The organism is Vitiosangium sp. GDMCC 1.1324, assembly GCF_003044305.1.
GTDB lineage: Bacteria > Myxococcota > Myxococcia > Myxococcales > Myxococcaceae > Archangium.
Window position 1 is genome coordinate 57,672 of sequence record NZ_PZOX01000007.1, and the last position, 57,671, is coordinate 115,342.

At 68.8% G+C, this 57,671-nt stretch carries 44 protein-coding genes and 1 tRNA gene (2 of these 45 cut by a window edge); 19 read left to right on the plus strand and 26 right to left on the minus strand.

Annotation, left to right across the window (positions count from 1 at the left end; all coding sequences use genetic code 11):
- Positions 1-1,235 carry the 5' portion of a nodulation protein NfeD gene (locus DAT35_RS21390; protein WP_108068966.1) on the minus strand. Its footprint begins 106 nt before the window's first position, so the window shows 1,235 of its 1,341 coding nt (coding positions 1-1,235); the start codon lies at positions 1,233-1,235; its stop codon lies beyond the left edge, outside the window.
- 168 nt (positions 1,236-1,403) lie between these two features.
- Positions 1,404-2,705, minus strand: coding sequence for a glycosyltransferase (locus DAT35_RS21395; RefSeq protein WP_108068967.1), 1,302 nt, complete (start codon positions 2,703-2,705; stop codon positions 1,404-1,406).
- A gap of 221 nt (positions 2,706-2,926) precedes the next feature.
- Between DAT35_RS21395 and DAT35_RS21400 the strand changes: the two genes are divergently transcribed.
- Together DAT35_RS21400 and DAT35_RS21405 are read left to right on the plus strand one after the other, a co-directional pair.
- Positions 2,927-3,130 (plus strand): hypothetical protein, encoded by a 204-nt coding sequence (locus DAT35_RS21400; RefSeq protein WP_108068968.1) that lies wholly within the window; start codon positions 2,927-2,929, stop codon positions 3,128-3,130.
- 47 nt (positions 3,131-3,177) lie between these two features.
- Positions 3,178-4,875 (plus strand): amidohydrolase, encoded by a 1,698-nt coding sequence (locus DAT35_RS21405; protein ID WP_108068969.1) that lies wholly within the window; start codon positions 3,178-3,180, stop codon positions 4,873-4,875.
- Here DAT35_RS21405 and nhaR read toward each other — a convergent pair.
- Entirely contained in the window at positions 4,858-5,754 is an 897-nt protein-coding gene (gene nhaR / locus DAT35_RS21410) for a transcriptional activator NhaR (RefSeq protein ID WP_108068970.1), read from the minus strand. The two genes, DAT35_RS21405 and nhaR, sit on opposite strands and share 18 nt — an antisense overlap.
- A gap of 198 nt (positions 5,755-5,952) precedes the next feature.
- Here nhaR and DAT35_RS21415 point away from each other — a divergent pair.
- A tRNA-Phe gene (locus DAT35_RS21415) sits at positions 5,953-6,025 on the plus strand.
- A gap of 62 nt (positions 6,026-6,087) precedes the next feature.
- Here the strand turns inward: DAT35_RS21415 and DAT35_RS21420 are convergent.
- The gene (locus DAT35_RS21420; RefSeq protein ID WP_108068971.1) at positions 6,088-10,338 is read right to left on the minus strand and encodes a DEAD/DEAH box helicase family protein; all 4,251 of its coding nucleotides are present in this window, start codon (positions 10,336-10,338) and stop codon (positions 6,088-6,090) included.
- 248 nt (positions 10,339-10,586) lie between these two features.
- Here DAT35_RS21420 and DAT35_RS21425 point away from each other — a divergent pair, with 248 nt between their 5' ends.
- The 3 genes from DAT35_RS21425 to DAT35_RS21435 all read left to right on the plus strand — a co-directional run bounded on the left by DAT35_RS21425 (position 10,587) and on the right by DAT35_RS21435 (position 15,150).
- Entirely contained in the window at positions 10,587-12,221 is a 1,635-nt protein-coding gene (locus DAT35_RS21425; RefSeq protein WP_108068972.1) for a bifunctional 3-(3-hydroxy-phenyl)propionate/3-hydroxycinnamic acid hydroxylase, read from the plus strand.
- Between the two features lie 68 nt (positions 12,222-12,289).
- The gene (locus tag DAT35_RS21430; protein WP_199242963.1) at positions 12,290-13,687 is read left to right on the plus strand and encodes a pitrilysin family protein; all 1,398 of its coding nucleotides are present in this window, start codon (positions 12,290-12,292) and stop codon (positions 13,685-13,687) included.
- Positions 13,684-15,150 carry a pitrilysin family protein gene (locus DAT35_RS21435; RefSeq protein WP_108068973.1) on the plus strand — a complete coding sequence of 489 codons (1,467 nt, stop codon included), beginning with the start codon at positions 13,684-13,686 and terminating at the stop codon, positions 15,148-15,150. The genes DAT35_RS21430 and DAT35_RS21435 overlap by 4 nt, the downstream gene beginning before the upstream one ends.
- Before the next feature lie 61 nt (positions 15,151-15,211).
- Here DAT35_RS21435 and DAT35_RS21440 read toward each other — a convergent pair whose 3' ends face one another.
- Positions 15,212-15,763 (minus strand): TetR/AcrR family transcriptional regulator, encoded by a 552-nt coding sequence (locus DAT35_RS21440; RefSeq protein ID WP_108068974.1) that lies wholly within the window; start codon positions 15,761-15,763, stop codon positions 15,212-15,214.
- A 343-nt stretch (positions 15,764-16,106) separates the two neighbouring features.
- Between DAT35_RS21440 and DAT35_RS21445 the strand changes: the two genes are divergently transcribed.
- Positions 16,107-17,246, plus strand: a complete 1,140-nt coding sequence (locus DAT35_RS21445) for an efflux RND transporter periplasmic adaptor subunit (RefSeq protein ID WP_158501814.1) — start codon at positions 16,107-16,109, stop codon at positions 17,244-17,246.
- Positions 17,247-17,335: 89 nt separating this feature from the next.
- A complete protein-coding gene (locus DAT35_RS21450) occupies positions 17,336-20,488 on the plus strand; it encodes an efflux RND transporter permease subunit (RefSeq protein ID WP_108068976.1) in 3,153 nt (1,050 codons plus the stop codon).
- A gap of 71 nt (positions 20,489-20,559) precedes the next feature.
- Here DAT35_RS21450 and DAT35_RS21455 read toward each other — a convergent pair whose 3' ends face one another.
- Positions 20,560-21,171 carry a glutathione S-transferase family protein gene (locus DAT35_RS21455; RefSeq protein WP_108068977.1) on the minus strand — a complete coding sequence of 204 codons (612 nt, stop codon included), beginning with the start codon at positions 21,169-21,171 and terminating at the stop codon, positions 20,560-20,562.
- A gap of 177 nt (positions 21,172-21,348) precedes the next feature.
- On the opposite strand from DAT35_RS21455, the gene DAT35_RS21460 reads away from it, so the two are divergent.
- Positions 21,349-21,711 carry a cupredoxin domain-containing protein gene (locus DAT35_RS21460; RefSeq protein ID WP_108068978.1) on the plus strand — a complete coding sequence of 121 codons (363 nt, stop codon included), beginning with the start codon at positions 21,349-21,351 and terminating at the stop codon, positions 21,709-21,711.
- 84 nt (positions 21,712-21,795) lie between these two features.
- Here the strand turns inward: DAT35_RS21460 and DAT35_RS21465 are convergent, their stop codons facing one another.
- Both DAT35_RS21465 and DAT35_RS21470 read right to left on the minus strand, forming a co-directional pair.
- Positions 21,796-24,759, minus strand: a complete 2,964-nt coding sequence (locus tag DAT35_RS21465; protein WP_233261618.1) for a M36 family metallopeptidase — start codon at positions 24,757-24,759, stop codon at positions 21,796-21,798.
- Between the two features lie 150 nt (positions 24,760-24,909).
- Positions 24,910-26,049, minus strand: a complete 1,140-nt coding sequence (locus DAT35_RS21470; protein WP_108068979.1) for a DUF1615 family protein — start codon at positions 26,047-26,049, stop codon at positions 24,910-24,912.
- Between the two features lie 164 nt (positions 26,050-26,213).
- Here DAT35_RS21470 and DAT35_RS21475 point away from each other — a divergent pair, with 164 nt between their 5' ends.
- Positions 26,214-28,463 (plus strand): M4 family metallopeptidase, encoded by a 2,250-nt coding sequence (locus tag DAT35_RS21475; RefSeq protein ID WP_108068980.1) that lies wholly within the window; start codon positions 26,214-26,216, stop codon positions 28,461-28,463.
- 75 nt (positions 28,464-28,538) lie between these two features.
- Here DAT35_RS21475 and DAT35_RS21480 read toward each other — a convergent pair whose 3' ends face one another.
- From DAT35_RS21480 to DAT35_RS21490, 3 genes are read right to left on the minus strand one after another with little or no spacing between them, the layout of a single operon-like run.
- Positions 28,539-29,405, minus strand: coding sequence for a fatty acid desaturase (locus tag DAT35_RS21480; protein WP_108068981.1), 867 nt, complete (start codon positions 29,403-29,405; stop codon positions 28,539-28,541).
- Positions 29,402-30,832, minus strand: a complete 1,431-nt coding sequence (locus DAT35_RS21485; RefSeq protein WP_108068982.1) for a cytochrome P450 — start codon at positions 30,830-30,832, stop codon at positions 29,402-29,404. The genes DAT35_RS21480 and DAT35_RS21485 overlap by 4 nt, the downstream gene beginning before the upstream one ends.
- A 22-nt stretch (positions 30,833-30,854) precedes the next feature.
- A complete protein-coding gene (locus tag DAT35_RS21490) occupies positions 30,855-32,882 on the minus strand; it encodes a lipoxygenase family protein (protein ID WP_108068983.1) in 2,028 nt (675 codons plus the stop codon).
- A gap of 110 nt (positions 32,883-32,992) precedes the next feature.
- Between DAT35_RS21490 and DAT35_RS21495 the strand changes: the two genes are divergently transcribed.
- The 3 genes from DAT35_RS21495 (at position 32,993) to DAT35_RS21505 (ending at position 36,852) form a co-directional block, all read left to right on the plus strand.
- Positions 32,993-35,059 (plus strand): lipoxygenase family protein, encoded by a 2,067-nt coding sequence (locus DAT35_RS21495; RefSeq protein WP_233261619.1) that lies wholly within the window; start codon positions 32,993-32,995, stop codon positions 35,057-35,059.
- 150 nt (positions 35,060-35,209) lie between these two features.
- On the plus strand, positions 35,210-35,878 hold the full coding sequence (locus DAT35_RS21500; protein ID WP_146209819.1) for a hypothetical protein: 669 nt from the start codon (positions 35,210-35,212) through the stop codon (positions 35,876-35,878).
- The gene (locus tag DAT35_RS21505; RefSeq protein WP_108068985.1) at positions 35,878-36,852 is read left to right on the plus strand and encodes a hypothetical protein; all 975 of its coding nucleotides are present in this window, start codon (positions 35,878-35,880) and stop codon (positions 36,850-36,852) included. The genes DAT35_RS21500 and DAT35_RS21505 overlap by 1 nt, the downstream gene beginning before the upstream one ends.
- A 10-nt stretch (positions 36,853-36,862) precedes the next feature.
- Here the strand turns inward: DAT35_RS21505 and DAT35_RS58255 are convergent, their stop codons facing one another.
- The 7 genes from DAT35_RS58255 to DAT35_RS21540 form a co-directional block, all read right to left on the minus strand.
- The gene (locus tag DAT35_RS58255; protein ID WP_146209820.1) at positions 36,863-37,417 is read right to left on the minus strand and encodes a hypothetical protein; all 555 of its coding nucleotides are present in this window, start codon (positions 37,415-37,417) and stop codon (positions 36,863-36,865) included.
- Positions 37,418-37,583: 166 nt separating this feature from the next.
- Positions 37,584-38,435: a M48 family metallopeptidase gene (locus DAT35_RS21515; protein WP_146209821.1), complete on the minus strand. Its 852-nt coding sequence runs from the start codon at positions 38,433-38,435 to the stop codon at positions 37,584-37,586.
- Between the two features lie 104 nt (positions 38,436-38,539).
- Complete coding sequence (locus DAT35_RS21520) at positions 38,540-39,370, minus strand: hypothetical protein (protein WP_108068988.1); 831 nt, start codon at positions 39,368-39,370, stop codon at positions 38,540-38,542.
- A gap of 1 nt (position 39,371) precedes the next feature.
- A complete protein-coding gene (locus DAT35_RS21525) occupies positions 39,372-41,177 on the minus strand; it encodes an acyl-CoA dehydrogenase (RefSeq protein WP_108068989.1) in 1,806 nt (601 codons plus the stop codon).
- Positions 41,178-41,187: 10 nt separating this feature from the next.
- On the minus strand, positions 41,188-41,994 hold the full coding sequence (locus tag DAT35_RS21530; RefSeq protein WP_108068990.1) for a PH domain-containing protein: 807 nt from the start codon (positions 41,992-41,994) through the stop codon (positions 41,188-41,190).
- Positions 41,984-42,583: a PH domain-containing protein gene (locus DAT35_RS21535; protein WP_108068991.1), complete on the minus strand. Its 600-nt coding sequence runs from the start codon at positions 42,581-42,583 to the stop codon at positions 41,984-41,986. The genes DAT35_RS21530 and DAT35_RS21535 overlap by 11 nt, the downstream gene beginning before the upstream one ends.
- A gap of 55 nt (positions 42,584-42,638) precedes the next feature.
- Entirely contained in the window at positions 42,639-42,923 is a 285-nt protein-coding gene (locus DAT35_RS21540; RefSeq protein WP_108069299.1) for a DUF427 domain-containing protein, read from the minus strand.
- A 257-nt stretch (positions 42,924-43,180) separates the two neighbouring features.
- Here DAT35_RS21540 and DAT35_RS21545 point away from each other — a divergent pair, with 257 nt between their 5' ends.
- The 4 genes from DAT35_RS21545 to DAT35_RS59050 all read left to right on the plus strand — a co-directional run bounded on the left by DAT35_RS21545 (position 43,181) and on the right by DAT35_RS59050 (position 47,712).
- Positions 43,181-45,724, plus strand: a complete 2,544-nt coding sequence (locus DAT35_RS21545) for a PAS domain-containing protein (protein ID WP_369945956.1) — start codon at positions 43,181-43,183, stop codon at positions 45,722-45,724.
- Between the two features lie 18 nt (positions 45,725-45,742).
- Positions 45,743-46,192 carry a response regulator gene (locus tag DAT35_RS21550; protein WP_108068993.1) on the plus strand — a complete coding sequence of 150 codons (450 nt, stop codon included), beginning with the start codon at positions 45,743-45,745 and terminating at the stop codon, positions 46,190-46,192.
- A gap of 7 nt (positions 46,193-46,199) precedes the next feature.
- A complete protein-coding gene (locus tag DAT35_RS21555; protein ID WP_108068994.1) occupies positions 46,200-47,336 on the plus strand; it encodes an ATP-binding protein in 1,137 nt (378 codons plus the stop codon).
- 205 nt (positions 47,337-47,541) lie between these two features.
- Positions 47,542-47,712 (plus strand): hypothetical protein, encoded by a 171-nt coding sequence (locus DAT35_RS59050; RefSeq protein ID WP_158501815.1) that lies wholly within the window; start codon positions 47,542-47,544, stop codon positions 47,710-47,712.
- Here the strand turns inward: DAT35_RS59050 and DAT35_RS21560 are convergent.
- The 6 genes from DAT35_RS21560 to DAT35_RS21585 form a co-directional block, all read right to left on the minus strand.
- Positions 47,706-48,512 (minus strand): FRG domain-containing protein, encoded by an 807-nt coding sequence (locus DAT35_RS21560; RefSeq protein WP_108068995.1) that lies wholly within the window; start codon positions 48,510-48,512, stop codon positions 47,706-47,708. The genes DAT35_RS59050 and DAT35_RS21560 overlap by 7 nt on opposite strands.
- Before the next feature lie 46 nt (positions 48,513-48,558).
- Entirely contained in the window at positions 48,559-49,137 is a 579-nt protein-coding gene (locus DAT35_RS21565) for a GNAT family N-acetyltransferase (protein WP_108068996.1), read from the minus strand.
- Between the two features lie 25 nt (positions 49,138-49,162).
- Positions 49,163-50,011: a PIG-L deacetylase family protein gene (locus DAT35_RS21570; RefSeq protein WP_158501816.1), complete on the minus strand. Its 849-nt coding sequence runs from the start codon at positions 50,009-50,011 to the stop codon at positions 49,163-49,165.
- Between the two features lie 82 nt (positions 50,012-50,093).
- Positions 50,094-51,044 (minus strand): DUF4202 family protein, encoded by a 951-nt coding sequence (locus DAT35_RS21575; RefSeq protein WP_108068998.1) that lies wholly within the window; start codon positions 51,042-51,044, stop codon positions 50,094-50,096.
- Positions 51,045-51,240: 196 nt separating this feature from the next.
- Positions 51,241-51,483 (minus strand): hypothetical protein, encoded by a 243-nt coding sequence (locus tag DAT35_RS21580; protein ID WP_108068999.1) that lies wholly within the window; start codon positions 51,481-51,483, stop codon positions 51,241-51,243.
- A gap of 192 nt (positions 51,484-51,675) precedes the next feature.
- Positions 51,676-52,038 (minus strand): hypothetical protein, encoded by a 363-nt coding sequence (locus DAT35_RS21585; protein WP_108069000.1) that lies wholly within the window; start codon positions 52,036-52,038, stop codon positions 51,676-51,678.
- 167 nt (positions 52,039-52,205) lie between these two features.
- On the opposite strand from DAT35_RS21585, the gene traC reads away from it, so the two are divergent.
- Complete coding sequence (traC, locus tag DAT35_RS21590; protein WP_108069001.1) at positions 52,206-54,005, plus strand: outer membrane exchange accessory lipoprotein TraC; 1,800 nt, start codon at positions 52,206-52,208, stop codon at positions 54,003-54,005.
- A 22-nt stretch (positions 54,006-54,027) separates the two neighbouring features.
- On the opposite strand, the gene DAT35_RS21595 is transcribed toward traC, so the two are convergent.
- Together DAT35_RS21595 and DAT35_RS21600 are read right to left on the minus strand one after the other, a co-directional pair.
- Positions 54,028-54,777 carry a hypothetical protein gene (locus DAT35_RS21595; RefSeq protein ID WP_108069002.1) on the minus strand — a complete coding sequence of 250 codons (750 nt, stop codon included), beginning with the start codon at positions 54,775-54,777 and terminating at the stop codon, positions 54,028-54,030.
- 41 nt (positions 54,778-54,818) lie between these two features.
- Entirely contained in the window at positions 54,819-56,909 is a 2,091-nt protein-coding gene (locus tag DAT35_RS21600) for a hypothetical protein (protein ID WP_108069003.1), read from the minus strand.
- 566 nt (positions 56,910-57,475) lie between these two features.
- Here DAT35_RS21600 and DAT35_RS21605 point away from each other — a divergent pair.
- Positions 57,476-57,671, plus strand: partial view of a TerB family tellurite resistance protein gene (locus DAT35_RS21605; RefSeq protein WP_108069004.1) — the 5' portion only. It continues 140 nt past the right edge of the window; 196 of the gene's 336 nt are visible here — the first part of the coding sequence; its start codon is at positions 57,476-57,478; its stop codon lies off the right edge, out of view.

The window sequence follows — 57,671 nt, forward strand, 5'->3', positions numbered from 1 at the left end:
CCATGGACGAACACCTCGCCGCCGGAGGGCGAGACGGCCTCGAGCGTCTGGCCCACCTCGCCCACGAGGCCCGCGTCTCCGGCGAGCTGGGGCATGCGGCGGGCCTGGGCGGCGCGGAAGGCGAGGAAGACGGCGGCCCCGGCGACGAAGATGGCGGTGGGGAGCACCATTCCCAGGGAGAGCCGCATCGGGTTGTCGATGAACCAGTCCGGATTGAAGCGGTCCACGAGGAACACTCCGCCGAGCACCAGCAGCACCGTCCCGGCGGCGCCGAGCAGGCCACTGGTGACGAAGAGCTCGGCGACGAGCATGGCCACACCGAGCAGCAGCAGCAGGACGGCGCCGAGGTGCACGGGGAGCGCCGAGGAGGCGAGCAGGGCGAGCACCAGGCACACCACGCCGACGATGCCGGGGGCGAAGGTGCCAGGGTGGGAGAGCTCCACGGCGATGCCGAGTCCGGCGAGGAGGAAGAGGATGTAGACGACGGCGGGCTGGGCGAGCAGGTGGAGGACGTGCTGGGAGAGGGAGGGCGTGAGCTCCACCACCTGGGCCTGGGCAGTGCGCAGCGTGACGGGCGTGTCCGCGACGGTGACGATGCGGCCGTTCGCCCATTCGAGGAAGGACGCCTCGGTGGGAGCCACGTGCTCGATGACGTGCAGCGCGAGGGCCCGCTCGGCGGGGACGCTCTCGCTCTCGCGAACGGCGCGGGCGGCCCACTCGGCGTTGCGGCCGCGTTGTTTGGCAATGGCCTCGACGAAGGCGACGGTGTCGTTCTCTATTTTCCGGGCCAGCTCCTTGCCGCCTGCCTGCTCGGGGTCCTGCCCGGTGAGGCCGACGATGGGGTGGGCGGCGCCGATGTTGGTGCCGGGGGCCATGGCGGCCAGATGCGAGGCGAGGGTGATGAAGACCCCGGCGCTGCCGGCCCGGGCACCCGAGGGCCCCACCCACACGAGGATGGGGACGCGCGAGCCGAGGAAGGCGCGGACGATGTTGCGGGTGGCCTCGAGCTCTCCGCCGGGCGTGTCGAGCCGGATGAGCAGGGCTTGATGACCGGCCTGCTGCGCGCGGCGGACGCAGTCGACGAGATAGGCGCTGGAGCCGGCATCGACCATGCCGTCGAGGACACAGCGGGAGACGACGGGTGGCGCGGGAGGCTGCGCGAGCCCGGTTGCCTGGCCGGCCAGGAGCACGCCGAGCACGAACAGTCTCCAGACCGAACGCCAGAACCAGCCCATGACGCCTCCAACCCCTCTGTCTGGAACTGCCCGGACCACCTATCCACTCCGCGCCAGCGTGTCGCCCGGTCCCGGAAGGCATCCGTCCGGCTCCGCACGGCTCCGGAAGGCACAAGGTCTCCTGTGCTACACAGCGCCCATCTCCCAACAGTGCCGGGCTCGTTTCCATCAGTGCCCGACGTCCCCCGCGAGCGAGGGCTCCGCCCTCTCCTCCTGAGAGGGCGCCACGGGCTGCTCCGCGGCGAGGGTCTCCAGCAGGCGCAGCTCGTCGAGCAGGAGCCGGGGCATGAGGAAGTGCTGTCGGACGCGCTCCCGGCCGCTCTCGCCGAGCGCATGGGCCACCTGGGGGTGGCGCAAGAGGTGGAGCAGCGCGTCCGCGCACTCTTCGATGCTGTCCACGAGGGTGCCGCCAGTGTCCGGAGGCATCTGCATGGGAATGCCTCCGACCCGCCCCGCGACGACGGGGGTGCCTTTCCAGAGGGCCTCGGAGACGACGAGCCCGAAGCCCTCTCGCAGCGACTTCTGGATGACGACGTTTGAGAGGGATTGGAAGGCATTGACCTCGACATTGCCCACGCCGACGAAGTTGGTGAAGACGTGGATGAGGCGGTCGTCGGCCGTCTCGGCGCGGACCTTCTCGTAGATGTCCCAGGCCTCCGGGTCGTCGAGCGCCATGGAGCTCACAAGCGCGAGTTGGAGGCGGGGGATGTGTTGGCGCACGAGCCGGTAGGCGGCGACGACGCCGAGCGGGTCCTTCCACTTGTCGAAGCGGCTGACCTGGGTGACGAGAGGCTGGTTGAGGCGCACGCCGATCCACTCGAGGATGTGGCGGGCGAGCTGCTTGGGGAGGGCGAGGTTCTTGGGGCTGAGCGGGTCGATGGCGGGTGGGTGGATGGCGACGCGGCGGATGGGGAAGCGTGGGGGGATGAAGCTCTGCAGGGTGAAGATGGCGGCGTCGTAGACGCGCAGGTAGGGCATGAGGAAGTCCCAGATGGCCGGGTTGGGGTGGGACGTGTCGATGTGGCAGCGCCAGATCCACCGCGAGCCGCTGCGGTGGACGAGTCCGGGAATGGCGGCGGGCTGGGGGTCGTGGACGATGACGAAGTCGTAGTCCTCGGCGAGGTGGGGGGCGTTGAGCTGGGCATTGCCGAGGTAGAGGGCCTTCTCGGTCTCGGACAGCTCGCCGGGAGCACCTTGCAGCCCGTTGTGGAGGCGCTTGGTGGTCTGAAAGAAGGCGTCGTCGCCGCGGATGATCTTCCACTCGGCCTGCATCCCGAGGTCCTTGAGGAGGGGGACACACGAGCGGAGGATCTCCGAGACACCGCCTCCATAGGAGGTGGCGTTGAGGTGGAGGATGCGGGCGCCACGCAGACGCTCCGCGACGCGGACGAGCTCATCGAGCTGCTCGTCGGGAGCGACGCCCCGGTAGGAATCGAGTGACCGGTCACCGATGTCGACGACGTCGAGCATGGGGCTCCTGCCCGGAAGGGATGCGGGCTTCGAGGAGAAGGTGACGACGGCGCGCACGGTTGGCGGGAGGGCAGGGCTCGGCGGGTGGGGCGGGAGGCGATGGAGGGAGCGCTCCCTGGCGTGCGTGCATCCGGTGGCGGACGGAGTATGCGGCAGTGCATTGCGGAGCAGGGAGGGGCTCCCTACGGTGGTGGGACGGGATGCTTCGAGGAGGAGGACGCATGCGCCGTGCACTGCTCATCGCGGTAGGAGTGATCGTCTCCCTGCTGGCCTGCCGGACGACCCAGCCTCCAGGGGCGGAGAGTGCGCAGCCCATCCAGCCCGCGACGGACACGGAGCCACACCAGCTGGTGCCGGCGGAGCCGCCAGGACCCTCTACGCCCCTCACGGAGCCGGACGCGGGAACACCGTCTTCGAATCCGTAGCTCCCCGGTGACAGCAGCGCGCGGCTGGCGCACAGTGGCGCGCGTCGATGCCGGGACGTTCATTCCAATACATCCACCTTCTTCTAGGGGCCGTGGCGCTGGCGCTGGGGGTGGGGTGCGCCCGGAGGGCGCCCGAGGGAGCGCGAGTGGAGACGACAGTCTACGTGGCACGCCGGATCCGGACGCTGGACGAGAAGCGGCCCGAGGCGGAGGCCCTCGCGGTGCGCCACGGCCGGCTGCTGGCGGTGGGGACGAAGGCGGAGGTGCTGAAGGCCGCGGGAGAAGGGGCTCGGGTCGTCGACTTCGGAAACGCGGTGATGGTGCCGGGGCTGGTGGACGCGCACGCGCACATCGCGGGGCTGGGGCGGAGCCTGACGGTGGCGCGGCTGGAGGGCTCGCGCTCGGTGGACGAAGCGGTGCGGCGGCTCTCGGACGCGCCGTCCACGAGCTTCCAGGGGGACTGGCTCATCGGAAAAGGCTGGGACCAGAACGGATGGCCGGGGAAGGAGTTCCCCGGGAGGGCGGAGCTGGACGCGCGCTTCCCGAGGACCCCGGTGTACCTGACGCGGGTGGACCACCACGCGGCGTGGGTGAACGGCGAGGCACTGAAGCGCGCGGGGATTGGCCGGGAGACGCCGGACCCGGCGGGAGGGCGGATCCTCCGGGACGCGAAGGGCGAGCCCACGGGCGTGCTGGTGGACAACGCGATGGACCTGGTGGCGCGGGTGGTGCCACCGCCAACGGACGAGCAACTGGAGGCGAGACTCGCGGCGGCGCTGGAGCGGTGCGCGCAGGTGGGGCTGACGGGAGTGCACGACGCGGGGATGGACCTGCGGACGTTCCGGAAGCTGCAGACGTGGGACATGGCGGGGCGGCTGCCGGTGCGGGTGTACGCGATGGCGGACGGACAGGGGGAGGAGCGGCGGACGTACCTGGACCTGGGGACGTACAGCGGGCGGATGCTGGAGATGAAGGCGGTGAAGTTCCTGCTGGACGGAGCGCTGGGCTCGCGAGGGGCGGCGCTGCACGAGCCCTACAGCGACGCGCCGGGAGAGACGGGGCTGCTGCTGATGGAGCCGGAGGAACTGGCGGCGAGGACATGGGCCTTCATGGAGCGGGGCTTCCAGGTGTGCGTGCACGCGATTGGAGACCGGGCGAACACGCTGGTGGTGGACACACTCATCCGGGCGGCGGCGGCGACGGGGACGAAGCCGCTGAGGCACCGGGTGGAGCACGCGCAGATATTGAGGCCCGAGGACATCCGGAAGCTGGGGGAGGCGGGGCTGGTGGCGAGCGTGCAGCCGACGCACGCGACGAGCGACATGGGCTGGGCGGAGGCGCGGCTGGGAGCGGAGCGGCTGAAGGGCGCCTACGCGTGGAAGAGCCTGAAGGAGGCGGGGGCGGTGCTGGCGCTGGGGAGCGACTTCCCGATTGAAAACCCGGACGTCCTGGCGGGGCTGTACGCGGCGAGGACGCGTCAGGACGCAGCGGGGAAGCCCGAGGGCGGCTGGCAACCGCAGGAGCGCCTGACGGGTCAGGAAGCGCTGGAGGGCTTCACGGTGGGGCCGGCGTGGGCGTCGTTCGCGGAGGGGCGCCGGGGCCGGCTGGTGGAGGGGATGGACGCGGACTTCACGGTGCTGTCGGTGGACCCGGTGTCGGACGAGGCGAAGCGGTTGGTGGACGCGAAGGTGGTGGCGACGGTCGTCGACGGCCGCGAGGTCTACCGCCTACCCGAACAGCCGTGAGCGGGCGGTCTCCGCGATGGCGACGACGGCGGGATGCCGGAGCCGCCGCTCGACGGAGATGGCATAGAAGGCCGTCTCGATGTCCTCGGTGTGGCCGATGACGGAGACGTTGAACTGGCGGCAGACCTCGGACTCGATGACGGAGGGGGCGGCGAAGACGCCGTGCCCGCGCTGGCCGAAGGCCGTGAGCAGGGCGTAGTCGTCGAACTCGCCGGCGATGCGGGGATGGACGCGCTGGGAGTCGAACCACATCTCGAGCGAGCGGCGGACGGAGGAGGCCTCGGAGGGGAGGAGGGCGGGGGCGCCGTCGAGGGAGCGGGGGAAGCCCTTGGAGAGGTGGGCGAGCCTGGGAGCGGCGAAGAAGGAGACGCCGCACTTGCCGAGCAGGTGGTTGAAGGAGCGGACGCTGACGGGCTCGGAGGAGGGGGCGTCGGCGAGGACGACATCGAGCTCGTGAAGGGCGAGGGAGGCGAGGAGCTGGGGGAGGGGACCTTCGCGGCAGGTGATGTGGATGTCGGGGGAGACGTCGAAGGCGGGCTGGAGGAGTCGCTCGGCGACGAGCTTGGGGATGACGTCGGTGACACCGACGGCGAAGCGGAGCTGCTGACCGGAGGGGAGGCCGCCGACGACGTTCTTGAGCTCGTTGCCGAGCCGGAAGATGTCATCGGCGTAGCGCAGGACGGTGCGGCCGACGTCGGTGAGGACGAGGCGGCGGCCCTGACGCTCGAAGAGCTTGTGGCCGAGCGACTCCTCGAGGAGCTTGAGCTGGGCGCTGATGGTGGGCTGGGCGAGGTGGAGCTCCTCGCTGGCCTTGGCGATGGATCCGGCGCGGGCAACGGTCCAGAAGTAGAGGAGGTGGTGGTAGTTGAGCCAGCTCACGCGAGGGGCCTCGGAGGGAGGAACGGGCGGGAGTTTGAAGGAAACGCACAGCGGGTGCGGGAGAGGAAGGAGGGAGGGGGGCCGGGCGTGCGAGGGGGAAGGGAGGAAGGAGGGGAAGTAGGGTGGAGTTGAAGAACCAGCTTGACGGGAGGGCCGAGTCCCCGTAGATCGCCGTTACTTCGAGCGGTTGAGCAGCACGCCCAGGTAGCTCAGTTGGTAGAGCAGGGGACTGAAAATCCCCGTGTCGGTGGTTCGATTCCGCCCCTGGGCACTTCCCAAGAGTTGAGCAGTAGACCGAGGCCGATACGCACCCCGTATCGGCCTTTCGTGTTTTCATCCCTCCTTCAATGCGCGGAGGAGGTACAGGGCCCAACCGGTGTCGATCCAACGGGTCGAGCCCTTCGGCGTTCCTTCCAGGTATCGGAGCCGGTTGACGCGGGCTTCGTCCGGAGTGCCCCCCGTTGCGCGGGCGTCATCGAGGGCGAGGAGGGCCCAGGCAATGTCCTTCAAGGAGACCGTCCTCTCCTCGAAGCCACCTTCGCCGCCGTCGACGCGCACACCTCCTTCAGTGGCTCGACCCACGATACGGCAGCGTTTGCCATCCTGCTCGAGGGTGCTCCCAGCGGGATGGGCACTCAGCAGGTGTTGGACCCAGGCCGCGGCCCGTTCGGTCAATCCTGGAGGAAGTCGGCGTGAGCTTTGGCGTCCATGTCCGAGCGCCCGCCAGGTGGCGTAATCCACGGGTTCCGCGAGTGCCCAGCGGTCCTCGTCATCCAACCACCGTGCGACGCCAGCGTATCTCCAGGGTGCTTCTGGTGCGATTCGGGTCAGCACGAAGGCCGTTTCCGCCGGACGGCGATCGTCGATTCGTAGGTTCAGGCGGTCGGGCTCGGTGAGGGTTTCCTTTTCGGTCACGCAGAGGAAGAGGTGGCCTTGGATGCGCCCGGTCTTCGGAGCCGAGGACAGCCCGAACGCGCGAGCGGCCTCTTCATCCGTCATCCGCTCGCCCCTGGCGGGTCCGAGTTTCTCGGGTGGAACCACTTCCACGAGCAGCGCGATGGGGATCGTATCCTCCGTCGCTTCGAAGGATGTCCGCGCCGGATTGTCGGAGCGCAGCATCCACCGGCCTCCTTCACGGATGACGCGTTTGATCTGGAACCCGTAGCCCGCCGGATCCGGCACCTGCACGAGCGCTACCTTGCCCTCGACCGCGCCGATACCCGCAGCTCGGGCATAGCGCATCACCAGCCAATCTCCGTCTCGAATCGGGCGCTCGCCTCCGTCCATGGAGTCACCGGATGCGCGTACCGCGAACAGCCCTTCGCCGCCTGTCTGAACCGGCAGGCTCACCTGCTCAGCTTCTGGCGCGATCTCCAGGGCAAGTGCGTGGGTCGCCGCTCCCGCCGCGGCAAGGAGGCTCGGGAAGGCCACGAGGGTTCCCCTTGGAGGGAGGGGAATCACCTCCGCTTCGACGGGGGCCACGCTCCAGCCGTCGGGCCCTGGAGTGAAGCGGACGTGGAATGCCGTGCCTGGCATTCCAACCGTGGGTCCGAACCAGCGCCGCAGCAAGTCTGGCAAGGCATTGCGGTCCGTTCCCGCCAGCCTCGCCACGTTGCAGTACTCCTTCGCCATCCGGAAGCGCCAGGGACTGCCATCCGGGAGTCTCACATCTGTTTCGCCCTCGGGCAGGTCCGTCCGTTTCGTACGTGAGGGCAGCTTGATGATGGGGTCTCGCGAGTTCCGGATGATCTTGGCCTCGAATGCGGACCCGAGCGTCTCCATGCGCTGCCGGGCGCGGTACTGCGCGAGCCGGTAGTCCACCAGCTCCCGGGTGAGGTCCAGGAATGCCTCCCGTGCACTCTCGGGGATGGGGAGACGTGGAACGAACCGGTTCCCCTCCTTGCGGAACCAGGGGCCTCCAACCCACGCCTGGACCGGATTTTCCTCCCAATACTTGAGGAAGGCTTCGGGTTTCGGATTGCGCCAGTCGTCTCCCAACGCCTTGACACCTTCAATGTCTTTCAAGAGCTCTGGCGAGCGGCGCAGGATGGCCAGACTGCGCTCGGCCAGCTGGGAGAGCGGCAATCCCTCTCCAAGTGCCCCGGCGTCGAGCATTGCCTCCAGCGAGACCATCTTGAAGCTTTTGCTCATCGGAGTGGTTTCGAGCTCTTCGAACCACTTCGTTCCCGCTTCCTGCGCGAGGGTCTCCTCGGGTGTCAGGTCTTCCTCGCTCCGCACGAACGGGAGCCATCCCCCATATGCCCCACGCAGAGAAGCGGGCCGGTAGCCCATCCGGTAGAGCTCACCCGCGGTGGGCCGCCGCTCCCAGGCCGCTCGCAGCTCGCGATAGACCCGCTCCACCTCACCGTGCCCGTTCGGCAGGAGCTTCGCCAGCAGCTCCTTTGCCTCCAGCTCCACCTGAACCGAGCAGCCCGGTGGCAGCTCGGGCTCCTTGCCGTCCACGAGGAAGTCGCGCAGGGACAACCGTTCGGTTGCATCCGCCAGGGCCAGCAGTGCGCGCACCCGGTCCAGGAACACCCGGTGGTTGCCGACGAAGTCGATGACCGTGACCGTGGGTTTATCTTTGGCTTTGCGCAGCCCTCGTCCGAGCTGTTGCAGGAACACCACGGGTGACTCCGTGGGCCTCAACATCACCACCCGATCCACACTCGGTACGTCCACTCCCTCGTTGAAGAGGTCCACCGCGCAGACCGCGTCCAGCTCGCCGCTTGCCAGCTTCCGCAATGCCTCCGCCCGGTCATCCGTTCCCCGCGCCGAGTGCACGGCCATGACCCGTACACCCCTGTCCTTCAGCCAATCCTTGACGTAGTTCGCATGCGCCACCGAGCAACAGAAGACCAGCGTGCGGGTCGCACGATGCTCCTCCCACGCGGACCACATCCGCCGCATGCGCGCTTCCGTCTGCACCGCCGCCGCGAGCTTCTCCGGATCGAAACGCCGGTTGCGCCAGGGAATGTTCTCGTACGCCACATCATCCTTGAGGCCGTAGTACGCGAACGGCACCAGCAGTCCGCGAGCGATGCCCTCACCCACGTCCGCGCGGTAGGCGAGATGGTCATCGAACAGGCCCAGCACATCCCCTTCGTCCGCGCGCTCCGGCGTCGCCGTCAGCCCGAGCAGGAATCGCGGCTCCAGGTTCGTGAGGATGGCCCTGTAGCTTGCCGCTGCCGCGTGGTGCACCTCGTCCACGACCACGTAGTCGAAGGGCATTGTTTCTCGGAGCTTCTCGAGGTTCTCGGGGCGTGACAGCTTCTGCACCGACGCGAAGACCACGTCCCCCTCCAGAACCGACTGCTCCGCGACGAACCAGCCGAAGCGCGACTCGGGAAGCTGCCGCCGGAAGGTCTCCGCCACTTGCGCCAGCAGCTCCGCCCGGTGCGCGAGAAACAGCACCCGCGCCCGTTGTTTGTGCGCCTGCTCGAACGCATCGACGTCCAGCGCCGCCAGCAGCGTCTTCCCCAGTCCCGTCGCCAGCACCACCAGGGCCCTTTGGCGCCCCTCGTGCCGGCTGCGTGCCAGTGCTGCGAGCGCCTCTTGCTGGACCTCGTGTGGCTGGCGCGGCGGTTGTGGCTTCTCCTCCTCCGCGTCATCCGAGAGGGGCGGGCGGGCCTCCCTTCGCGCTCGGGCCGCGTACCGCTCCACCCAGATCGCGTCGAAGCGCAGCGCCCGTGCCCACCAGCTCTCGAATGCCTCCACTACTTGTTGCCAGGCTTGTGGATCCCGATCGCGCTCGACACGCAGGTTCCACTCCACGCCCGTTCGCAACGCGGCGTGGGACACATTGCTTGAGCCCACGAAGGCCGCCGCCATGCCCGGTCCCTCGAAACGCCAGGACTTCGGGTGGAAGGAGCACCCCAACATCTCCGTCTCCACGACCCTCGCCTCGAAGATGCCCCGGCGTGTTTCGGAGCGGGTTTCTCCCTCATCGCGGCGTGCCTGGCTCTCGTCCATCCAGTCCAGCAACCGGCGCAAGGCCGTTGCCTGGGTGATGGCCAGGTAATCCCCCGTGAGGATGCGCACCCGAGCGCCACGGGCCAGCGCTGCTTCCACGGACTCGCGCAGCACTTCCAGTCCGCTGTCCTGCACGAAGGCCGCCAGGACCGCCACCTCCATGGCTCGCGCGAACAGAGGCTCCAGGTGCCGGAGGAAGGGATCTTCCAGGCCCCCCGTGGCCAGCGGCTTCGCGGAGGTCGCGAGGTAATTGCCCTTCCCCGGAATGACGTGACGCACTCCGCCACGAGGATCCGCCATGTCTCCCAGGTAGCGGGGAATCACGTGTACATGCAGGTGGAACACCGTCTGTCCCGCCGCCTCGCCCACGTTGATACCGACGTTGTAGCCGTCCGGCCGATGGCTCGCGTCCAGTCCGCGTTTCACCTCGTCCACCAGCTCGAAGAGGGCCCGTTGTTCCTCCACCGTGGCCTCGAACCAGGTGGCCACGGGCCGGCGTGGAATCACCAGCGTGTGTCCCTGGCTCACCGGGTAGCGATCCCGGATGGCGAAGCCCAGTGCGTTGAACGCCACCCACTCGGTTTCGGGGACCTTCAGGAAGGGGGAACTCACGCGCGCACCGTACCCTACGTGGCTCGTTCCCGGTCACCACCGCGCCAGGTCCCCTGAACCCATGTCCCGGGGTTCCACTGTCGCTGCGTCGCGAGCCCCTCGGAGCACACCCCCGGTGTAGGCGGCAAACCCCTTGCCCGGGCGCCTGGCGGGTAGTCCCGTGACAACGAACGTGGTGGGACGCCCTCCTTCCGCTACATTCCCCCCCTGCCAGGACCCCACGGCGGGGCATCGAGGCAGGGAGTTCCATGACGCCACGGGTGGAAGAGACGGACGTGCTCATCTCCGGCTGCGGCCCGGTGGGGGCGCTGACGGCCAATTTCCTCGGGCTGTACGGGGTCCGCACGCTCATCGTCGAGCGCCTGCTCGCTCCCCACGGCCAGCCGCGCGCCATCACCTGTGACGACGAGGCCCTGCGCATCTATCAGGCCGCCGGTCTCTCCGAGCCCATGGATGCCCACATGTACACCGTCCCCGAGGTCCAGCTGACCGGGGCCAACGGTGAGCTCTTCGCCCGCTTCGTCATCCAGGGGCTCGACTTCGGCTACGGCTTCCCCGCCCTCCGCTTCTTCAGCCAGCCTTACGTCGAGGACGTCCTGCGCCAGGGACTCCAGCGCTTCCCCCACGTCGAGCTGCGGTTCGGCCAGTCCGTCGAGGCCTACTCGCAGAGCCCCCAAGGCATCTCCGCCACCGTGCGCGACGTCTGCGATGGCTCCGAGCGCACCGTGCGCGCCCGCTATCTCCTGGCCTGTGACGGGGGCCGCAGCACCCTGCGCCGCCTCGCTGGCATCGACATGGTGGGCTCCACCTACGACGAGCAGATGCTCGCCATCTCCCTGCTGCTGCCCGAGTCACCGCCGCCTCTGTGCCGCATGGTGTGCGACCCCCACCGTCACGTCTTCGTCGCCCGCTGTTCCGGCAACGAGATGCGCGTGGACTGTACGGTGCGCCACGACGAGAAGGCCGAGGACCTGCTCCGGCCCGAGCGCATCCGCGAGTTCATCGCCCCCTTCGTGGACCCAGACCGGGCCACCGTCCTGCGCGCCGCCGCCTACGTCTTCAACCGCCGCATGGCCTCGCGCTGGCGCGACGGGCGGCTGTTCCTGCTCGGTGACGCCGCCCACCTCATGCCGCCCGTGCTCGGCCAGGGGTTGTGCTCCGGCCTGCGCGACGCCCACAACCTCTCCTGGAAGCTCGCGTCCGTGATCCATGGCCACGCCGATGAGCCGCTCCTCGATACCTACGAGCAGGAGCGCCGCCCCCATGTCGAGACCATGCTCGAGGCCAGTGTGAACATGGGCCGGCTCGTCCTCACCGGCAGCCGCCCGCTCGCCTTCGTGCGCGACAGCGTCTTCCGGGCGCTCGACCGGATTCCCCGCGTGCAGCGCTTCATCCGCAACCTCGAGTTCAAGCCCCGGCCCTTCATCACCCGGGGCTTCATGCTGGGCGGCTCTCGCGGCCACGCCCAGGCGCCCGAGGGCATGTATTTCCCCCAGCCCCGCGTGGGGGCTCCGGGTGGCAGGGTGGTGCGGCTCGACGAGCTCCTCGGCCCCGGCTTCGCGGTGCTGGTGCACCCCGATACCCGCGAGGCCTCGCTCCGTGCCGCGCAGGTGCTCGCCGACAGCATCGGCGCCCGCTGCGTGCGCATCATCCCGCCGCGCTCCGGCCAGGCGCAGCCCGGCGAGGTGGTGGACGTGGAGGGCAAGCTCGACGCCTGGTTCGACGAGCACCGGGTGGACATCGCCGTGCTCCGTCCGGACCGCTACCTCTTCGGCGCGGTGCGCGGTTCACATCTGGCGTGGTTGTCCGCGGCACTGCGCGGGTGGATTCATGGTCCCCTGCGCGGGGTGGAGCCAGCGGCCCTCGAGTCCGTGCCGGCCTGAGGAATTTCCACCCACTCCAGCGGTTGGGTGGCACCTTCGTACCAGATTCGAGCCTCAAGGGAGAGCGGATGCTCAGACAGAAGTTGCTCATCACGGGGATGATGCTGCTGGCCGGAACGGTCGCGTGCGCCCAGGGCCGGTCCGCGAGGACCGAGACGGCGGCCACCGCCACCACCGCGTCGAAGTCCGGCGGCCAGGTGCGGACGAAGACGCTGAAGAACGGGCTGAAGGTCATCGTCTGGGCGGACCCGGACAACCCGAGCGTCTCGCTCTACAACTTCTTCCGCGTGGGCAGCCGCAACGAGCGCCCCGGCATCACCGGCCTGTCCCACTTCTTCGAGCACATGATGTTCAACGGCGCGAAGAAGTACGGCCCCGGGGAGTTCGACCGCGTCATGGAGGCGCACGGCGGCCGCAACAACGCCTACACCTCCGAGGACGTCACCGTGTACCAGGACTGGTTCCCGCGCTCGGCGCTGGAGACCATCTTCGACCTGGAGGCGGACCGGCTGTCGAGTCTCGCCATCGATCCCAAGGTGGTGGAGAGCGAGCGAGGCGTCGTCTACTCGGAGCGGCGCTCCAGCGTGGACAATGACAACGCGGGCCTGCTCATGGAGCAGGTGCAGGCCACGGCCTTCGTGGCCCACCCGTACCAGATTCCGGTCATCGGCTGGCCCTCGGACATCGAGAGCTGGAAGCAGGAGGACCTGGAGCGCTACTTCCGCACCTACTACGCGCCCAACAACGCCACCCTCATCGTGGTGGGCGCGGTGACGCCCGAGGAGATCTTCTCGCTCGCGGAGAAGTACCTCGAGCCCATTCCCGCCCAGCCCGCGCCCGAGCCGGTGCGCACCGTGGAGCCGCCGCAGCTGGGCGAGCGCCGGGTGGTGGTGCGCAAGCTGGCCCAGGCGCCGCTGCTGCAGATGGCCTTCCACGGCCTGCGGGGCCGCGACGAGGACGCTCCGGCGCTCGACCTGCTGGTGCGCATCCTCTCGGACGGGGAGTCCTCGCGGCTGCACCGGCGGATGGTGGAGGAGGAGCGGGTAGCCATCAACGTGAGTGGCTACCTGGGGGCGGGGTTCGATCCGTCGCTCACGTGGGTGCTGGTGAACCTGCCGCCCGGGGGAGACCTGGGCAAGGCGGAGAAGGTGCTCGACGAGGAGCTGGCCCGGGTGGTGTCCGCGGGCGTCACCGATGCGGAGCTGCGCAAGGCGAAGAACATCGTCGTGGCGGACTTCTGGCGCCACCTGGAGACCAACAGCGGCCGGGCGCAGGCGCTGGGGACCTATGAGGTCTTCCACGGGGACTGGCAGAAGCTCTTCGGCGCGCCGGACCGCTACGAGGCGGTGACGCGCGAGCAGGTGCAGAAGGTGGCCGCGAAGGTGTTCGCGAGGAACAACCGCACGGTGGGGGTGCTGGTGCCCGATGCGACCGCGGACGAGGCGAAGAAGGAGGCGACGCGATGAAGGTGCTCAACGGGAAGGTGGCGCTCGCGGCGCTGCTGGTGGCCTCGGCGGCGGGGGCGCAGGAGTCGAAGACGCAGCAGCCGGCGCAGCAGGCACGCAAGGCCGCGGTGGAAGACGCGGTGAAGCTGCCCAAGGCCACCGTGTTGGAGTTGAAGAACGGCGCGAAGCTGCTCCTGGTGGAGAAGCACGAGGTGCCCCTGGTGGCCTTCAGCGCGAAGGTGCGCGGCGGGGCCCTGGGAGACCCCGAGGGCAAGGAGGGCGTGGCCGCGCTCACCGCCGAGCTGCTCCAGAAGGGCGCTGGCAAGCGGGATGCCCAGCAGTTCGCCGAGGCGGTGGACAGCGTGGGCGGTGCGCTGTCGGTGAGCCCTGGCCGCGAGGCGCTCGACGTCTATGGGCAGTTCATGGCGCGCGACACCTCGCTCATGGTGGAGCTGCTCTCGGACATGCTGATGCGGCCCCGTTTCGACGCGGCCGAGCTGGACAAGACGCGCGAGCGGATGGTGGCGGAGATCGCCGCGGAGAAGGACGGCGACCTGCGTGGCGTCATCGGCACCTACTTCCAGGCCTTCCACTTCGGCGCGCACCCGTACGGGCGGCCGATGGGGGGCAGCGAGGCATCCCTGCCCACGCTCCAGCGCGAGGACGTGCTGGCATACGCCAAGGCGAACCTGGGGGGGGACCGGCTCATCCTCTCGGTGGTGGGCGACTTCGACGCGAAGAAGCTCGCGAAGCAGCTCGAGGCGGCGCTCGGCGGTTGGTCGCGTGCGTCCACTCCGGCTCCGGTGGCCCCTCCCACCCAGCCGACGAAGGGCCGACGCGTGCTGCTGGTGGACAAGCCGGACGCCACGCAGACGTACTTCTGGGCCGGCAACACCGGCATCTCGCGCACGGACCCCGCTCGCGTGGACGTGAGCCTGGCCAATACGGTGCTCGGCGGGCGCTTCACCTCGCTGCTCAACACGGCGCTGCGCGTGAAGTCCGGCCTCACCTATGGCGCGGGCTCGCTGGTGCTGGCCAACACCCAGCCGGGGCCCTTCGCCATCTCCTCGTACACGAAGACGGAGTCCACGGGCCAGGCGTTGGACATGGCGCTGGAGGTGCTCGCGCGCTACCGCCAGCAGGGCATGGATGACACCACGCTCGCCTCCGCCAAGGAGTACGTGCTGGGCCAGTTCCCGCCCACCCTGGAGACGGGCCAGCAGCTCGCGGCCAAGCTGTCCGAGCTCGCCTTCTACGGACTGCCCGCGAGCGACGTGGACGACTTCGCCTCGAAGGTGTCCGGCGCGGACAAGGCGCGCATCCAGGCCGCCATCCAGCGGGTGATGCCCGCGCAGGAGGACCTCACCCTGGTGCTCATCGGCAAGGCCTCGGACATCCGCGACGTGGCGCGCAAGTACGGCGCCGTCACGGAGATGAGCATCACCGATCCGCACTTCGCTCCCCCGGCGGCGAAGAAGCCGTAGACCCCGCCCCCCCGCCCACTTTCTGAGAGGGCGGGGGGTCCCCGCTCCAGCCCAGCCGCGCTCACCGAGGCTCGAGGCTGTCCAGGAACAGCGTCAGCACCCGCTTCCGGCGCGTCGCGTCTTTCGCTTCCTGCGTGGCGAACGCAACGCCAACGGTCATCGCCGACACGTCGTCGAAGTCGATGTCGTCGCGCACTTCACCGGCAGCCTGCGCCCGCTCGAGCAGGGCGGCACCGGCATTCCTCGTCAGCTCGCAGGCGCTGGTGTTGTTCTGGAGCGGCGGTAGGCATACCGCGAGGCCTCGGTACGTGGTCGCGTGTTTCACGTATGCCTTGAGCCACGTCTTGAGCGCCTCACCGGGAGACTTCGCGTCGAGCAACTTGCGCGCCTGATTCTCCAGGACCAGAAGGCTGTCCTGCAGCGTCGCGACCAGCAGCGCGTCGCGGGTGGGAAAGTGCCGGTACAGGGTGCCGATGCCCACGCCCGCGCGCTTCGCGACCTGATTGAGTGAGGCGTCGGCTCCGAGCTCGGTGAATACCTCGTTGGCGGTCGCGAGCAGCTGCTCATGGTTGCGGCGCGCATCGGCGCGGGTGGCGCGCGTGTGCTCAGGCATGGGTTGTTCGCAGAGCGGCGGGGGTCATCTCCACATCATACCAACCTCGGCGCTCGCTCGACGCGAGCCTGCCTCGGGCCGGACGAGGACACGCATTTCGCCGCCGTGAAGTTGGGTTGACATGCGGAGAAGTGCTCCGTTAAAGGGGGACACGACTCCGTTTCCGGCCGAAGGCGGTGTCGCCTTTCAGGTTGAAAGAGTTCAGTACCGGGCGACATACATTCGCCGTCAGTTTCCGCGCGCTGCCCCGTCAGTGCGCGCCGCACACCCCTCCCGCTCCTTCGAGGTTCGTTCGTCGAGGTCATCGCTCACCGGCGCTGTCGCCTCTCGCGGACTGCTCCCCATGACACGTGAAAGCACCTCTCCCTCAGCCAGGCTGCGCCCTCCCTCCGCTCCAGGTGCGCGGACGGAGGTGACGCTCGCCTTCGCGCTCGTTCTGGCCGCGGTTTCCTGCACCCAGGCCCCCGCGGCCGAGGCGCCAGCCAACGCACCGCCGCCCGTCTCCGTATCGGTGGTGAGGGTCGAGCAGCAGCCCATCGAAGACTTCTCCGACTACCTCGCCACGCTCACCTCGCGCCGCGCGGTGGTGCTCTACCCGCAGGTTTCCGGCTACGTGCGCTCCATCGTGGCGAAGCCCGGCACGCCGGTGAAGGCGGGCACGCTGCTGCTCCAGGTCGACAGCTCGGCCGAAGCGGCGTCGCTGCAGAACCTGGTTGCCACGCGCGAGTCGCTGGTCGCTTCGGCTGCCTTCGCGAAGGACCAGCTCGAGCGCTCACAGGCACTGCGGAGGGACGGCATCGTCAGCCAGCAGGACTTCGATCAGGCGCGCTCGCAGGCCGACCAGGCGGAAGCGAGCCTGCGCGCCGCCGACGCGCTCATCGCTTCACAGAAGGCGCGGCTGTCGTTCTTCAACATCGTGGCGCCCATCGACGGAGTGGTGGGCAACGTGCCGGTGAAGGTGGGCGACTTCGTGACGCAGGCGACGCCACTCACGTCCGTCACGCAGGACAGTGGGCTCGAGGCCGATGTGCAGGTGCCGGTCGAGCGTGCCGCGGCGCTGGGGCCCGGCAGCAAGGTGCGGCTCATCGGTCTGGACGGGAAGACCCTCGCCGAGAGTCCGGTCGTCTTCATCTCTCCGCGCACCGACCCGAGCACCCAGTTGGTGCTGATCAAAGCGGCGTTCAATTCACTGCAGGGCCTGCGCGCGGACCAGATGGTGCGCGCCCGCGTGGTTTTCAGCACCGCGCCGGGCCTGGCCATTCCCACCCGGGCCGTCACCCGCCAGGCGGGCCAGACGTTCGCGTTCGTGGTCGACCCGAAGAACAACGTGGCACGACGGCTCGCGGTCAACCTGGGCTCGCTCCAGGGCAACACCTATGTCGTCAAGGCGGGTCTCGACGGCGGGCAGACGGTGGTGGTGTCGGGGCTCCAGATGCTCACCGACGGAGCCACCGTGCAGTGGGTCGAGCAGAAGCAGGACTGAGGGCACCGGTACACCCCGTCGTCATCCACCTTCCACCCTCCAGTCGCGGCGGTCCGGCACGTCGCCGGCCGGAGCCTGAGCCCTGAATCATGTTTGTCTCCTTCTTCGTTCATCGCCCCGTTTTCTCGAGCGTCTGCGCGCTCCTCATCGTGCTCGTGGGAGCGCTGGCGATTCCCAACCTGCCGGTCGCTCAATACCCGAGCCTCGCGCTCCCGCAGGTCAACGTCGTCAGCGTGTACACCGGCGCCAGCGCCGAGGTGGTCGAGTCGGCGGTCACCACGCCGCTCGAGCAGCAGATCAACGGCGTCGAGGGCATGAAGTACATCACCTCGAGCAGCAGCAGCGATGGCGTCTCGAACATCTCCATCATCTTCAACCCCGGCCGTAACGTCGATGTCGCCGCGGTCGACGTGCAGAACCGGGTGCAGACCGCCTCGGGGCAACTGCCCTCGGACGTGCGCCAGAATGGCATCTCCATCACGAAGACAGCGGGCAGTTTCGTTGCTGGCATCGCGCTGTACGACGAGAGCGGGCAATACAACGAGCAGTTCGTCTCGAACTACGCCGAAATCTACATGCGCGACGCGCTCAAGCGGCTCAAGGGCGTGGGTAGCGTCGACGTGTTCGGTGCGAGGCGGTTCTCGATGCGGGTGTGGCTCGACCCCGCGAAGCTCGCCAGCCGCAACCTGACGCCGCTCGATGTCGTCGCCGCGTTGCGCGAGCAGAACCTCCAGGTCGCCGCGGGTCAGATTGGCCGTCCGCCCGCGCCCAAAGGGCAGCAGTTCCAGCTCAACGTGGTGGCGAAGGGCCGGCTCTCCGACCCGAAAGAGTTCGAGGACGTGGTGCTCAAGGGCGGGGGCACGAAGGGCGCGCTGGTGCGGCTCAAGGACGTGGCGCGTATCGAGCTCGGCGCGGAGGACTACGCGCAGTTGCTCCAGTTCAACGGCCGCAACACCGCGGGCCTGGGCATCACCCAGCTGCCCAACGCCAACGCGCTCGACGTCGCGGAGCGGGTGAAGGCCGAGCTCGCCCGGCTCTCGAAACAGTTTCCCAAGGGGCTCAAGTACGAGGTCGCCTTCGACAGCACGCTCGCGGTCGAGCAGTCGATTCACGAAGTGCTCGTCACGCTGGCCGAGGCCATCGTGCTGGTGGTGCTGGTGATCCTCGTCTTCCTGAAGGGCCTGCGCGCCACCCTCATTCCCACCATCGTCATTCCCATCTCACTCATCGGGACCTTCGCGTTCGTGAAGTTGATGGGCTTTTCCATCAACACCCTGACGCTGTTCGGGCTCACGCTCGCCACGGGCCTGGTGGTCGACGACGCTATCGTGGTCATCGAGAACATCAGCCGTCATCTCGAGATGTCGAAGGACAAGACGCCGATACAGGCGGCCGTCGAGGGAATGAGCGAGGTGGTGGGACCGGTCATCGCCATCTCGCTGGTGCTGGTGGCGGTGTTCGTTCCGGTCAGCTTCTTCCCGGGCAGCACCGGCATCATCTACCAGCAGTTCGCGCTCACCATCGCGTTCTCGGTGGCCATCTCGACCTTCATCTCGGTGACGCTGACGCCCGCGCTGTCGGGGTTGATGCTCAAGCACACCGGCGAGAACACATGGGCCTTCTTCCAGGGGGTCGACCGGGCTCTCGACGCGCTACAGCGGGGTTATGCGAAGGCGCTCCAGCCGCTCATCCGGCGTCCGCTCGTCGGACTCGCCCTCTTCCTGGCGCTCATTGGCGCTACCGGGTTTCTCTACACCCGTGTGCCTTCGGGCTTCATTCCCGACGAGGACCAGGGCTGGTTCATCGTCGCGGTCAACGCGCCGGATGGCAGCTCGCTCGAGCAGACGGGCTCGGTGCTGAAGCGCGCACAGGAGATTCTGGGCGACCAGCCCGAAATCCGGGGTGTGTTTGCCGTGGGTGGCTTCTCCTTTGGCGGCAGCGGTCCCAACCGCGGCGTCATGTTCGTCAACATGAAGCCGTGGGGGGAGCGCCCGGGCAAGGAGCACTCCGTCGCCGCCGTCGTCGAGCGGCTGCGCGCGCCGCTCTCGCAGATCACCGATGCGATGGTGATGCCGTTTCCTCCGCCTTCGGTGGAGGGTGTGGGTGCGATCGGCGGCTTCCAGCTCGAAATCGAAGACCGCGCGCTGCAGTCCAACCTGCAACAGATCGCCGAGGCGACGCGTGAGGTGCTCGAGAAGGCGGCGGGCACCCCGGAGATTGGCGGTGTCTTCAGCACCTTCACCGCCGATGATCCGCAGATTCTGGTGGAGGTCGACCGCGAGCGCGCTCGCGCGATGGACATCGATATCTCGCAGCTGTTCGGCACGCTGCAGGTGTCGTTGAGCGCGCAGTACGTGAACGACTTCGACTTCGCGAACCGGGCCTACCGCGTGTTGGTGCAGAACGAGGCGGCAGACCGCGACAACCCCTCCGACATCGGCTCGCTCTACGTTCGCACCAACCAGGGAGCGATGGTGCCGCTCGACAGCGTGGTGAAGGTGACGCCGACGACCTCGGCGCAGGTCATCAACCATTTCAACCTCTTCCGCGCGGTGGAGATCTCCGGCTCGGCGGCTCCGGGCTACAGCTCGGGTCAGGCGCTCGCGGCGATGGAGAAGGTGGCGAAGGAGGCGCTGCCCCAGGGCTTCGGCTACGAGTGGTCGGGTCTGTCGCTGGAAGAGCTCGAGTCGGGGGGGCAGACCGGCATCATCTTCCTGCTCGGCCTGCTGTTCGTCTTCCTGGTGCTCGCCGCGCAGTACGAGAGCTTCGCGCTGCCGTTCGTGGTGGTGCTCTCGGTGCCGCTGGCGATTCTGGGGGCGCTCGGCGGGCAGGCGTTGCGCGGGCTGCCCAACGACGTCTTCTGCCAGGTGGGCATGGTGATGCTGGTGGGCCTTTCGAGCAAGAACGCGATTCTCATCGTCGAACTCGCGCGCCGCCTGCGTTCCGAGGGAGCCACCGCGGTCGACGCCGCGCTCCAGGCCTGTTCGCTGCGGTTGCGGCCGATCCTGATGACGTCGATTGCGTTCCTGCTGGGCGTGATGCCGCTCATGTTCGCCAAAGGTGCTGGCTCGGCGGCCCGTAGCTCCCTGGGGACGGCGGTGTTTGGCGGCATGCTCGTGTCCACCGTGCTGAACCTGTTCTTCACCCCCGTGCTGTTCGTGCTGGTCGACAAGGTGCGGCGCACGGGTTCAGTCAAGGCGCCACAGGTCAGCAAGGCCCCCACCACACACCTCGCGGCCTGAGCGCCCCGGCCAGCACCTGCCCTGCCTCCCCGGACGGGGTCGCCCTCTCTCGGAGAGGGCGACGGGGTGCGTCAGAGGCTCGTCTTCTTCCACGCCTCGAGCGCTTGAACGCGCCCGAACCACGCCTGGATGTTCGGGTACCGCGCCAGGGAGATCTTCGCCGTCGTGGTGGCCATGAGCGGTGCGGCGATGGACAGGTCCGCCAGCGTGAGCCGCGGCCCGGAGATCCACTCCCGGCCGGCCAGGTGCGAGTCGAGGACGAGTGCGAACCTCTCGACCTCCCGCTCTCCGCGCGCCACCTCGGCCGGGTTGGGGTCCCCCGCGCCAACCATCTTCTTCACGAAGTGCTCCCAGTTGAGGATGCTGATGGCGGGGCCGAAGTGGCTCGCGCACCAGAACAGCCAGCGGTCGACGTCGGCCCTCGCGCGGAGATCCGCCGGGTAGAGCGTCTGGCCGGGCGTCTTCTCCGCCAGGTACTTCATGATGGCGTGCGACTCCCAGAGCACGAAGTCGCCATCCTCGAGCACGGGAATCTTGTCGTTCGGGTTCACGCCGCGCAGCCGCTCGCGGTGCTCCTGACTCATCAGGTCCACCACGACGAGGTCGACCGGCACCTTGAGGTGGAGGGCGGTCATCACAGCGCGCCGAGCGTTGAAGGAGTAGGGGTTGTGGTACAGCCGCATGGGAATTGCCTCCTGGGTTGAGTGGCAATCTGCTGCGGGGGAGTGACAGCCTTCTGTCAGGTTTGTTGGGAGCGGGCATCCAGCCGGCTTGGCGCCTGTCCACTCGCGGGTACAGCCCCGTGGGGGCCCTGTCATCTCGCGCCGGGCGGAGCATCCATTCGAGGTGAGGAGGTACGCATGTCCGCCCGTTCCTCGAGGTCCTGGCGTGGTCTCCCACTCGCCGTGTGTCTGCTCGGAGGGGTGCTCACTCACTCCACGTACGCACGGGAGTCTCCGTCCGCGCGGGTGCACCATGTCCGCATGAAGGACCAGAAGTTCGTGCCCGAGGAGCTCGTGGTCCGTCAGGGAGACACCGTCATCTGGGTGAACGAGGACGCGGTGACGCACACGGTGATGGCCGTGGGCGGCGGCGCCCCTGCGTTCGATTCGGGCAACATTCAGCCCAAGGCGTCCTGGCGCTACGTGGCGAAGGAGAAGGGGCGGTTCCCCTACCTCTGCTCGCTGCACCCCGGGATGCACGGAGTGCTCACGGTGCGTTGAGGGACGGAAAGCGCCGGGCCGGAAGGCCACCCTGCGGTGGTTCCTCCCGGCCCGGTACGACTCAACCCACCCTCAGGTGCTCGCTCAGAACAGCGGCGACGCCTGGAGGTAGTAGGTCACTCCACCCACCGCGGGGTTCTCCTCCTGCGCCTGGGGGTCCTCCTGGACGACGGCGAACTGGTACTCGAGGAACTTGTCCGTCTCCCTGGTCCACTTCTGGTCCTGGAAGTTCATCTTCACCTCGAACTCCTGCTGCGGCTCGAGCGAGATGCCGAAGTAGGCGCGGGTCGGGTCGGCGATCCTGAACTGCGTCTCGCCCACGCGCTCCACTCCCTCGGCCTTGCCTCCGGACTTCTCCCACTGCGCCATCAGCTCCCGGCCCAGGTCCACCACCACGGCACCGCGCTGGAGGAACGGGCTCTTGAGCTGCTCTTCCGGCTCGCGGAAGCGCACCAGGAACAGGCGCGGCTCCTTCAGTACGTTGCGCAGCGTGAAGTGCACGTCCACGAAGCCGAAGGGCACCAGGTTCACCACGTTGGTGTTGCGCCAGATGATGTTGTTGTTCTTTCGCGTGTTGTAGTTGGGGTCGCCAATCTCCGCGTACGTCATCGGGTCCTGACCGGTGACCATGCGCGCCATCAGGCAGTAGTGGCCCACGATGGGCGGGTTCCACGGCACCGACACCTCGGTGTCCGCGCCGCCCAAGAGGCTCACCACGTTCTGCTCACCGATGTACGTCCACAGCGACGGCCACGAGGTGCTGGTGGCGGCATTGGTGCCGTACACCTTCACCGCCACGTTGCTGGCCTCCACCGTGCTGCGGTTGCGGAGCTTCACGTGGACATAGTTCGTCTGCCCGTACTCGGGGTTCTGGTGCGGCCCGTTGGTCAGGTCGTTGCGAACCCAGATGTCCTCGCTCTCCCACATGTTGTTGCCCGCGGTGGCGGCGTCCGGCTCCAGGCCGGTGTCCCACGGCTTGTCCTTGCCCCACACGTCCGTCTTGCACGAGGCGGGGACGGAGAAGCCGTTGGTGGGCGCGGTGCTGCCGGATCCACCGGACACGGCGTTGGAGCCGAGGCCGAAGGCGGCGAACGACGTCCACAGCCGGCACACGTCCTGGCCGCCGTACAGCGTGCTCGCCGCGGTGATGATGCCGTCACGCACCTGGGTGAAGGTGGGGCTGCACGGCGTGTTCTTCAGGCCCTCGATGAAGTACGCCAGCATGCGCTGGTTGCCCGCGCCGCCGGTGGCCGCGTACAGGTTGGAGCTGTAGCCGTACTTGTCCACGAGCGACCAGTACGCCTCCCACAGCGCCTGCGCGAACACCGAGCCCACTCCGTGCGGCACGGCCATGCCGTTGATGCTGGCGTAGGTCCACGTGTTGATGGCCGGGTCCGTGCTGTAGCGCTGCGTGCGGATGCCCGGACCGGTGGTGGGCTGGTTCAGCGCGTACGTGCCCACGCCGCGGCCCATGGGGCCGGTGTCCGTGGCGCGTGCGGTGAGCACCAGCGACATGAAATCGCTGAGGCCCTCGCCTGGCTGTTGCGCGTTGCCGAGGCAGGAGGTGTTGCTGGGGCCACCGACCAAGCGGTTGGAGATGCCGTGCGTGTACTCGTGCGCGATGATGCCCGTGTCCAGGTCTCCGTCCTTGTTCGGCGACACGGTGGTCCACACGTACATCTGCATGCGCGGACGCGAGCCGTCCGGAGGCGTGGAGAAGTTCGCGTTGTTGGTGCCCGAGCCGTCCTGCGCCTCGGCGCGAACGTCGTCGTTGCCTAGCGCGCCATGGCCGTAATTGTTCACCTGGAAGTTGCCACCCACCTCGTCGAACCCGTACTGGTACGAGACGTCGTGGAGGATGTTGTTCCAGTAGAAGAGGTTGGTGACGGCCGCGGGGATGTACGTGGACGGCGCGCCGGTGAGGTTGATGGGGAAGTCGCAGTGGATGGTGGCACCGCAGTCCGGCTGCGTGGCGGGCGGCAGGCCGTCGTTGTTGCTGTCCTCGTAGGCGTGGACGTTGTTGCCGCGCAGGATGGTGAACTCCGCGCCCGCGGCGCCGTTGGTGTCATGCCAGCCGTAGGGCGAGGCCACCGTGTTGGCGGGGTTGAGCAGCAGTTGCCGTCCGTCCGAGGGGGGCAGGGGCGTGGTGTGGTTGGGGCTCTCCACCGGGCGCGGGTAGACGCGGTAGTCGTCGGAGGCCACCCAGTCCACGCGCGTCCAGACCTCGCCCGTCTGTGCGTCCACGGTGAGGTCGTAGTCGTGCTGTTGATCCGGCGTGTGGACCTGGAAGTTCCACACCAGGCGCGCTTCGCCCCTGCGCACGGGCAGCACCGAGAGCTGCGCGTCGATGGACTCGCTCGACAGGCCCGGTGCCTCCACGCGGGTGCGCTGGCGAGCGCCCGGCTCCGCCTTCTGGACCTGGAGCCCGGTCTTGAGCATCACGCCCAGGTGCTTCGCCACGCTCGCCACCGCCTGGCCCGCGTCCACGCGCGGTTCCACGCTGGCGAGCGCCGCCGCCAGGCCCGGCTGCAGGTCGCTGTGCACGCTGAGCACGCGCCCTTCCTTGTCTACGTTGATTTGAAGCTGGCCGTTGTAGACGGGCACCCCCTTGTGCACCTGGCGCAGGTACAGGTGCGTGACGCCGTTCAGCTTCGAGTAGACGCGATCCGTGACCTCCAGGTTGGCCAGGTCCTCCGGCACCAGCCCCAGCAGCTCGCGCTGCCGCTGGACGAAGTCCAGACCGATGGTGAGCGCATCCCCGCTGCTCGGGCCGGAGAGCGCCCCCACGGCATTGGTGAGCGAGCGCACCATGCCTTGTGTCTCGTCAACCTCGACGCGCAGCTCCGGAATGCTGCGGCGCAGCTCCGCTTCCTTCGTCTTCTGCACCGGAGCGAATCCCTGGCGCAGGCCCGCGTTGTAGGTGACGCGGGCATCGTAGTTGCGAGCGTTACCGGGCTCGGGCGCGGCTCCCAGGGCCGCGGGGCCCGCGAATGTGCTCATGAGGACCAGCGCGTGGAACAGTCTCTTTCGGTACTGACCAGACGGCATGTGGTGCTCCTTGACTGGGGTTGAGACGCCAACGGCAGGGCGGGTCGCTAGCAGTTGGTGGGCCAACGGGGCCGTCAGAGGGAACACGCTTAGTCTTGGAGCCTTGGAAGCTACGAATACCGCCACCACTCTGTAGCCCGCGCGGCAACATCAGGGGGCGGGCTTCGGCAGCGCCGCGTAGCGCCCCATGCACCGCAGGTAGCGCTTGTTCACCGATTGCGCGAACCACGCCGTGGAGCGCTCCGTGCTCATCTTCGGGCTGCGGATGACCACCGTGGGGAGCCGCGCGTACTCGGGAGGCTCGCCCGTCACCTCCTGGTACGTGCGTTTGATGGCGGTCCAGGTGTCCGTCTCCTCGAAGCCGAGCTCCTTCTCCTTCAGCACGTCCTTGCGCACCCTCCGCTCGCTCAGGTCCTGCGCGTACCGCTGCCGGAAGGCGAGGAGGGCCTTCAGCGAGTTGCTGTCCTGGTCCAGGGGCTCGCCCTGCTTGTCGTAGGCGAGCAGGTCCCCGTCCTGTACCAGCTCCAGGCCGGTGAGGCGGCTCACCTGCTGCTGTAACGCCGCGTTGCGCGAGGTGTAGAAGCCCGCGTTGTAGTCCGCGAAGCGGTAGAGGGGGTCGCTGTAGTGCGCCTCGTAGCCGAGCAGCCGCGCCGCGCCGTAGTACACCCCGCCGCCTCGCGTGTAGAGCTCCTCGCGCACCCGCTGGAGCGCGCGCTCGTCTCCTCCGGCCAGCTCCTCCGCGAAGCGCACGCTCACCTGCATGGAGCCAGCGGTGGTGATGGGATTGAGGTCCTCCAGCCGCGTGGACTTGAACAGGGCGCTCGCCAGCTGCGCCGCGGTATAGGTCTTCGGGTACTCCGTCTCGTAGTACTCGAGCAGCTCGCGGAAGATGCGGTCCAGGTCCCGCTCCGTCTTCACCTGTTGCAGGCGTTGCTCGAAGGTCCGTGTCTGTCCCGGCGCCTTGCCATTCAGCAGCGCCTTCAGCGCCGGTGGCCCGAGCGGGCCCAGCTTGTCCGAGTAGGCCTCCAGCCGCTGCTGGACGATGCGCGCCAGGCCTGGCACCGGCGGGTTCGCCTGGAAGCCCGACTCCTGCTCGATGACGGCCATCACCGAGCACACCGCCTCCGCCGAGGGGTACAGCCGGTGCGCCTCCAGCGCGGCCAGCACGTCCTGCGCCCAGCCCTCCCGGTCCTTCACGTCCGGGGGCACCAGCTTCTGCGCCTCCTCCGCGGTGACGCGCGGCGGCAGGGGAGGGGCGGGGCGCACGTTGCGGGCACAGGCGGCCAGCATCAGCAGTGCGCACGCGAGCAGCAGATTGGCGTGACGCGGGAAAAATCGCGCACCGTTCCACTCTCCTCGGAGGGAGACAAGGGGAGCGGTGTCTGCATTTACAAGCCGGGAATCAGAAAAATTCCTGAAAATCATTAAGTGCCCTTGAAATCTGAGTTCTCGGTATGTCAAGAAATGAGTCTCTTCAACAGAGGGGTGTCGCATTGGCTAATCGTGTTCTGAGGACGTTCTGCGTGGCGTGGCTGGGCGCAAGCCTTGCCGCTTGCGGTTCGACGGCGGAAGTCAACGAGGAGGCTGTGCGGGCGGGTGGGAAGGACGTGGACGTCCAGGCGGCGCTGGCGCGCTTCAAGGACGTGCAGGTCGTGGGCAGTGAGGCGGGCGTGCCCTACGCGGTCACGGGCAGGCTGGGCCGGTTGTCGGCGGCGGGGACGGTGGGGGAGTTGCGCGCGAAGGACGAGCTGCGCGAGGTGGTGGCGGACATCGCGCCGGTGTTCCGCGTGAGTGGTGAGGACCTGGTGCTCAAGCGCTCCTCCGTGGACGCCCAGGGCAACCGGCATGCGCGCTTCCAGCAGACCCTCAACGGGCTGCGCGTGGTGGGCGGCGAGCTCATCGTGCATGCGGACGGCGCGGGCAACATCTACGCGGTCAACGGCTCGGCCCGGACGGGGGAGCAGGTGTCCTCCTCCGCGAAGGTGGCCCCCGAGGCCGCGCTGAAGGCGGCCGTGGCCCACTCCACCGCGCGTGGAGCCTCCGCCCAGGGAGATGCGAAGCTGGTCTACCTGCGCGCCGAGCACAGTCAGGAGCTGAGCCTGTCCTACGAGGTACGCGTGAAGGGCGAGCGCGACGGCATGCCCGCCGACGACCTCGTCTACGTGGACGCGCAGCGGGGCGGCATCCTGTTGGTGAACCCGCTCATCCACTCGGCGCTCAACCGCAAGGTGTACTCGGCCAACAACAGCACCACCACGCCGGGCACCCTCAAGCGCAGCGAGGGCCAGGCTGCCGTGGGCGACAACCACGTCGACACCAACTACACCCGGCTCGGCCAGACGTACTCCTGCTACCAGGACCTGTTCGGCCGCGACTCCATCGACAACGCGGGCGCCACGCTCATCAGCACGGTGCACTACGGCTCCAACTACGTGAACGCCTACTGGGACAGCACCCAGATGGTGTACGGCGATGGCGATGGCGTGAACTCGACCATGCTGGGCCTGGACCTGGACGTGACCGTGCACGAGCTCACCCACGCGGTGACCGAGCACGAGTCCAACCTCACCTACTCGGGTGAGTCCGGTGGCCTCAACGAGTCCATGTCCGACATCTTCGCCGGCGTGTGCGAGAGCTACTTCACCGGCACCTGGGCGACGACGCCGGACATCTTCATGATCGGCGAGGACATCTGGACGCCGGCCACCGCGAACGACGCCCTGCGCTACATGGATGACCCGGCCAAGGACGGTGTCTCGCTGGACTACTACCCGGACTACGGCGGGCAGGACGTGCACTACAGCTCGGGCATCAGCAACCTGGTGTTCGCGATGCTCTCCAAGGGCGGCACGCACCCGCGCGGCAAGACGACCAACACCGTGCCGGCGATCGGCCCGGAGAAGGCCGGCCGCATCTTCTACTACGCCAATACGAACCTCTTCACGGCGTCCACCACCTTCGAGCAGGCCAAGACGTACATGGTGCAGGCCGCCGAGGCGCTCTACGGCGTGGGCTCGGCTGAGGCCACGGCCGTCACCGAGGCCTGGAAGTGCGTGGGCGTGCCGGCTCCGCCGCCGGTGACCACGCCGCTGACCAACGGCGTCGCGGTGAGCCTCTCCGGCAGCTCCGGCAGCAAGAAGTACTACACGCTGGAGGTGCCCGCCGGTCAGTCCAGCCTGGCGTTCGACATGAGCGGTGGCTCGGGTGACGCGGACCTGTACGTGAAGTTCGGCGCGGTGCCGACCTCCACCAGCTATGACTGCCGTCCGTACGCGAGCGGCAACGCGGAGAACTGCCCCTTCACCAACCCGGCCGCGGGCACCTGGTACGTGATGGTCAACGGGTACTCCACGTACTCGGGCGCCTCGCTCAAGGGCACCTACGGCGGTACCAGCACCGGAACGCCGGTGTCCACCACGGTCAGCGGCAGCGTGGCCTCGGGCGCGAACGCCAACTACGGCGCGTACAGCGTGGTGGCGGGCACCCAGTTCAAGGTGGTGATGACGGGCTCGGGTGACCCCGACCTCTACGTCCGCTTCGGCGCGGCGCCCACCACCACCACGTACAACTGCCGTCCGTACACCTCGGGCGCCTCCGAGACGTGCGATTTGACGGTGCCGGCGGGCCAGAGCAGCGCCTACGTCATGGTGCGCGGCTACACCGCGGCCACGTACACGCTGAACATCAACTACACCAAGCCGTAGTCGACAGTCGTAGGATGGGTTGAACGGCGGGCGGCTCATGGGGGCCGCCCGCCGTCTTTTTTGACGGCTGCCCGCTCAGGTGCGCGCGCCAGGGCTGTATTGGGCGAGCGCCTCGATCTCGTCGGGGCTCAACTCCAGCTTCGCCTCCGAGCCGAACCACACGAACGGGATGCCCGGCTGGCGGTAGTTCGTGGGGGGAATGTCCTTCGCCAGCTGCGCGTGCAGCTCCGGCAACTGCGACCAGTGCAGCCCATGCCGCACGTGGTGCGCGGTGTGGTAGCCCAGGTTGCCCGTCATCAGGTTGTAGCCCCGGTGCAGGATGTTGTGCGAGGCCTGGGTGGGCTCCGTCGTGTCGAGTCCCACGTGGTGGAAGTACGTGGCCCAGACGGTCACGTAGAGGGACACGCACATGGGGAGCAGGAAGACCCAGAGCGCGTTGTACCAGTTGTGCCAGAACAACAGGCCGAGCAGCGCCAGTTGCAGCGCGCCCATCGCCAGGAAGATGCGCAGGACTTTCGGGTGCTTCAGCCCCACGTTGAATGCCCGGGGATAGGCCACGAGCATCGTGATGAGCGAGTACTCCAGCTCGCCCATGGTCGTGCCATCCGGGCGCTTCCAGCGCGACTCGTCCTTCTCCTGGTCCAGGTAGTTGCGGTGGTGGCCGAGCACGTGATGCAGGAACCACGCGTGCGACGTCACTCCGGTCTGGAACCCGAACACCACCTCCAGCAGGCGGTTGGGAAGGGCGTGGCGGAACATCGTCAGGTGCTGATGGTGGTGGTTCCACGCGCTGATCCATCCCTTGGGAATGATTCCCAGGCCGAGCCACAGGATGGGCAACCACCAGCTACTCGCCGTGAAATACACGGTCAGGTCGAGCGCGAACACACACAGGAACAGCAGGACGGGGATTCGATCTTGGGGGTGCCGGAACAATGTCATGCTGATTTCACAGAGGGGGTGGAACGAGAGCCGACCGGAGCATGACCTGCTCGGGGTTGGCGTGCAACGAACCTCCCGGTGACGCCCTTCGGGAGGACCACTCCGAAGAAGAAGCCCTCTTCGAAAGGTTCTGTCGAGTCGACGTGGACCTTCGCGCGGGCGGCGATCGTCGCGAGCGCCGTGCGCAGGTACACCATCGCGAAGGCACCTCCCACGCACGCCCGCGGGCCACGGCCGAGCGGGAAGAAGTAACCGCTCCCGAGCGGGTCGCGAGCCAGGCCGCCATCCAGCCACCGGGTGGGGTCGAAGGTGTCCGGGTTGGGCCAGTGGGAGGGATCCCGCTGCAGGTGCTGGTTGGAGATCATGATCATCGAACCCGCCGCCAGCTTGACTCCGGCGAGCTGCGTGTCGGCGGCCGGCGTGCGCGTGAAGACGCGGACCGCCGGAAGAAGCCTCAAGGCCTCACACGCGACGGCCTCGGCCCAGGGCGCGCCGCGCAGCTTCTCGAAGGTCAGCTTCCCGTCGCCCAGTGCGGCGGCCTCGGCCGCGAGACGCTCCTCGGCTCCGGTGTGCTTGTTGAGCTGATGGAACGCGCCGACCAGGGTGGTGCTCGACGAGAAGACGCCGCCGAAGAAGAACTCCCCGAGGGTGTTCGCCAGCACCTGGTCGTTGATGCCGGGCACCTCGCGCAGCGTCCGTGACATCAGGTCGACCGCGTTCGGGTTCGGGGACCGGCGCGCCGTGCTGACCCGTTCGGCGAAGTACCCGTAGAAGCGCTCCTTGGCGCCCTCGAAGCCCTTGGGCAGCCGGACGAACCTCAAGGGGAGGTTCGACTGGATTCGCGCGTCCACGGCCTTCGCGAGCACCAAGAAGTCTTCGAACACCTGGTCCGGGGGCTTCTCGCCCACCGTGACGACCGTGAAGGCGTCGAAGGTCATCCGGCGCAGCACGGGCGTGAGATCGATCGACGTCTGTCCGAAGAGGGCCTCCACGGATTCCGCGATCGCTGTCTCCATCGGGCCCACCTGGGTGGCCACCCAGTCGTCGGACCACGGTTGCTCCAGGGGGTCGGCCTTGCGCTTGGCGGCCCAGTCCTCGCTCTGTTTGGCGATGAAGACCGTGTGCGGCGCGGACGGCCGGAGCTGGTCTCCGATCGAGCCCTTCTCGAACTCGAGCCGGCGGGTTTCGAGCACCTCCTGGATGAGCGCGGGATCGTTGAGCACCAGCCCCGGGCTGGCGCCCATCCAGATGAGCGTGACGCCTCCGTACTCGCGCCCATACCGCGCGCAGACGTCCCAAGGCGGCGTACCGATGAAGTCTCCGAGGGTGCCGAGCACGCCGGGCTGCGGTCCGGGCAGGGACCCCATGGCTTTGCGTCTGGCTCCGAAGAACAGATTGAACAGGCTGCGTGAGAGCAGGTTTGGCAAGTGCAAGCTCCTGAGGGGTTCTTCAGACGGTGATGCCGCAGGGGATCTTGTCGGGCTGCAGGACGGTGTAGGGCACCTCGCTCTTCGCGTTGCGCGCCTTCACCGCGGCGAGCTGGGTGCGCAACCGGTCGTGGAACCGATCGCGGATCGCGGCCAGCTCGGGATCCTTGAAGTAGTCCTCGTGCCACCCACCCTCGTTGAGGAGGTACTCCTCGTCATCCCCGAAGCTGGAGAGCGCCCGGCCGATGGCGATCTGCCAGAGCGTCTGGGACTTGCTGGGGATCATCTCCGCGATGTCGTCCGGGCCGAGCGCCCCCTTCTCGCGTGGGGGCTCCCTGCGCATGCACAGCGGCGCGTTCGGCACGAAGCCGTAGTGCTCGTACTGGAGGTAGTTCACCGCCGCGTGCTGGACGCTGACCGTGAAGATGACGGTGGCGAGGATGTCGACGAGGTCCGCGACGCGCTCCAGCTTCGTGCAGGGAAGCTTATCGGCGGGCAGCCCCCGCTCGGTGAGATCCTTCCACCAGGCCTGCATCTCGGCGTCGCTGACGAGGTCGGCGTCGGACTTGTAGAAGTGCCGGAGCACGCCGCCCACGTACTCCTCGATCGCGTCCCACAGCGGCAGCGTGTCGTCCCGGTAGGGGTAGTACGGGAGGATGGCCTTCTCCAGGACGCCGCGGCGCTCGAAGTCCGGCCGCGGCCTGTTGTCCGTCAGCTTCCAGCGCTCGTAGCCCTTCATGCCCAGCCGCAGGTGGCCCTTGTCGGGACCGCCGGTGGCGATGAAGTCGTCGAACACTCCGCCTTCGGCGAGCAGGCCCTGGCGCGCCCCCTCGTTGATGGCCAGCGTGTAGCGGAAGTGGCGGCGCATGAGCTTGTAGACGGGGTGCGGGTCCGGGAGGTTGCGCATCGTCGCCATGACGAACGGCTCCGCCACGAAGTGGGTCCGCAGCGCGTGCGCCACCATCTGGTGCGTGTTGCCCTCGCTGCAGCGGACGTAGATCTTCGCGGCCAGCCAGTCGTGCTCGCTGTCGTTCGGCGTGAACACCGGATCCTTCTGAGGATCCCTGCCGAGCTGGATGGCGATTGGCCGGAGCTGCTGGGTGTCGTCGAGGTACAGGAGGCACCGGGACGCGGGCGCCCAGCGCCGCTCCTCGACCCCCTCCTTGTCGACCTTCTTGAACATCGGGATGTCTTCGAGGATCTCGAAGTCGAGCAGGAAGACCCGCTTCGTCGCGAGGGCCTGCTCCAGCGTGCTGCCTGGCGAGAGGAGGCCGCGGACATCTCCGTCCGAGAGCGGGAGCCCCTGCGGCAGGGCGGTGATGAGCTGGATGTGGACGGGGTTGATCCCCTGGACGGCCTGCCGCGCGAACTCGTGGTCGTCCTGCCACCGCTGGGCGAGCTGGGGAACCTCGACGTGCTTGAGGAGGCCGAGGACGTCCACCAGCCCGTTCCACGCCTTGGTCAGCACGGGCATGTGCAGCTTGAGCGCCGCCAGCGTCTTGGCGATGACGACCTCGTAGCTGCCATCACTCAGGCCCCGGTACAGCTCGTCCTTCGGCAGTGGCCGCTCCTTGCTGATGTCGAGCGCGCCGGGCAGGTTCGCGGTCGCCTCGGCGGGGCGCCAGGGATACATCTGCTGGCGGCCCTCGAGCTGCTCGCGGCGGGCCTTCGCCGCGCGCTCGTTCTGTAGGTGCTGCGGGAGCCGCGCCGTGCCCTCGAGGACCTCGGCCGTCGAGTTGTGCAGGACCCAGCGGAAGTGGGGGAAGTACCAGCTCCGCTCGCCGGCGGTGACCCGGACGGAATCGAGGAGCCAGTCGCTCGCGAGCCCTCCGGCGTTGGTGAACCGGAGCAGGAGCAGCTCGCCCAGGTCCTGGGCCTTGACGGTGTAGACGTCCTCCGCCCCTGCCTCGAAGTCGTTGTGGAAGCGCTTGTCCAGTGTGTGCGGCTCGCTCTCTCCGTGCGTGCCGACCAGGACGACGGAGATGGTGGCGTTCGTCCCCGCGCCGAATTTCGCGCTCGTGCGAATCGCGAGCTTGTAATCAACAGTCATTGGATTGCCTCTGGGTGTCGGGTCCGGAAGGTAGGACGGCGCAAGCGCGACCTGCAAGCCATGCTACCTTCCTCGCCCATGCGCCCCGCCCACCTGGCAGAGGAGCTGGGATGATGCTCGCCTCTCTGCGCCGCCTGCTGTCGTCCCTGGGCCTCAAAGCTCAAGAAGTCGAGACGGAGCTCCTCGAGCCCGACGAGCTGGCCAGGTGGTACTCGAGTCTGGACCGCGAGCAGCGTGCTTCCGTCAGCCGCGAGCTGGCTCCGCGCGTGCGCACCCCACGGACCATCCGAGACCCCGCTACCCTGCCTGCCGTCGCCACCGGTCGCCTGGTCTTCGAGCAGGACGGTTCTCAAGGGCCCCGGCCGTTGCACCACCTCAAGGTGGAGCTGTGGGACCGGGACCCCGGCACTCCGGATGATTTCCTGGGCGAGGGCTTCACCAACGCCGATGGGTACTTCGAGGTCCGTTACGATCCCGCCGACGCGGGTGTGGGGGACCTGCCGGATCTCGAGCTTCGCTTCTTCGAGCCCCAGCACACCTTCCGCAAGGATGGGCGGGTGGTGGAGAGCTGGCGGCGCATCGGCTCGCAGCGCGGCCCCGATGACCACGGCGGGCTCCACTACGACTTCGGCACCCTGCGGCTGCCGTACTGGGAGTATGACCCGACGACGCCTCTGGCCCGGCTGCTCGTCACCGAGGAGGGTACCCCGCCCACGGCCTACGCCCCGGGGCGGTCCCTGGCGATGCTGAAGGCCGTCGCCCCCATCGAGCTCGTCAAGCGCCAGCACCTCTTGCAGATTCGAATGGGGCTCGCGCCCAGTCTGGCCAAGATGCAGGCCGACTACCCCGAATCGATGACGGTCCGCATGGAGCGGGAAGCGCCGGGCTCCTCCCGCAGCGACGCCTTCTTTGGCGAACGTCTGCTCAACGGCATGTTCGCGACCGTCCTGGATCGCGATCCCGAAGTCCCCGGCGACTCGAATGCCTTCCGGCTTTATTTCCCGTGGAACGCCTATGAGCAGGACGGCGTCCACTGCCTCCCCGACGTGGACGTGCGGCTGCGGCTGGTGGACGGCCGGGTGTTGCCCGTGCGCATCGTCCTGGGGCTGCGGGAGCCCGGGGCCACGGCGCCCGGCTCGCCGGTGACACGCCGGTCCTTCACGCCCGCGGATGGTGCTGACTGGGAGGCCGCCAAGCGCATGGCCCGGGTGAGCGCGACGCTGGACACCGAGCTGGGCAATCACCTCGGGCAGTGCCACCTCAACGTCGAGCAGTACGCCATCGCCGCGCACCGGAACTTGAGGAACAACCCCCTCCGCTGGCTGCTCATGCCCCACCTGCGCGAGGTGGTGCTGATCAACCATTCCGCCAGTGGGTTCCTGATTGGCCCGAATGGGTACATCACTCGCTCCAGTGCGTTGACCCAGCGGGGAGTCGAGGCGCGGCTGCAACACCTGCTGGGCAGCTACGACTGGCGGGGCTTCTCGCCCGCGGCGCCGGTGTGTGAAGGGCACCGCTACGCCCACGCCGCGCAGCTGTTCTGGCGGCTGCTCGGGGAGCACGTCGACGCCTTCTTCGCCGAGCACGGTGCCGCGGTGGAGGCGCAGTGGCTGGAGGTGCGCCGCTTCTCGGACGAGCTGGTGGCCCACTCGGTGCCTGCCTTCGTGTGCCGCTATCTGCGGGCGCGGGTGGCGGGGAAGGACGCTCCGTGGTTCGTGCGCTCCGAGCGCATGGACCTGGAGGTGAAGGCCGCCGAGCCTCCCCCGCGGGCCATCAGCGCGGTGACCCATACCGACGTTCCCCAGCCCGGTGAGCTGGACGCGCTCAAGCAGCTGTGCCGCTACGTCATCTTCTTCGCGACCTTCCGGCACGCCTGGGCCAACAACCTCCAGTGGGAAGACGCCGGCGAGGTGCTGTACTCGTGCCTGGGGCTGCGCTGGGGGAAGGGCGGGGCCCTGGGGTCCGAGGAGGACCTGGACGTCGCCCCACCTCCGGACCAGGCCACCGAGATGCTGTGGATCTCCTGGATGCTGTCCAAGACCAACTACGGCTTCATCCTGGCCAATGAGGAGGATGACGTGCATCCGCGGCTCGCGGAGCTGCTGCGCGCCCACTCCGCCGGGTTCGCCGCGCTGGGCCTGGACATCCGGACGGTCAGCTCCCGCATCAACATCTAGATAAATCGGTTCAAAAACCCGCCGGGGTCCCTCCATTCAGGAGGGCGCAAGACACAACGGCCGGACATTCCGGGGCGGCGGCGCGGTCCTATGACCGACGCTCACGGGAGCCGTCTGGCCTTCACCTCGGAAGGAAATGCCATGGGTTTGATGATTGCCTTGGGTCTCGCCGCTTCGATGTCGCTCGCGCAGAACCGCCTCGAGACGGATGCGCCGAAGGTCGAGCTGTTGCGCACCCAGGGGGGCTACGGGAGCCTGAGTGTGCGCGGGGAGCGCGTGCGCGTGCGCCTCGAGACGGACTCACCGAAAGTCGAGCTGTTCCGCGTCACCGGCGAGGGCGTGGGGACCGTCGCGACGGGGCGGGGAGTCGCGGCGGTGGGCATCCTCGAATACTCGCGCGAGTGCGTCGCTCCCTGCGACACGTTCATCTCCGAGCCGCGCGCCGACTTCTTCATCGCCGGCAGTGGTATTCCCGCCTCCGAGCGCTTCTCGCTGATGGGCCGTGGGGAGGACATCACCCTGCGCGTGAAGCCGGGCAGCTCGGCGCTGAAGTTCCTCGGGTGGACATCCACCACGCTGGGGCTCTCCACGCTCGCGGTGGCCGGAGTCATCATCCTTCTCGAGGGTCTGGACTCCGGGAGCGGAGCGCCCACGCTGGGGAGCTCGTCGAAGGATCTCAGCACCCTGAAGTGGGCCACGTTGGGGGGCGGCGCGGCGCTGGTCGGCGCGGGCATCCCGCTCATCGCCTTCAGCGGAACGGATGTGGAGTTCCTCCCCGGAAAGCCGGCCGCCGCTCCCGTCGGTCAGGAGACGCTGTGATGAGAGCCGTGTCCATGGCCCTGGTGGCCATCTGCGCCGTGCTTGGCGGGTGTGGTGGGGAGCGCGGGAGCGAGTGGGTGCGCGCCGACAGCAAGACGACCCAGACGCTCGAGTCCATCCACGGCAGCGGCCCGAACGATGTCTGGGCGGTGGGGCGGCTGGGGACCCTCATCCACTGGGACGGCACCCAATGGTCCGGGGTGGACTCGGGCACGAACATCGACCTGCACGCGGTGTGGGCGGTGGGTCCGAAGGACGCGTGGGCCGTGGGCGAGCGCGGTACCGTGTTGCACTGGGATGGAACCCGGTGGTCCCGCATGGCGCTGGGGATCGACAACACGCTGGCCGACGTGTGGGCCAGTGGCCCGGGTGATGTCTGGATCGTGGCGGGCTCCGGCGAGCGCTTCTTTTATGGCCCCCTGCATTTCGACGGGAAGGTCTGGAGCGAGCGCCGCTTCTCCGATGATTCCTATGACAGGCCGGTGCATGTATGGGGCAGCGGTCCCTCGGATGTCTGGATGATCATGGGCTCGTCCTCCAAGGAGTTGATGCACTGGACGGGGACGGGCTGGACCGCCGTGGTGCCAGAGGTGGGCTCGGTGCCGGAGTGTCTGGACGCATGGGGCACCGGACCCAGCGAGCTCTGGGCGCTCTGTGATATGGGGTTCATGGAGCCGGTCGTGCTCGCCAAGAACGCGAGCGGCTGGAAGCTGTTGCCGGCGATCCCCTCCGATGACTCCCTCTCCTTCTCCTCCTCCTTATGGAACGGACTCTGGGGTTCTGGAGGAAAGGTCTGGCTGGTGGGGGACAACGGGGAGGTCCGGCACTTCGACGGCAGTGCCTGGACCCAGGAGCTTCGCAACGATCCGGATGCGCCCCACCTCAAGGCCATCTGGGGCTCGAGCGAATCGGACCTCTGGGCAGTCGGTGCGGACGGAGTCGTCGTGCGGAGGACGCCACCTTCGTCGCCTTGACGGATCGGGCTCAGCGCCGCAGCACGATGTCGCGCGCGAGGCTCTCTCCACCGCCCACCAGGTCGAACGAGGCCCGCACCGGTGTCCCCTCGGAGATGTCCTGCAGGGGAACCGTGCGGCCTCGGCGTAGGCCCCGGCTGCGGCCGTCGATGCGCAGTTCGTAGACATTGCCTTCGTCGTCGCTCACCTCGAGGGTGCCGGGGCGCACGCGCTTCACCCGGCCGTCCACGGTCCCCGTGGCGATGGTGACCGCCTCGACGGGCTCGCTCGCGGAGATGCTCGTGTTGCCAGCCCGCGCCGCCTCAGCGGCTTCGCTCAACCAGATGCGCTCATCGTCCCCACGGGAGGGGCGGCCGGCCTGGCTCGTCGGCCGTACCCAGGACCCGGAGTCCGTCTCCAGCAGCCGCGAAGGGGGTTGCTCCTCGTCCTCGAGGGCCTCGGCGCGTGTTGGGGCGGGCCCCGGCGGTGGTGCTTCTTGCTCTGGCGGTGGTGCTGGCTCCAGCGGTGGCTCCGGCAGCTCGACGAAGGCGGTAGGCCGTGCGGGCGGTGCTTCCGGTGCGCTCACCGCGACCTCCGGCTCTGGTCTCCGGCATCCTGCTGTACAGAGGACACACCACCCCACCAACCCCAACCCCGCCGCCCATCTCGCCATCCCACACTCCCGACACTCGCCCGCCAGGGAAGGTGGGGCTCCGGCCCCGGTGCGGCAAGTCACGCGTTCGCGGCCCTGTTCATTTCGAGATCATCGGGCCGCCGACCCGCGCCTGGATGCTCTGGAAGTCGTGGCTGACGATGGCTTCCTGGCCTCCGCCGTAGCCACGCGACTGGATGAGCGCATTCACCGTCTTCACGCGCTCCGGGGTCGCCGGGTGCGTGGCCAGGAACGAGCTCACGATGTTGGGCTGGCTGTGCTCCAGCTTCGCGAGCGTTCCGAAGAAGCGCGGCATCGCCGCAGGGTCGTAACCCGCCTCATCCAGATATTGCAGGCCCCGCTTGTCCGCCTCGTTCTCCATCTCGCGGGAGTTCGCCGCCAGGTAGCCCTGGGCGGTGATGGCGCTGGCGAGCTGCGCGATGAGGTTCGGGTTTTTCCCGAGCACGAGCTGCGACAGGGTGCTCAGGCCCACCTGGCTGGCGAGCTGTTGCCGGGGATGGCCCGAGGTGACGTGGGCCGTCTCGTGGCCGAGCACCGCCGCGAGCTCGTCCTCGTTGCCCGCCGCGCGGATGAGGCCCGAGTAGACGAAGATGTGACCGCCGGGCAGTGCGAAGGCGTTGACGGTGTCGGGCGCGTCGATGACGGTGAAGTCGAAGGGGAAGGGCCGCTCCTTCTTGGGCGACTGGGCGACGAGCCGCTGGCCCACGGTGTTCACATAGCTCTGCACCTGCGGGTCGTTGAGAACCTTCTCCTTCTGCTTCACCTCGGCGGCGAGCTGGTCTCCGAGCTTCTTCTCGTCCTCTGGACTGAGGATCAGCTCACCGAAGGCCTGGGTGGCCGGGCGGGTGGTCGACGCCACGGTGCCGCAGCCTGAGCCGAGGAGGAGTCCCAGCAGCGCGGTGCCTAGAATCCAATGTCTTCGAGTGCTCATGCGTGTCCAGATGTGCACCAGACACGGATGGAACAACGTGACGTTCGTCCGCCTGGGGCAGGGCAGGCGTGCCACCGGGCGACCGTGAGTGTCCTCGCTCTTCTTTAGAGAGGGGCGCTTCCCTGGGAGGACAGTGCGCGCGCCACCGCGCCCACGTGCGCGCGGACGAGCTCCCTCGCTCGCGTGAGCTCCTCCGGTCGCGTAGGGGCGTACCCGAGGCACAGCACCACCTCGTCCTCGGGAGCGGCACGTGCGCCCAGGGTGGCGTAGTCGAGCGTGCGTGAGACGGGCTCGCCCTCGGTGTCCGGGGTGAAGCGGCCGAACACGGCGGCGTGGGTGCCCCGGCCGGGCGCGGTCTCCTTCAACGCGAAGAGCCGGCGCACGGCCTCGAGCGCCTCGGGACGGGAGAGGAGGGCCTCGGGGTTCACGGGCCCCGCCAGCTCCCACTCAAGCAGGCGCAGGCAGCCGCGGACGAACTCCACGTCCGTGATGACGAGCCCGTACAGGTACCAGTCCGCGCATGCCGCCTGGATGAGGCGGGCCTGGGCATCCGTGAGCCAGGTGAAGGAGGGGCAGGTGAAGGTCTCGCAGATGTCGGCGCGGTAGACGCCGCAGTCGCGCAGGTCCGCGCCGCCTGTCACCTTCGGGTGGCCGAGGCAGCCCACGCGGGTGCGCTCCTCATCGAGGAAGCCCAGCAGCGGGCAGACCCGCACCGCGGGGAAGAAGGGCGGCGTGGCGTGGCGGGCCTCGAGCAGTGCGCGGGCCGCGGCCTGGTACTCCCCGGGCTCCTTGGGGAGCGGACGGAAGGTGTCGGTCTGCGCGGCGAGGCGCTCGGTGAGCGTGGCGCGCGAGTGGTCTCGGAAGTTGTAGAGGCCGCAGCAGGCGCCGCACGAGGCACCCCGGCCGGGTTGGCACAGGTGGAAGGAGACGGACATGTCAGAACCACTCGGGGCGCATCCGCGTATACGAGTCGTCCCCCGTGCGGCACAGCGCCGACAGCGTCTTCACCCGCGGCAGTTCCGAGTGAATCCAATACTGCGCCGCCGCCAGCTTGCCCTCGTAGAAGTCCCGGCTCTCCTCGCCACGCCGGAGGCCCTCGCGCGCCGCCGCCGCCTGCGCGAGCCACCGCCACGCCACCGCCAGCACCGAGAACAGCTCCATGTAGTCCGCGCTGTGGCGCAGCATCCGCTCCACCTCGCCCGACATGCCCGCCGACCCCAGCTCCATCGTCAGCTCCAGCACTTCCTGCATCGCCTCGCCGAGCGCTTCGCACCACGCCGTCTCCACTCCCGCCCGGCGCGCCCGCGCCACCGTGGCCTCCACTTCCTCCGAGAAGTGCCGCAGCGCTTCGCCCCCCGCCGCCATCACCTTGCGCCCCAGCAGGTCCATCCCCTGGATGCCCGTGGTGCCCTCGTGGATGCTGTTGAGCTTCTGGTCTCGCAACCACGCCTCGGGGAGGTACTCGCTCGAGTAGCCGTAGCCGCCGTGCACCTGCACCGCCAGCGCGTTCGCCTCGAAGCCCTTCTCCGCGGGGAACGTCTTCGCCAGGGGCGTGAGCAGGTCCACCAGCAGTCCCGCGCGCTTTCGCTCCTCCTCCGTCTTCCCGTGGGCCGCCACGTCCGCCTGCCACGAGGCCATCGCCAGCAGCGACAGGCCTCCTTCCACGATGGCCTTCTGCCTCAGCAGCATCCGCCGCACGTCCGCGTGCTCGATGATGGGGCGCTGCGGCCTCGCGGCGTCCTTCTCCCAGGCGGGGCGCCCCTGGGGCCGGCTCTGTGCGTACGCCAGTGCCTCGTGGTACGCCACCGAGGCCGTCGCCACGCCGTTGAGGCCCACCATGATGCGGGCCTCGTTCATCATCTGGAACATGTGGGCCAGGCCCTTGCCCGCCTCGCCCACGAGCCAGCCCCGGCAGTCACCGTTCTCGCCGTAGTTGAGCGCTAGGCTGGGGATGCCCTTCCAACCAATCTTGTGGATGGCCCCCGCCACCCGCACGTCGTTGTCCACCAGTCGCCCGCCCTCGGGCCGGCGCGCGGGGACCGCGAAGAGCGACAGGCCCTTCGTCCCCGCCGGAGCACCGTCGATGCGCGCCAGCGTGAGGTGCACCACGTTCTCCGCGAAGTCCTGGTCCCCACCGCTGATGAAGATCTTCGAGCCGGTGATGCGGTACGTCCCGTCCTCGGCCGGTGTGGCCCGGGTGCGCACGTCCGCGAGGCTGCTGCCCGCCTGCGGCTCGGTGAGCGCCATGGTGCCCGTCCACTCGCCCCGGTGCATCCGGGACATGAACTCGTCCTTGAGCCAGGGGGTGCCGAAGGACTCGATGAGGTGCGATGCGCCGTTGGTGAGCCCGACGAAGCCGTACGCGCTCAGGTTGGCCGCCATCAGGTACGCCGAGGCCAGCGAGTACACCGTCATGGGCAACTGCTGGCCTCCCGCCTCCACGGGCCGGGTGGCCGTCAGCAGGCCCAGCTCGATGAGCTGCGGGTACAGCTTGCGCATCAGCGGGTGCACGTGGACGCGGCCATCGCGGAACACCGGGGGCTCGGTGTCCATGAGCCGGTAGGTGGGGAAGAGCACATCCCGCGCGAAGCGGCGCGTGCTGTCCAGGAAGAGCGTGAACGTCTCGCGCGAGTGGTCCGCGAAGGCCGGGAGCTTGCAGAGCGACTCCGTGTCCAGCACCTCGTAGAGCTGGAAGTCCACATCACGGTCGGAGAGCAGCGGGTTCGAGGCGGGGGCGGTCATGGGCCCGGTGTTATGCCACAGGGGACGAAGTGTCCGCCCGTTGGACCTCCTCCGAGGGCGGCGCGGCCTCCCGGCGGAGCATGCGCACCTCGCGCAGGAGCTCCGAGGCGGCCTCCAGGAGCCGCGAGGGGGTCTGGGGCGCCGCTTCACCCGAGGGCAGCGGACCCCGCTCATCGTCGGGGTCACCCAGGCCGGAATCCCGGGACCGCCGGAGGTGGGCGAGGATGCCGGTGCGAAGCTCCGCCGCGTTGTCCACCCCGCGCAGGTAGCCCACGTGCAGCCCGCCCCCGTGCGAGTGCTTGTCGTCGTCCGCCTTCGCATCTCCTCCTCCCGCCGTCCACACCTCCAGGTCGGCGATGCCCAGGAGCCGCTGGAGGGGGCCCTGCCGGATGCCCACGTGCTGGACGTTGGCGAAGGTCATCGTCTGCTCGCGCGTGGAGAGCACGCCCTCGCGGATGCGCAGGCTGTGGTCCGTGACGAGGTACCAGCGCAGCTCGTAGTCCAGCCGGACGATGGCGTAGCCGACGGGAAGCTGCAGGACGAAGCCCACCCAGGCCAGTGCTTCGATGAAGGGGGCGAGCTTGATGAGGAACGGGAACCAGAGCAACTGCGCCAGGTGGGGCAGCATCAGGGTGCCGACCCCCAGGCCCACCGCGCCGCCGAGCTGGGCGAGCCCCCAGCGCACCTGGCGGTAGAGGTAGTACGCGGAGGCCGCGCGGAAGACGCGGACCGGACCGGATGTGCCTTCCGGGGGCCTCGGCTCTGGAGGAACCCGTGCCACCCGGAGCACCCAGTTCCGCAAGCGCTCAATCGGCATGGGGTGCTCCCCGGGACCGCAGGGTCTCTCGCAGCGCGCGCACTTCGCCCGCCACTTCGCGAAGCGTCGCGGTCAGCTCCTCGAGCGCCGCCGCATCCGGCGAGGCCGTCAGGGCCGGAGCGCGAGGCGGAGTTGCACCCGCCGGGGAGCGGCTGCCGCGCATCCGGGCGTAGAGGAAGTCCCGGAGCGGCTCGAAGAACTGGAGTCCCTCGATGGTCATCTCCGCTCCCTTGCTCCCGCTCGCGGTCTGGATCTGGATGCGGGCGAGCCCCAGCCACCGCTCCAGCACGTTGCTGGTGAGGTGGATGTCCTGGATGCGGGCATAGGTGAGGCTCACTTCGCGCCGGAAGAGGATGCCCCAGCGCATGGAGATGCCCTCCGAATCCACCTCGTACACGAGCGTGCGGAAACGGAAGTAGCCATACAGGAGCTTCACCCAGAACACGGGGCCGAAGAGCAGCGACTCGAGCGAGGAGTAGAGGAGGAGGTTGGGGTGTGGACGCAGCGTGGCGGGGAGTTCGGGGATGGAGCCCCCCTCCCCGGGGGGTTCCGGGCTTGGCTGCTTGAGCGCTTGATTCCTGGGGTTCATGGCGTCCTCCCTCCAGCCACACTCTACGTCTGGAGCGGGGAGGGTATTGCGAACCCTAGCGCTCCACCTGCACGCCCTTCCAGAAGGCCACGTGGCCCCGGATGTTGCGGGCCGCGTCCTTCGGCTCCGGGTAGTACCAGGCCGCGTCCTTGTTCACCTTCCCGTCCACCACCACGTCGTAGTAGCTCGCCACTCCCTTCCACGGGCAGGTGGAATGCGTGCCACTGTCCTGCAGCGCCTCGCGCTTCACCGCCTCCCGGGGGAAGTACACGTTCCCCTCCACCACCTCGTACGTGGTGCTCTCGGCGAGCACCTTGCCATTCCACATCGCTCTGGCCATGGAGACCTCCTCGTGTCGGCTCTCCCGCATCTGTGCTCCGGTCAGAGGCCGGGCGCCACTGAGAGGAGGAGCGGCCGGCCGGGCGCTCCATCGCGTGTCACCCGGGTGAACGGACGCCGGCGTTCGACTGTCCGCTGGTGGAAAGCCGCTCAGGGGGTGGATGGGGCAGGAGTCGCGGGCTGTTCTGGCCCTGTTAACGTCCCACGTCCCCCTTCATGAATTCTTCCGAGCGACGCGCCCCGGACGTACACACGCTGTTGAGCCAGACCCTGAGCACTCCCGAGGGGGAATCCGCTTTCCGGCAGCTCGCCGAGGCCATCCCGCAGCTCGTGTGGACGACCCGGCCGGATGGTCACCACGACTATTTCAACCAGCGCTGGTTCGACTACACCGGCACGGCTTCCGGGTCCACGTTCGCAGAGGGCTGGAGCCGGCCCTTTCACGGCGACGACCTCCCGGAGGCGAACAAGCGCTGGCAGCACTCGTTGCGCACCGGTGAGCCCTTCGAGGTGGAGTACCGCTGCCGGCGTCATGACGGCGTGTACCGGTGGTTCCTCGGCCGGGCCAACGCGGTGCGCGACGCCAACGGCCGCATCATCAAGTGGTTCGGCACCTGCACCGACATCGACGAGCAGAAGCGCGCCGCGGACTCGCTCCAGTTCCTGAGCGAGGCAGGCTCGCTCCTCGCCTCCTCGCTGGACTACGAGACCACGCTGTCGGCCCTCACCCGGCTGGCCGTGCCCCGGCTGGCGGACTGGTGCTCGCTGGACATCCTCGGTGAGGACGGGGTCGTCCGGCTGCTCTCGGTCGCGCACGTGGACCCGGCCAAGGTGAAGTGGGCCCACGAGCTGCGCCGCCGCTACCCGCCCGACCCCAAGGACCCTCACGGCATCCACGAAGTCCTCCGCACCGGCCGCTCCTCGGTGCTGCCGGACATCCCCGACGTGCTGCTGGTGGCCAGCGCGCGGGACAAGGAGCACCTGCGCATCGCTCGCGAGCTGGGATTGCGCTCGGCCATGACGGTGCCCCTCACCGCGCGGGACCGCACCTTTGGTGCCCTGTCGCTCGTCACCGCCGAGTCCGGCCGGCACTTCACTCCCGCGGACGTGGCCTTCGCCGAGCAACTGGCCTCTCGTGCCGCCCTGGCGGTGGACAACGCGCGCCTCTACCGCAACGCCGTGCGCGCCGAGGAGCGCTTCCGCTCGCTCGTCACCGCCACCGCCCAGGCCGTGTGGGTGACGCGGCCGGAGGGACACGTGGAGGAGGACTCGCCCTCCTGGCGCGCCTTCACCGGGCAGACCTTCGAGGAGTACCAGGGCTATGGCTGGCTCTCCGTCGTCCACCCGGAGGACCAGGAGCGCGTGCGGCGGGGCTGGGAGGCGGCGCGGGCGCTCAAGCAGCCCTACGAGGTGGAGCTGCGCGTGCGCCGGACCGATGGGAGCTACGCCATCACCGTGGCGCGTGCGGTGCCCCTGCTCGACGCCCGAGGCAGCGTGCGCGAGTGGATTGGCACCAGCACGGACGTCACCGCCGAGCGTCAGGCCGAGGAGTCCTCGCGCCGGCTCGAGAGCGAGCAGCGCGCCCGCCAGCTCGAGTCCCTGCGCGCCCGGGTGAGTGAGATCCTCTCGCGTGAGGAGCCTCCCTCGCGGCTGATGCAGGCCTGTGCCGAGGCGATGGTCCGCAGTCTGCCAGCGCTGTCCCTGGTGCAGCTCTGGTCATGGAACCGGGAGTCGCGCGCGTTGCTGCTGGAGTGCAGTGAGGGGCTCGCCGTTCCTTCCTCCCTCCAGCCCACCCGGCTGGAGCTGGGAGAGGGTTTCGCCGGGACGGCGGGCGAGTCCCGCCAGCCCTTGTTGATCAACGACGCGCCACAACACGCCAGCGCCCGGGAACGGACCCGGGCTCGCGAGTGGATGCAGCTCCAGGGGCTGGTGTCCTTCGTGGGCATTCCCCTGATGGTGCGTGGGCAGTTGGTGGGCGTGCTCTCCGTCTTCGGCCAGCGGCCCCTGGAGGAGGAGACCCTGGCCACGCTGTCGACGGTGGCGGACGCGGTGGCCCAGGGACTCGAGCGCCGTCGCGCCGAGCTGTCCCTCCAGTCGCATGCGAAGGAGCTGGCGCGCTCCAATGAGGAGCTGCAGCAGTTCGCCTACGTCGCCTCGCATGACCTGCAGGAGCCCTTGCGCATGGTGGCCAGCTACACGCAACTGCTGGCCAAGCGCTACACGGGCCGGCTGGACGCGGACGCGGATGAGTTCATCCAGTACGCCGTGGACGGGGTGAACCGCATGCAGCGGCTCATCCAGGACCTGCTGGCCTACTCGCGCGTGGGCACCCGCGGCCACGAGTTCAAACCCGTCGAGTCTGGCCGGGCGCTGGAGAAGGCCCTGGCCAACCTCAAGACGCTGGTGGACGAGACGGGGGGCACCCTCCTCCAGAGCCGACTGCCACCGGTGATGGCGGACGAGACGCAGCTCACCCAGCTCTTCCAGAACCTGGTGGGCAACGCGCTCAAGTTCCACGGGGAGACGCCGCCCCGGGTGCTGGTGGACGCCGAGCGCCAGGGCAACGAGTGGCGCTTCACGGTGGAAGACAACGGCATCGGTATCGAGCCGCAGTACTTCGAGCGCATCTTCGTCATCTTCCAAAGGCTCCATGCGAAGGAGGAGTACCCGGGCACGGGCATCGGCCTGGCCATCTGCAAGAAGATCGTCGAGCGGCACGGGGGACACATCGGGTTGGACTCGCAGCCGGGACAGGGGACGACGTTCTGGTTCACCCTTCCCGCGGTGCCCACCCCTACCTAGGACAGAGGGGTCTACTTCATGAGTGACGACATCCGCGGACGCCCCATTGAAATCCTCCTGGTGGAGGACAATCCCGGCGACGTCCGTCTGACCATCGAGGCCCTCAAGGAGGGCAGGGTGAGCAACCACCTCTCCGTCGCGCGTGACGGGGTGGAGGCGCTGGCCTTCCTGCGGCGCGAGGGCCCCCACGCCCACGCCACGCGGCCGGACCTCATCCTGCTGGACCTCAACCTGCCCAGGAAGGACGGGCGCGAGGTGCTGGCGGAGGTCAAGGAGGACTCGAGCCTGCGTCGTATTCCCGTGGTGGTGCTGACCACGTCGAAGGCGGAGGAGGACATCCTGCGCACCTACGACCTGCACGCCAATTGCTACATCACCAAGCCAGTGGACCTGGAGCAGTTCATCTCGGTGGTGCGCTCCATTGACGACTTCTGGTTGTCGGTGGTGCGGCTGCCTTCGGTGGAGTGAGGCGGCCATGACCATGGACGAGGCAAGGCCGCTGCGGCTGCTGTTGGTGGAAGACAACCCGGGAGACGCTCGGCTCCTGCAGGAGGAACTGAAGGAGGTGCCCTCCGTGCGCTTCGAGGTGCGTCATGTGACGCGCATGGCGGAGGCGCTGGCGGTGGTGGGCGAGCCGGGGCTGGATGTGGTGCTGTTGGACCTGTCACTGCCGGACGGGCACGGGCTGTCCAACATCGAGCGGCTGCTGCAGGCGGAGCCGGCGCTGCCGCTGGTGGTGCTCACCGGCACGGACGACGAGCAGTTGGCGATGCGGGCGGTGCACGCGGGTGCGCAGGACTATCTGGTGAAGGGCCAGGTGACGGGTCCGCTGCTGGTGCGCGCGCTGCGCTACGCCATCGAGCGCAAGCGGGCCGACGAGGGCGTCAAGCGCGAGGAGGCCGCGCAGCAGACGGCCCTGTTCCGCGAGCAGTTCCTGGGCATCCTCGGGCATGACCTGCGCAACCCGCTGCAGGCCATCGCGGGCAATGCGGCGCTGCTGCTGCGCTACGGAGGCCTGTCCGAGCCCCAGCGCAAGGCCATCAACCGCATCTCCATCTCCGCGGACCGGATGGCGCGGATGATCTCCGACATCCTGGACTTCACCCGCACGCGGCTGGGTGGGGGCTATACGCTCCAGCGCACGTGGATGAACGTGCACGACGTGCTGCGGCAGGTGGTGGAGGAGTTGGAGGTGGCGCACCCGCAGCGGCGCTTCGAGCTGAACGTGTCCGGCACCGGCTGGGGCGAGTGGGACGCGGACCGCATCGCCCAGGCGGCGTCCAACCTGGTGGGCAACGCGGTGCAGTACTCGCCGGGGGACAGCGCGGTGCGGGTGCTGGCGCGCGACGAGGGCGAGGGCGTCCGGGTGGAGGTGCACAACCTGGGCACTCCCATCCCGGTGGAGCGGATGCCGCACATTTTCGACCCGTTCGTGAGGGGGCGGGATGGAGCTCGCTCGGGCTCTCGCTCGGGGCTGGGGCTGGGGCTCTACATCACGCACGAAATCGTGAAGGCGCATGGGGGCACCTTGCAAGTGCGCTCCTCGGAGGCCGAGGGCACCTGCTTCTGGCTGAACCTGCCGCGCCATCCGGCTTCCACCGCGAAGGTCTGAGGGACGGGGGCGCAAGGAGTTGGAGTTCCTCCTGGGAAGCGGGCACCTGCTGGACGAGTCCGCCGAGCGTGTCTTCACCCGGGGGCGTGACTGGCTGGTGCGCGAGCTCCGAGCCTGAGCTTCTCTGCTCGCCCTGCTGGCGGGAGAGGGAGGCATGCACGGGCTCCTGCCCCGGCCCTAGCTTGAGCCGGAAGGAGGTAGCTCCATGCCGGAAGCCTTCACCTTTGTCGTCTTCTTCTCCATCTTCTTCGTCGCCATTCTGCTCACCATCATCCTCGGCGTTATCAGCAGGAAATCCGACAAGCTCGTGGAGACCGAGGGGCGCGCCACCGAGGCCCAGCGTCCGCCGACGGATCGCGAGGCCCACGGCTACTGACCGGACGGCTCGCCGGGAGGGCGCGGGTTGTAGTAGCGGCGCAACCAGCGGGTGAGCCCGTCCAGGCCGGGGAAGAGCACGCGCTCGGTGATGTTGGCCTGGTCGAGCTTGTCCCGCACCTCCTGTTTGAGGCGGGCGGGGACGATGAGCCGGCGCACGCCTCGCTTCTGCCTCTCGAGGAACGCGTCCAGTCGCGCCGAGGCATCATTCATCACCGAGAAGAGGGCGAACTGGTTGATGATGCGCTCGTCGAGCGAGGGCGGCTCGAAGAAGAGCACGAAGGTGTGGCGGGTGAGCCTGTCGAAGGTGGAGAGGTCCTGGGCCACCTCGGCGAGCATCTCCGCGCTGAAGACATCGGCGCCCTCCTCGCGCAGGCGGGCGTTGAGGGGGCGGGGCAGCAGCCGGTTCGTCTCCCGGTAGTCCACGGACCACACGACGCCGTCCACGTCGTACAGCTCCGGGTCCTCGGAGACGAAGTGCAGGGCCACGTAGGGGCTGAAGGTCCAGTCCAGCAGGCGCGTGGGCAGCCCGTGGTGCTGGGCGAGTGACAGCCAGTCCCAGAGGGACTCGCAGGGGTTGGAAGTGCCGCGTGCGTACTTGCGGAACGCGCGCAGCATGACGTGTTCCTGGCGGGAGTAGTTGCCGCCGCGCCGGTTGAGGCTGGTGGCCAGGTCATGGCGCCAGTCGGGCATGCCCCGGAAGGCGAGGGTGGGGCGGAAGCGCCGGAGGCTCTCGTTCCACGAGCCCGCGAACAGCGCCTCCTGCAACTCCACCCAGCTCTCCACCCGATGTTCCTGCACGCGTGTCCCCGCCGGTGGTCACCTTCACTGGGTCTTCACTGGGTCTTCACTGGGTCTTCCGGGGAGCGATCCACAGGCTGCGCCGGTGGTACCTCCCGGGGACGAGCTCCGGCGTCTGGAAGTCCCTCGTCTCGATGCGCTCGCACCAACCCACGGGCGTGGACACTCGCAGGAGCAGGGAGCTCTCGCGCAGCTGCTCGAAGACGCACGCGTCCCAGCGGTCTCCATGCCGGGCGAGCCAGCCGAGCAGCAGCTCCACCCCGTGCGACGCCAGCTCCGGGTCCATCAGCACGTCGAGGTAGTCGGGGAGGCCCTCTCCGAACAGTCGCACCACGCGGGCGCCGTTCTCCTGGTGGACGATGAGCGGGGCGAGTCCGACGAGCCGGCCCTCGCTCCGCAGGGTGAGCACCCAGGGCGGAGAGAAGGACGGATCCGAGCGCCGGTACCAGGGCAGCAGCGCCTCCGGACGCTGGGCGGCGGTGGCATCGGGGCAGCGGGCCCACAACCAGCGCCACTCGCCCCGCAGCGCTTCCATCTCCCGGAGCGAGGTCGCCACCTCCTCCGCGAGTGGCGTGTACTCATGCGTCGGCCAGAGCCAGGAAACCTCCAGGTTGTCGAACATCATGCGTGTGCCTCTCCACCGCGAGCCATCAATGCCAGGGTGCCTCTGGCAGCTTCAGTTCTTCCAAGGCCCGGCGGGCCAGGTCCCGCCAACGGGCCTCCGTCATCCGCCCTCCGAGGGGCGCGTAGGAGCGCGTCTCCGCGTGGGGTGGCCGGGTGAAGTCGTAACGGGGCGCGGCCCGGTAGCTCTCCTGGGCCACGGAGAAGGACTCCAGCTTCCGCGCCTGTGAGGAGTAGCACGCGAGCATCCGCTGCTTGGCGGCACGCTCGGCTTTGGTGAAGGCCACCGTGGCGATCCGTCGTCCATCGGGCGCGGGGATGAAGTGGGAGGCCATCTCCAGCAGCACCGGGGATGTGCGTCCCGCCCGGTCCAGCAACTCCACGGCGGCATGCGCGATGAATGCGGTGGAGTCGTGGTCCGGATGTCCACCCGCGTAGGGGGGAACGACGAGGACCGCTGGACGGAGCGCCTTCAGCACCGCCACCAGACATTCGGTGAGCGTCACGAGACTCCGCGCGGCCTCCAGCTCCACCGCCCCCAGGGAGAGCAGGTTGTCCGGGGGTACTCGGGCGAGGGCCAGTGCCGTGAAGGACTCCTCCTCGCGGATGCGTGCGTAGGCCTCGCGCGTGGGCGGTGCGTTCGGGGGGCGCAGCGCCGCGTCCCTCGGGGCGCCATCAGTGACGTGGACGACATGGCAGCCTGGACTGCGGCGCAGCAGCCACGAGGCGTCCAGCACCTCGTCACCCGGGTGCGCGGCGAGGAAGAGGACGGAGCCCTGTAGGACTTGTGGTGGTAGCAGGGGCGCGAGGATGTCGGCCACGGTGCGCGCGTCCGCGTCCGCGGGTTCTCCGGGTTGGATGGATTCATCTGTGCTCACCGCCGCCGCCTCCCTTCCCACTTCCCACCGCACCTCTCTCAGTGCGTCACGGAGCCGACCGTGAGGCCGAAGCTGACCCGTTTCATGCCGACTCCTGTTGCGTGGTGGGGAGGGTGACCGCCCCGATGGCCTCCTCGAGGAGGCGGCGCACCTGGGGCGCGAGCCGGACGCGGGCGAGCCGCCAGCGCTGGTTGGGGCGCAGCCGGCCGAGCGTGTAGACCACCTTGCGGCGGGTGTGCTCGAGCGGGAAGTAGCGCGCGAAACCGGAGGCGTTGAGCGAGAAGAAGGAGAGGGCGTCCGCGTCGTTGAGGAGTGTGAGACACACGTCCGCTTCGGGCCGCTCGTGGCGGCCGATGAGCCAGCGCACGCGCTCGCGGGTGCTGTCATCCACGCCCACATCCGAGAGCAGCGAGCAGGCTACGTCCGCGCCGCGAGCGGCATGGGCGTCCTTGAAGGCCTGGTAGTCGCGGGCGTGGTGCTCCACGCGCGCGTCGGGCTCGGAGAGCAGGCGCTCCACGTCGTGGAAGAGGGCGGCGATCTGCAGGGCCAGGTCCGCCCGCGGGGCGAGCCGCAGCACCCATTGCCACGTGTCCAGTGCGTGCCGGTAGTCCGCGACGACGAGCGGCTTTCTCAAATCATGGAGGGCCAGGTGGCGCGCGAGGATGGCGTCGAAGAGCGGACCCTCGGAGTCGGCGTTGCGGCGGCCGACGAGGCCCTGGTAGCGGGTGAGGATCTCCAGGGCGGTGGCGGCGAGCGCCTCGCGAGGTGAGCCGGTGAGGTGCAGGGCGAGGCCGTTGCCTTCGGGACATCCCGCGGCGGCGCCGAAGACGTGTTCATCCCACTCGAACGGGTCGAAGCCAGGCGCGCGCCATTGGGAAGCGTCCAGCTGCAACACATGCGCGTGGGCGGCCTGGGCCAGAGGCTCCACGGCGATGGTGGGAAATTCCTCGGCCAGCAGGACGAAGGCACCAGACAGGGCTGGCGTCGCGTCGGCACGAAGGTCGGGTTCGGACAGCAGCAGCTGTCGGATCATCGCGTCTCCCGCGGGTGTCCCGCACGTGAGGACGCGGCAAGTTGCGGTCGCACCGCCGGAAAGGCCAGGGTCCCATGTATGGACGCGTGGGCCGGAAGCACCGGAGGCGGTGCCGCGCGTGCGCCAGTGCACGGACGCCGGAGCGTGCCCGTACGCTGGCTCACACCCGGGTGACGTTCACCCGGAAACCCCTGGACTACGGGCGGCCGTTGTCGGCCGGTTGGTCGAAGGCGAACTGCTCCGCGCGAGGCGCGGCGTCGTTGTGGAACAGGGGGCACTTCTGGCAGGTGAAGCCCTCCCAGTCCTCACGCACGGCTGCGTCGATGCACAGCGCGTACTGGCGGCAGTGGACGTTGCGATAGTCCTCGACGCGATGGTGATCCGCCCACATGGGCAGGCGGAGCTCGGTCGGATTGGGCTTGGGTTGCGAGCAGGCCATGTCGCTGAAACTCCCTCGTCAAGATGTGAGCCCCCCTCGGGAGACTTCATACCCGCTGGTGCGTCGCGTCATTCCCGAGCGGGCACGGCGCGCACGCACTGCCTTCCCGTCCGCACAACAGGCGAGCGGGAGAGCCGCATGCCCGCCAGCTCAAGCACCCTCGGGGCGGCCCGCTCCCTGCGAGGCTCGGGTTCACGTGAGGGTGGCGCTGTAGCCGTTGTCCGGGAAGTCGCCCGAGAGCTGGCTATCCACCAGGTGGGTGCCCGGCGGAGCGGAGACGATCTGCGTCTGGTTGTGTTGGAGGGTGACGGTGAAGCGGAACTCTCCGTTGGCCGGCTGGGCCGTGGCGGGAAGGCGGTACCCGAAGGAGAACTGTTGCTGTGCTCCCTGGTTCGGAACCTGGATGTCCGCGATGAACAGCGCGACCTGCTCATTGTTGTTCTGGATCTGCGCAGGCGGAGCCCTGTTCGCCTCCCATTGGACCGCGCCTTGGACGTTTGTCAGCGTCAGGGTACCCCCTGTGCGATTGAGGAAGCGGAAGATCAACCGGGCCATGTTGTGGAACCCCAGGAATGAGCGACGACGTCATGTCGCGCCACCTGGAGAGGGCGAGGGGCCGCTGGTTGTGAGCCATTTCCAGGGGCTTGCACGGCTGGGGGGCGGACGGTGAATCAGCGCTTCAACCGGACGTGGCTTTCCCCGACAATGGGCCCGTGCGTTCCATGCCCGCCCGCCCCCCGTCGTCCCTGGCCCGCCGGCTGGGGCTCGTTGCCCTCGCTGTCTCCGCCCTGCTCATGGCCGCAGGCTGTACGGCCTTCTCGCGCGCCATGAAGGAGGGTGACCAGCTCACCACCGAGCGCAAGTGGGCGCAGGCGGAGTCCGCCTACCAGCGTGCCCTCGCCGCGTCGCCCGGCGACCCGGAAGCGAAGGCGAAGCTGCGCAACATGCACAAGCAGTGGAGCGCCGAGGTGTTCCAGGCCGCCCAGGCGAAGCACACCGAGGGAGACCTGGCCGGCGCCACGCCGCTGCTGGTGCGCGCGCTCGAGCTGGACAACGAGAACGACGCGGCGCGCGAGCTCTTCACCCAGACGCTGAACACGCGGGTGGAGGTGGCCCTGAAGGCCCTCAAGGAGGAGCGGCTGCAGGAGGCTCGGGCCGAGCTCGACGCGGTGCTGGCGGTGGACGCCTCGCACACGGCGGCGCGCAAGGGCGTGGAAGCGGTGCAGACGGCGTGGGCGCGCCGGTGGTTCACCACCGCGCAGCGGCTGGAGGAGGAGGGCAAGCTGGGCAACGCGCTGCTGGCGTACGTGCGCGCGGACCAGGAGCGTGTAGGGGCCACGCCCTCGCGTGAGCGCGCCGAGGCGGTGCGCCGCAAGCTCCGGGACGAAGTGGCCTTCCTGGTGGTGACGGGGCCGGCGGACGACAAGGCGGAGGCTCCGGACGTGGTGCAGCGGCTGTCGCCGGGGCGGCTGTCGGCGCTGCTGCCGCAGGAGGTGCCCATCCGCGTCATCACCGCGGATGCGCCGAAGGACCACGAGGGCGTGCGCTTGGGGCTGTCGGTGGAGCGGGTGATGCCGGTGCGCACGGTGGAGCAGACCCAGAAGTCGCAGCGCTACGTGGTGACGAACAAGGCGGTGCCCAACCCGAAGCGCACCGAGCTGGAGACGGCGCTGCTGGAGCAGGAGCGCACGCTGGAGGAGGTGGAGCGCAAGCTGTCGGGCGTGCTGCGCGACTACCTGCGCAAGCAGGACGAGCTGGTCCAGGCGCGCGAGGTGGCCGCCCGCTGCCGCGAGCGTGAGCGCAAGGCCTGCGCCACCGGCCTCAACGAGTGCGTCCGGGCCTTCTCCCAGGCCAAGCCCGGCCAGGTGCCGGAGGAGTGCAACCCGGCCCGCTGCAACCCGCTGTGCGAGGCGGAAGAGGGCGCGCTGACGCAGCGGTCCTCGGGAGTGCAGGAGCTGGAGCGCCGGCTGATGGCGTCCCAGGAGAACGCCGAGCTTCAGCGGCGCGAGGTGCAACGTGGCCGGGACGCCTTCTACCGCGAGCCCCTCACGGTGGAAGAGCCCGTCTACGCGGACTACCCCTACGACGTGGAGCTGCACCGGCTGTCCATCACCGCGAGCGTCACCGAGCGGCTGGTGGACCTGGCCAAGGACGCGGCGGCGGCCTCGCCGCACACCGAGGACTACTCGGCCATGCACGAGGACGCGGCCAACAAGGCCTATGACAAGGTGGGCGTGCTGGCGGATCCGGTGCAGCTGCGCAGCGAGGCGGAGCTCCGGGTGGAGGCGGGCGACAAGGCCATGGGCTCCATCGCCGAGCGCGTGAAGGAGCGCTTCGACATCTACCGCCAGCGCAAGGTGGAGGACGCGCGCCGGGGCATGGTGCGCCCCAGCGCCGAGGACGTGGTGGAGACGGCGGTGCGCGCGCTGCTGCTCACCGCGGACGAGCCGCCCCAGGACATCCTCCTGCCGCTGGCCAAGGCGCGCGGCCTCACCAACCCCGAGTCCATCTTCGGGCGCTGAGGCACGCGCGGGCGGGGGCGGCTCAGGCCCCCATCGCCTCGGCCGGGGCCCACATCGAGGCCTCGGCCGAGTGCGCGCAGTCCCCGATGAAACGCAGGTAGATGTCGAGCGCCTCCGCGCCGAGCTCCGCGAACGTCCGGGCATTCTCCGGCATCAACCGGATCAGCTCCTCCATCATCCGCGTGTTGGTGGCCGTGGTCCCCACGTCGAGCTGGACGTGCTCCTTGAGGAAGCCGAGCCCCTCCAGCGTCTCCCGGCCGAGCACCCGCGCCACGTTGGACAGCAGGTGCGGCCCGAGCACCATGGAGAGGTTCTCGATTTCGAACTCGATGGCGATCTGCGCCGCGGGGAACTCGCCGGCGATGGTCTGCTCGTGGAGCTGCCGGTAGGCGCGCATCGCGTCCGTGGGGTGCTGGGCCAGCAGCCGCTCCACACTCAGCGTGGGCTGGCGCCGCGTGTTCCACCGGTGCACCAGCCTGCGCACGTCGTCGATCATCATCAGGTGGTGGCCGGCCTCCTGCTTCGAGTGCGCGAGCAGTCCCTTGCCGAGCGAGTCCAATCCCTGGCCGAGGCAGCGTTGGCCCGCCCGGCGGATCCACCCCTCCACGGGCTCGGTCATGTACACGCCGAACGAGTGGTACTGGATGAAGAAGCGCTCCAGGAGCGCCGGCTCGATGGCGGGGTCCACCAGCAGGCGCATCACGGGGTCCGTGGAGATGCGGGCGCGTGCGGGCAGGACGTAGGGCTCGTACAGCTCTTTGACCAGACTCATGGCGACTGACTCCTTACTTCCTGTGCTTCCGGTACTTCTCTTCAGGCGGTGCGGACCGTGGGCGTGAGGCGACCCACCGTCGCCTCGCTCACGTACTCCAGGAACTCGGGCAGCAGCCGCGCGGAGAGCAGCCACAGGCAGGGCTTCGCGGCGGGCTCGTCGTGCAGCCGGGCGGCGGCGGCATAGCCGTCGTCCCCGTCCTCGCGCAGGAGGACGAAGGAGGTGCGGCCCCGCCGCGCGTACCAGGCACGCGCCTCGTCGAGCAGCGCGACGTAGGCATCCGGCCCCTCGAGCGCGAGCGGGAACAGGCGCGCCGCGTCCAGCAGGCGGAAGAGGTTCGTCCCGGGCTGTCCCAGCTCGAGGATGATGGCGGCCACCGGCACACCGTTGCGCCGTGCCACGAGGATGTGACGCTCGCGCTCCAGCCCGGCCGCACGCCACGCCGCCGCCGTGTCCCTCAGCTCCAACCGCTCGCGGGACAGGTCCAGCGCGTCCACGTAGCAGGCCGGGCGCGTGCGGGCGATCTCCTCCGCCAGGAGCGCCTTCTCCTCGAAGCGGGCCGGGCCGAGCTCGAAGCCGCGTGGGGGCAGCCCGCTCGGCTCGTCACAATTCACGTCCATCAGGCGCACGGGCATGAGGAGCGCCTCGCCGCTGGCGGCATGGGCCTGGGCATAGACCATGTGGACGCGCTCGATGAGGGGCACGGTCGACTCGACATAGGCGACGAGCCAGCGGAAGTCGGGGTCGCTCTGGGCGTGCTCCAGCGTGCGCACGTGGATGTCGCGGAGGATCTGCCCGGGCGGAACCTCCTGGGCGGGCTTGCCGGGGCGCTTGGCGAGCTGGTGCACCAGCCAGCTGTGCCGGTAGGGACGCACGGAGGACAGCGTGGCCTCCACGCCCCGCTCCGAGGGCCACACCGTCTGGCAGAAGAGCCGGGGCAGGTGCGCGGCGCAGTGGCTCGTCTCCAGGAAGCTGGAGCGCAGCGCCTCGAAGTGGGCCGTCGTCTTGCCGGCCAGGTTGAAGTAACCCGAGTCGACGAAGAGCTCCCACAGTGGCTCGAGCAGCGCCTCGCCGCCGCGCGTGGAGGGGCAGAGCGCCAGGGAGACGAGCCGCACCCAGCGCGACTCGTCCAGAGGCGTGCACGGGGTGACCTGGAGGCCGAACACCCGCTGTCCATCCTTGTCCCCCACGAAGCGCACCTCGCCGCGCAGGAGGATGGGCTCGTCGCCATCGCCCCAGAGCTCGATGGGCTGGAGCAGGAGGCCCGGGAAGACGAGGTCCTCGGCCGAGCCGCGCAGACACAGGCCGTTGAAGGACACGTCCACGGCCTCGCGCTCGAGCGAACCGAGCTCGCCCCACAGCGGGTGGTGGAAGCGGGCGCGGACGCCCTCGGGGGCGGGGACGCGCCGGTGCCAGCGGTGGCGCACCTTCCACAGCCGCCGCGGAATGGGCGTTACCATCCGGCCGCCGCGCGTCTCGATCGCCGGCACGCGCATGCGGTAGGCGGAGTTGTAGACCACCACCTCGATGTCATAGGGCGCCACGCCCCACGCGCTCTCCGGCTCTTCCAGCCTCCAGTGGAGCCGGGAGGAGGCGACGTCGAAATACTCCAGCGACACGCGCAGCGTCCGCCCGAGCTGCCGCAGCAGGCCCTCGTGCTTCATGACGCACACGGACTTGAGGATGGAGCGGATGCGCTCGGGATCCACGAGCGCCTCCTCGATGGGCTGCGGAGAGACGGCGGGGATGGCGCGTCCCGCGCGAGCCGCCGCGTCCAGCACGGAGAGGATCTGCCGGCCCTGCTCCACCGTGACGTCCACGAGCTGAAGGCCGATGGGTGCGTCGTACCGGCGCGGGTCGCTCCAGAGGAGCTCCCCTCGCAGCGGGCCGATGGTGCGGCCGTTGTCGTCTAGGAGGAGCTGGAGCACGCGATCGCGGGGAGGCGGCTCGGCACCCGGCTCCGGGAGGGCCCACACCGCGGTGGGGCTCAGCCGCGTCACGCGGCTACAGCTGATGCCGGGCTGCGACAGGATGAGGTTGATGCCCTGCTCGGAGGGGGTGTGCAGCGAATACCCCGAATAGGTGCCCGCGGCGAGCGCCGCTCCGGCGGATGTCTCCAGATCTCCACTCATGATGCGTCCTCCCTTTTCGGGACGGCAACGACCGCCGTACCGCCTCGCCGTGGCCATGCTTTTCCATGACGAAGGTAATCCCTTGCACGAAAAGAGAACGCCCGGACCCCCATTTCGTCAAGGCTCGTCCTGCCATTCTTTGCTCATGCTGTCCGCGCGTCCCCGCGTGACTGGAAAACTCCGCTCCCTCGGGTCGAGACCCTGGAACCCCGCTGTATCTCAGGGAAAACGGCTCCCGTGTAGAGACGGGCAATCAAAGACTTGCAGGGTGCGCGGAGAGGGTTGTCAGGCTTTTGCCGGGCTGGCGGAGCTACGATTCCGCCGCCGGCACGGACTCGCGGTGCGGGTCTGCGGCCGACGCGTGCAAGGGATTGCTGGGAATGGAGGCTTTACACGGACCCGGCCCGAGGTGGAGGTGTCGGCCCGTGTGCAGGAGCCGAGATGGGGCCGCCGCCGGATGTATGCCGGAGGACGGAGACGCGAGCCGGCCGCGGTCCTGGAGATGGGAGCTGTCGGGCTTTACTGGCAGGCGCCGAACGGCGAGGCTGGTGCCACGGAGAACCTACATGGCAAGGCCCATCGCCGAAGACGACTTCAACATCGAGGTGCTCAAACTGATGCTCCAGCTGGCCTGGAGCGATGGTCAGATCGATCAGCAGGAGGTGGGCACCATCCTGGGCGCGGCGCGGAGCTGGGGTGTTCCGGAACTGGAGGTCGCCACCCTCAAGAAGGCCCTGGAGGGAACCGCCACGCCGCCGGCCC

Bases quoted from the DNA above. Each gene is read 5' to 3' on its own strand.
- DAT35_RS21395 (WP_108068967.1), bottom strand. From the start codon at position 2,705: ATGCTCGACGTCGTCGACATCGGTGACCGGTCACTCGATTCCTACCGG.
- DAT35_RS21400 (WP_108068968.1), top strand. From the start codon at position 2,927: ATGCGCCGTGCACTGCTCATCGCGGTAGGAGTGATCGTCTCCCTGCTG.
- DAT35_RS21405 (WP_108068969.1), top strand. From the start codon at position 3,178: ATGCCGGGACGTTCATTCCAATACATCCACCTTCTTCTAGGGGCCGTG.
- DAT35_RS21425 (WP_108068972.1), top strand. From the start codon at position 10,587: ATGACGCCACGGGTGGAAGAGACGGACGTGCTCATCTCCGGCTGCGGC.
- DAT35_RS21430 (WP_199242963.1), top strand. From the start codon at position 12,290: ATGCTCAGACAGAAGTTGCTCATCACGGGGATGATGCTGCTGGCCGGA.
- DAT35_RS21435 (WP_108068973.1), top strand. From the start codon at position 13,684: ATGAAGGTGCTCAACGGGAAGGTGGCGCTCGCGGCGCTGCTGGTGGCC.
- DAT35_RS21440 (WP_108068974.1), bottom strand. From the start codon at position 15,763: ATGCCTGAGCACACGCGCGCCACCCGCGCCGATGCGCGCCGCAACCAT.
- DAT35_RS21445 (WP_158501814.1), top strand. From the start codon at position 16,107: ATGACACGTGAAAGCACCTCTCCCTCAGCCAGGCTGCGCCCTCCCTCC.
- DAT35_RS21450 (WP_108068976.1), top strand. From the start codon at position 17,336: ATGTTTGTCTCCTTCTTCGTTCATCGCCCCGTTTTCTCGAGCGTCTGC.
- DAT35_RS21455 (WP_108068977.1), bottom strand. From the start codon at position 21,171: ATGCGGCTGTACCACAACCCCTACTCCTTCAACGCTCGGCGCGCTGTG.
- DAT35_RS21460 (WP_108068978.1), top strand. From the start codon at position 21,349: ATGTCCGCCCGTTCCTCGAGGTCCTGGCGTGGTCTCCCACTCGCCGTG.
- DAT35_RS21465 (WP_233261618.1), bottom strand. From the start codon at position 24,759: ATGCCGTCTGGTCAGTACCGAAAGAGACTGTTCCACGCGCTGGTCCTC.
- DAT35_RS21470 (WP_108068979.1), bottom strand. From the start codon at position 26,049: ATGCTGGCCGCCTGTGCCCGCAACGTGCGCCCCGCCCCTCCCCTGCCG.
- DAT35_RS21475 (WP_108068980.1), top strand. From the start codon at position 26,214: ATGTCAAGAAATGAGTCTCTTCAACAGAGGGGTGTCGCATTGGCTAAT.
- DAT35_RS21480 (WP_108068981.1), bottom strand. From the start codon at position 29,405: ATGACATTGTTCCGGCACCCCCAAGATCGAATCCCCGTCCTGCTGTTC.
- DAT35_RS21490 (WP_108068983.1), bottom strand. From the start codon at position 32,882: ATGACTGTTGATTACAAGCTCGCGATTCGCACGAGCGCGAAATTCGGC.
- DAT35_RS21495 (WP_233261619.1), top strand. From the start codon at position 32,993: ATGATGCTCGCCTCTCTGCGCCGCCTGCTGTCGTCCCTGGGCCTCAAA.
- DAT35_RS21500 (WP_146209819.1), top strand. From the start codon at position 35,210: ATGATTGCCTTGGGTCTCGCCGCTTCGATGTCGCTCGCGCAGAACCGC.
- DAT35_RS21505 (WP_108068985.1), top strand. From the start codon at position 35,878: ATGAGAGCCGTGTCCATGGCCCTGGTGGCCATCTGCGCCGTGCTTGGC.
- DAT35_RS21515 (WP_146209821.1), bottom strand. From the start codon at position 38,435: ATGAGCACTCGAAGACATTGGATTCTAGGCACCGCGCTGCTGGGACTC.
- DAT35_RS21520 (WP_108068988.1), bottom strand. From the start codon at position 39,370: ATGTCCGTCTCCTTCCACCTGTGCCAACCCGGCCGGGGTGCCTCGTGC.
- DAT35_RS21525 (WP_108068989.1), bottom strand. From the start codon at position 41,177: ATGACCGCCCCCGCCTCGAACCCGCTGCTCTCCGACCGTGATGTGGAC.
- DAT35_RS21530 (WP_108068990.1), bottom strand. From the start codon at position 41,994: ATGCCGATTGAGCGCTTGCGGAACTGGGTGCTCCGGGTGGCACGGGTT.
- DAT35_RS21535 (WP_108068991.1), bottom strand. From the start codon at position 42,583: ATGAACCCCAGGAATCAAGCGCTCAAGCAGCCAAGCCCGGAACCCCCC.
- DAT35_RS21540 (WP_108069299.1), bottom strand. From the start codon at position 42,923: ATGGCCAGAGCGATGTGGAATGGCAAGGTGCTCGCCGAGAGCACCACG.
- DAT35_RS21550 (WP_108068993.1), top strand. From the start codon at position 45,743: ATGAGTGACGACATCCGCGGACGCCCCATTGAAATCCTCCTGGTGGAG.
- DAT35_RS21555 (WP_108068994.1), top strand. From the start codon at position 46,200: ATGACCATGGACGAGGCAAGGCCGCTGCGGCTGCTGTTGGTGGAAGAC.
- DAT35_RS59050 (WP_158501815.1), top strand. From the start codon at position 47,542: ATGCCGGAAGCCTTCACCTTTGTCGTCTTCTTCTCCATCTTCTTCGTC.
- DAT35_RS21565 (WP_108068996.1), bottom strand. From the start codon at position 49,137: ATGATGTTCGACAACCTGGAGGTTTCCTGGCTCTGGCCGACGCATGAG.
- DAT35_RS21575 (WP_108068998.1), bottom strand. From the start codon at position 51,044: ATGATCCGACAGCTGCTGCTGTCCGAACCCGACCTTCGTGCCGACGCG.
- DAT35_RS21580 (WP_108068999.1), bottom strand. From the start codon at position 51,483: ATGGCCTGCTCGCAACCCAAGCCCAATCCGACCGAGCTCCGCCTGCCC.
- DAT35_RS21585 (WP_108069000.1), bottom strand. From the start codon at position 52,038: ATGGCCCGGTTGATCTTCCGCTTCCTCAATCGCACAGGGGGTACCCTG.
- traC (WP_108069001.1), top strand. From the start codon at position 52,206: ATGCCCGCCCGCCCCCCGTCGTCCCTGGCCCGCCGGCTGGGGCTCGTT.
- DAT35_RS21595 (WP_108069002.1), bottom strand. From the start codon at position 54,777: ATGAGTCTGGTCAAAGAGCTGTACGAGCCCTACGTCCTGCCCGCACGC.
- DAT35_RS21600 (WP_108069003.1), bottom strand. From the start codon at position 56,909: ATGAGTGGAGATCTGGAGACATCCGCCGGAGCGGCGCTCGCCGCGGGC.